We start from the raw sequence: 56,541 nt of genomic DNA, 5'->3' as shown, positions 1-56,541 counted from the left end.
GAGAAAGTGGGGCCCGCCATCGGGTGTGCCGGTGCTGTTCTGCGGTGGTTCGACATCCGGCCGATGGCTGGAACGAGCGGCGAGGCCGTGACGGGCCAGCGTTCGCCTCCTGGCCGCCGACCGGCCGGGCCTCGGGGTGTCCGACGAGACGCCCGGGTGGACGCTGAGGGACTGGGCCCGCGACGTCCGCGAGTTCGCCCTCGCCCGAGTAACGCGACGCCCCCGGCCGACGCGGAGTGGGAGCCGGGGCGTCGCCGGCCAAGCCGGTCCCGGCGCGCGGGTGCCGACCGGTCGCGGCCGGGCCTTGGACGGCCGGACAGCGCCGATCGCGTCACCCACGACAGCGCACGGTTCGATGCGGCCTGCCGTAGGCGTGGCGCCCCGCCGCAGGCGGCGCGGAGGGAACGCCACGAACACTGCCGCCAGGCTACCCCGGCAGCCGGGACTGTGGGTCACAGCTGCCGCCTCGACGGCCGCCGGAGCTGGTCACCGGCCCGGATGGTGGCCGGCCTCCGCGGTCACTTCGCGAAGGACGCCGCTCAGCCGCTCGGAGAGAGTGAGGACGTCGTTCATGCTGGTGATGTAGAGGTCACGCTTGCCCTCGTCGATGGCCTGTCGGCAGTTCGTGCCGATCAGCCGGCCCTGTGCCGGCAGCGTCGGCCGCTGCCGGGCCACGTCGGGATCGGGCACGGGGAAGTACGCACCGAGCCGCTGGGCGGCCGTCCGCAGGCCCAGGCAGTGCGGGCGTATGACGCGGGCCGCATAGCCGCGGTCGGTGAAAGCCCTGTCGTCCTGGAGGGCCTTCATGATGTTCAGCACTTCACCGGTCATCTTGACCAGCAGCTCTCTCCCCCCGAGACGCAGCCAGGCGTCCGTCTGGAGGGCGAGCACCTCCTCGGAGGGCCTCGTGTTCTGTGCCGGGACCAGATTCTGGCGGGTCAGCGAAGTACGCGCGCCGGAGTGTCCGCCGGTGCCCACGGGGAGGCTCGCCGCGGTGATCAGGGTGAGCGCGGTCAGGCAGACGGCCGCCACGGCCGCCTTGCGGGTCAGGGCGCGGGTGCGGGCTCCGGACCGCGCGGGACGGAGGCGCGTACGCCGGCCGCGGTCACCGGCGTCCGGGCGCGGCCCGCACGGTAACCGCCGTACCGCCGTGGCGACCACGGCGGCACGGTAACCGCCGTACCGCCGTGGCGACCACGGCCATGAAGACGGAGACGAACAGCGCCAGTCCCAGCACGAGCGGCAGCAGCAGCTCGGTCAACGGCCAGGCGCCGCCCGGCAACCAGGCGCAGGTGGTGCCCAGGGTGGCCAGGACGCTCACGCAGCCGTCGGCCGACAGCAGCAGGAAGGCCGCGGTGACCCCGGCGAGTCCCGCCGTCCCGGCGGCGACGGCCGCGGCCGGCACCGGAAGCCGGGGTGTCACCGAGCCGGTCACCGCCGCCGTGGGGTCTGCTGCACGATCGGGTGACATCTGAACTGGCTTGCCCTGAGGGGCGGGTGGGAAGGATGTCGCTGTGCCCAAGCCCTATCCGGAAGAGTTCCGCCAGGACGTCGTGCGAGTCGCGAGAAACCGCGGCCCGGGTGTCACGGTCGAGCAGGTGGCCACCGACTTCGGAGTCCACCCGATGACGTTGTGGAAGTGGATGCGCCGGGCGGACATCGACGACGGGACCAGGCCCGGAACGACCGGCCAGGAGAGCGCGGAACTGCGGGAAGCGCGTCGGCGGATCAAGCTGCTGGAGCAGGAGAACGAGGTCCTGCGCCGGGCCGCGGCCTATCTGCCGCAGGCCCATCTGCCGGGAAAAGGATCTACCCGCTCGTGAAGGAGCTGGCCGGGGACGGGGTGCCCGTCACGGTGACGTGCCGGGTGCTCAAGCTCGCCAGACAGCCCTACTACCGCTGGCTCGACAAGCCGGTGACCGACGCCACGCTGGAGGAGGCGTATCGCGCGAACGCACTGTTCGACGCTCACCGCGACGACCCGGAATTCGGCTACCGCTTCCTGGCCGACGAAGCGCGCGGCACCGGGGCTCCGATGGCGGACCGGACCGCCTGTTTCGTCTGTCGTATCGGGTTCAGTCCAGTACGGACTGGGGGTCGTCGACATCCTCCTGCCCTCCGGGCGCTGGGGCTGCTCCCTCGAGCAGCCAGCCACGGAAAGTAGCGGATACCCATGACAACGACACCCTGCGTAACTGGCCCCCGGAGTCGAGTTCCTCTGTTACGTGAGCCCAGTAATGCGGCGTGGCGGGACGTTCCTGCACCCCTCAGGAAGATCACCCGCCGGGCAGCGAGCGAAATCACCCGCATGGCGTAGCGCTCGGCGACTGCCGCCGGCGGCGCCATCGTGAGCCACGGCGGCACGGTCCCGTCACCGGCATCGAATGGCCAGTCTTTGCCCTTCAACTGGTCGCCGACACGCTGCCCACCCAGGCCGACGCTCCATGGCACCAGCGTCCCCTTAACCTCCGGCAGACAGAGGTCGAGCAGCACCGCCGAGGCGCTGCCTAGTTCACTGGTGGACTCTATGGCCACCGCTGCTTCCACGCCGACGACCTTGGTGAGAACAGCCTTGCCGCCAAGCTGTCGACGTACGAGCGCCTCCATCGCTACGTGCCTGCGGTCCCGGGGCGCCGGCCACTTCTCCAGGAACCGGGCCTGGAGGAGTGGCGGCGGCACTACCCGCTCTTCCCCGCGTCCTGTTCGTCCTGGACGGCACCGGAACGGCCGGTGTCGAGAACCGGATCAGCGCCCTGCGCGCGGTCTCCAGGCCCCTGGCACCCTTCCTTCGCGACGGCCCCGTCCTCGCACGCACCCCGGCGCACCTGCACCACCACGGCCCCGCCGCATCCGTGTGGCACCCGTCCAGGACCTCAACCAGCATCTCCCCTGGCCCGTGCCAGGGCATTGCAAGCGCGTTCCGTGGGTCAGCGGAGGGCTTGCTGAGCAGCGCCGCATGGTGAGGCGGCCCAGGTCTTGTTGTTGAAGCCCAAGGGGCAGGGGAGAACCGTTGGGCGAAGCGGCGCAGGTGGTAAGCTGTGCGGTTGCCGCGTGCAGTTGCTACTCGGCGGAGCCGTGACCACGACCACGGCCAACGCGCAGGCCCTGGACTCCCACATCGTCAACATCAAGACCGGCGGCAGTCTGCTGCCGCACAACTGGGGCGACGGATTCCAGGACGGATGGGTGCACTACGTCTGGGACCGCGGACAGACCCTCGGAGCCGACCAGTGGGAGTTCGAGCGCCTCGCGGCCTTCGTCTACATCATCCGCAACACCAAGACCGGCATGTGCCTCAAGCCCGGCGCTCCCTGGTGGAACAAGCCGCGGGTCACCGAGGGCACCTGCGGGACCGGCCTGGAGTTCCAGTGGGAGGCGGCCCAACGGCCCCTCGACGGCGCATACAAGATCTACAGCCGGTCCGCGCGCCAGATCATGACCCCGTACTACGGCAACGGCCTGGGCGAGGTCGTCGTCCTCGAACCGGACAGCAACGCCGAGAAGGTCTGGTGGTCCATCGACAACCTCTGACCCAGCCACCCCACCCCCCAACGACACCCTGCCGCCTACACGGCCGCGAGCAGCCCCCACCCTCCTGTGGAGCGGGGCTGCTCGCGGCCACGGCGCAAGGCAGGCCGCCCCCGCACGAGGCGACCCACCATGGACACGTCCGGCTCATGGGCCGGCGTCATCTACCGCTGGCCGAGGAGGTCAGTCGCGGTGGCCGCCACGGTGGTCGCCGCCGCGGTGCCGGTCGTCACCGCGGTGGCCGCGGTCATAGCCCCAGGACACCTCGTCGACGAGTCGGTCGCGGTGGTTGCGCAGGGTCGCGGTGTCGGAGTGGTTGTCCCACACGTACGCCCGCCGGTCCTGGTACAGGTCCGTCCTGGTGTCGCGGCCGATGCCGGTGTGGACGCGGACGGTGGCGCGGCCGTTCAGCCGGTAGCGGTCGAAGGTGTAGGTGTGGCCGTCCTCGTCGGAGAGGGTCCAGCCGTCCAGGTTCACCGCCCGCCGGGAGTCGTTGGTGAGCTCCACCCACTCGGAGTTCAGCGAGCGGTTGGAACGGTCGTCGCGGCCCGGGGAGTCGTACTGCACGTCGCTGATGTAGACCACCGGGCGGTGCTGGCGGCCGTGGTGGTGGTCGTCGGCCGACGCCGGCAGCGCCACCGCGCCCACCACCGCAGCGGCCACACCGGCGACGGCGGTCAGACGACGGACGGAAGAAGAAACGGACACGAAGGTCCCCCTTCAGGTGCGCACACCCAGCCGAACCCGCGGCATGGAAGCCGCGGTTCAGCCAGGTGCGTTGTGCTGGTGCGCAGCCGGTCGGCCGCGCACCCACACCTTCCGGTCCGCGCCTCCAACTGTGAGGGATTGACGAAGCCTGTTACAGATTGAGCAGATTTCTGTAACGCTCACCTGCAATGACCATCAATCGGGCAAATGGGTGATGTTGTCATGGCTTCGGATCCAGGGGCCCTTGGAACTACCGGCTACAAGCGACGCATCGCCGGGCTGCGCCCCCCACCGTGACGAGCGCACTCACCCGAAAGTGAGTAACAGCCCTGCTGTCCAATTCCGCCGGGACGGACGGGCCGTTGAAGGGTCCAGCGACACATCACTCCTGAAGAAGCGACGGGGACCGTTGTGGGCTGTCATCGCCCGCGCGATCACCACGCGGCCTTCCCACCCACACCCCGGCCTCTCCTGCAGTGACATCGCGCCTTCGGGCGCTTGAACAGCGTCCAGTGCTTGTGGCTGACGCGGTAGAGGTTGCTGCAGACCTGCACGTCGAGCCCGAGCTCCAGGCGCGGTGGACCAGGCTCTCGAAGTCGGGGTGCATGGTCGGTTCGCCGCCGATGAACTGCACCTTCCTCACGCCGATCGCGGCGACCTTGGAGATCAGGCGCCTCCAGTCGCCGCTGGTCATGCTGCCGTGCCCCTCGGCGGGGCCGGCCTTTGCGTAGTACAGGGACGGACAGGTCAGCTGGCACTTCCCGGTGATCTCCAGCTCCAGGAAAGAGACGCTGCCCGGGCTGGTTTCCGTCGGCGGTTCCAGCACGGCGGTCATATGGTGAGATCTTCCTGCGATGCCGATGTGGAATCCGTCCCAGCGGCAGGGGGCTGAGCCGCTGGGTCGGGAGAGTACGGGTGTCCTGCCTCCTACAGCAGCCGTGCGACCGACTCGTGCAGGAACAGGTCGCGTGCGCGGTGCTCGGCCCAGACGTCCTCGATGTCCGAACGGCCGGCGTACTGGGGGCATCGGGTGCAGCCGCTGGTGTGCGGCGGCGGGATGTCCTCGGGATGGGCTGCGGCGATGTGCCGGGCGACGGCGAGTTGCTCGTAGAAGCAGCCCTCGTCCCTGCGGATTGCCTCGGCGAGGCTGGCCAGCAGCGCTGCGCACTCGCCGCACGCGAACATGAACGGCGGCGGTAACGGCAGGATGGCGTCTTCCGGGAGCTCCATCTCTCTCCTTCGAGCAGACCCGCCCCGCCTACTCTTGACAGAGACAGGCGGGACGGGGGCATGTGGGTGCGGCCCTGACCCGAAACGGCCGCCATGGGAGTGCGTCAGTGCAGGGTCCTCGCCAGCACCAGGGCGAGGACGGGGCCGGTGACGGCCGCCACGTAAAGGAACAGGCCGACGGCCGCCTTCACGACGCGGGCACGACGGCCGGCACGGTCAGCGCCTCGTAGTGGTCGCACAGCGCCAGAAGTGAGCGGGCCAGCTTCCGCGCGTAGGGCAGCTGATCGTGCGGGCCGGGGCCGGGCCGGGCGCTGAGCTTGCGCCGGGCCTCGCCGATACATGCACGCGCGCAGTACCGGGGGATGTCGTCCTCGGGAAGCCGTGCGGCCAGCTGCTCGACCTCCAGGACGGCCAGCTCGATGTGACCGCGCAGAGTGGCAGTCAGCGTGGCCAGCTCCTCGCCGGTGGGCGGCTCCGCGGTTTCGTGGGGCAGCAGCAGGGCGATGGTCTGGCGCATCGTCGCGATGTCCACCGGTGCCCCGTCGCGGCTGGTCTTCGCCATGGCGTTCACGGGCGCACCGCCTGTCCGGACCGATGTTGAAGGCACGCGCACGGCGGGTATGCGGTGCTCATCACCGGCAGCGGCCCATTCCCGGGCGTTACAGTGACCGTGCCACGCTCTTGGATGATCCTGCCGTAGCGGTCCACGGTGTAGACGCGCATCGTCATCCCGCTACCCCGTGCGCTCGGCTGGGGTCGGGCGGTACCGTTCATCATGTCGACGCTCCCTCGCTGGTTTGAGCGTTGGCCACTCCCGGGGTCGTTCGCGCGGCCGCCGGGTCTTTCATGGCGTTTGCCGGGCGAGGGTGCGTCTGCGTCATCTCGCGTCGGCAGCCGCACGAGCGGATCTGCCAGACACGGGTGGCCCCAAGGACGACCGCTTCGCCCGCCAGGCGCATGGGACGGTTCACGGCTCCGCAGTCGAAGCACGCCTCGCCGTGAAGGCGGACGATGCTCACCCGGCGGTCAACGACCGTGGGAGTGAGCGAGCGTGCTTCCTGCATGCCCCGTGCCCATCTGTGTGCCTGCGCGTGCACACATGGTGAGGGTGAGGGAACGTCAGAAGTACCCCACTCAGGGGTACCTGGCGGGGAGCGCTCAGGTTGCAGAGCACCACTCGGCGAACGCGGTCAGCGTCTCTGAGTCGGCTCGCCTCAGACGCCGCAACTTTGATGCGTCCTCTCGTACCCAAGGGTGGTCTCGGGTGTGCTGAGGCGCGATCTTCCTGGCGACCTTGAGAGACTCGAACGCGCCATCGGGCATGCCGGCCCACAGCTGCGCCCGCGCCAGCTCGATGTAGAAGCCGGACCGGCGCTCCGCGGGCAGATTCGTGGGGGGCTTCCACTCATGTGAGATGTCCAGGGCGTCGCCGACGTGGTGACCGCCGAGGCTGACCGCCACGGACACCCGGTGAATGCGGACCGAGTCAGGGCCGAAGGCGGTGCCGTGGTAGACGTCCTCCTGGACGGCCTCGGCGAGTTGCTTGGCCTCGCCGATGTGCTCGGTGGCCGCGTCCGCGTCCTTGGCTCGTCCGGCGATGACCGCGGCCCTCATATGCAGCGATCCTCGGGCCGCGCGTTCGGCGGCGGTCAGCGGCGCCGGGGCCGCGTCGATGGCCTGTTGCAGGGCGCGCAGGCCTGCGGCGTGTGCGTGTGCGGCGAAGAACGTCTCCGTACGGACGTAGGCGACGGACGCGGACAGCAGCGGGTCGCCGGCATCCGCCGCGGCCCAGCGCATGAGTTCGACCAGGCGGGCCGACAAGTCGTGAGCCCCGAGCTTGTAGGCGGCCGCGTCAGCGGAGCGATAGGCGCTGACCAGGAGCCGGGCCAGCTCAGCGCGGTCAGCGCCCCTCGCCCCCTCGTGGGCACGGGCCAGCTCGGCGAGCAGATCCGGAAGGTCGCGGACGATGCGCGTGTACTGGGCGCTCAGGCGCCAGCGTTCCGCCGCATCCACAGCGGACCGAAGGTCAGCCACCGGGCGCACCGGGCCGTCCTCGGGGCAGTCGTACGCTGCAATGGCCGCCGACAGCGCCGGAAGACCTTCCCGCGCCTGCGAGAGAGCTGGACCGCGGTCGGCGCGCAGGTGGGACGGATCGACGCCGAGCGCATCGGCGATCGCCTGAAGGGTGTCGTCAGTGACACCCCGCTCGCCGCGCTCGATCTTGCGGATCGTACCCAGCGCGACGCAGGCCGCGGTGGCCAGCTCAGCCTGAGTCATCTTGGGACGGACAACGCTCCGGTAGTAGGCGATCCGCCGGCCTACTCCCCCATCGGGTTGTGCGGGCATACTGTCTCCGTTCGGGCATCCACTCCGAACGCTACCCGTGCAGGACACAGCGCGCCCCCAAAGCGGCCCCGCCAACTCGACGGGGCCGCATCACTGTTGTCAGCGGACGATGCCGACCAGCTCCATCAGCCCACCGATCCGCCAGTCGGCCGCGGCAACCGTCTCGGGCGCGTCAGCCCACAGATTCCCCCAGGGGCCGCGCCGCAGATGCGCCGTGCGCAGCCCGGCCGACTTCGCCGGGTACACGTCGTTGGCGGGATGGTCGCCCACGTAGAGGACGCGGTCGGCCGGCGCCTCCGCGACCTCAACGACCCGCTGAAAGAATTCCGGCTGGGGCTTGGCCACGCCCCACTCCCCCGATGTGACGATCAGGTCCGCGGGCAGATCAAGACCCCGCAGAAGCTGGCCTGCGCGAGCGGTCTGATTTCCCGCGACGACGACCCGGACACCTGCCCGACGCAGAGCACTGAACGCCGGGCGGACGTCGTCGTACAGGTCATCCTCGTCCAGGTGCTCGCCGCAGCAAGCCGCCTCCCGGGCACGGTACTCGGCCGCGACGTCGATGCCCGGGCGTACGAGCCTCAGCGCCTCGGCGTTGTCCCGGCCCTGAGCAACGACGGCACCGACCAGGGCAGACAGGGTGTGACGGGGTACTCCGAGCCAGTCAGCCCAGGCACCCCAGTAGCGGTCGTCACGGGTGATCGTCTCGCCGACGTCGAACACGATGGTCTCAATCACCCGGGAAGCCTACGAGTCCCACCACGCGCGATAAATCGAACGCCTGATTGAGTCGGGTCATGCAGTCGATGCCGGCACCTGGTGGGCAAGGCGGCCGCCTGAATGGAGTCATGCTCAGGTGGTGAGGCGTAAAGCGCCAGGCAGCCGAGGGCGCTCCCCCACTGGGCCGGCCGGCTGACGGTCGCGGTCACCCAGCGGCCGGCGGTACAGTCCCCTGCCCGAAAGCGGGGACGTCCTGCGGTGCCATGTCCTCTCGGAGCCGCGCGAACCGCACCGGGTGCCGCCAGGCTCCTCGCTCCTGGGCAGTATCCACTTCCATCTCGGCGACCAGATCGGGCTCGACGAGGATGACGTCGAGCGGTGCCCGTGACCACGGCGCCGTGAACCGCAGACCCTCCCACGGGTGCCCCGACCCGGCCGCGACCAGCAGCTCGGCGAGACGCCACGCTCAACCTCCGCCATGGCAAGGCGAAGAAGTGCCAGCCACCACGGCGGCGGAACGTGCTGTCGGTGATGGACTGGGCCGTCGAGGCGGTCACCGACTACGACGAGAACGTCCGGCCACGGTACGGCATCCGCTGTCCGATGCTGAGCATCAACGTGAAGATGTTGCCCCCTGGACGAACTGGAGGAGGACCTCCTGGGCCGCCGCCAGCGCGCCGTCATCGAGGACTAGTACTCCAGCAGCACTTTGACGTTTTCCCTGTTCAGGAGCGGTCTGGGTGAGTGTAGAGGGCTGATGGCCGGCCTGTGATCTCTTTCCCGGGCCTCCCCTCGATCGTGTGCAGCCGCCGCTGATAGTGGCAGCAGTCCGGGCAGCCTCCCGACGTGATCGACGAGCGTGCAGTTGAGATCTGGAACGACGAACTCGAGGAACTGCTCCTGCGTACCGGCCACCGCTTCAGGCGCGTCGAGCCGCGCCGCCGGATGCGTGACTACATCCGCGGACTACTGGGCCCGGTCGGCCGCAAAAATGGCTGGCAGCTGGCCGAATACGCCGGACACCGCACCCCCGACCGCCTCCAGCGGCTCCTCAACGGCGCCCGCTGGGACGCCGACGAACTCCGCGACGACCTCCAGCACTACGTAGCCGAACGGCTCGGCGAGCCCGACGGCATCCTCATCCTCGACGACACCGGATTCCTCAAGAAGGGCACCACCTCGGCCGGCGTGCAGCGCCAGTACTCCGGCACCGCCGGCCGCACCGAGAACTGCCAGATCGGCGTGTTCGCCGCCTACGCCACCACACGCGGACGCGCCCTGGTGGACCGCGAGTTGTACCTGCCCAAGTCCTGGACCGACGACCGCGACCGCTGCCGCGCCGCCCATATCCCCGAGCAGCGGACCTTCGCCACCAAACCCGACCTGGCCAAGGCCATGGTGCTGCGGGCTATCGCCTCGCCGCTGCCGATCGCCTGGGTGACCGCGGACGCGGCCTACGGCCAGGAGTGGCGGCTGCGCCGCATGCTGGAGGAGACCGGCCTGGGCTATGTCCTCGCGGTCCCCAAGTCACAGCAGGTGCCGAACTTCGGACGCATCGATCACCTCTTCTCCCAGGCCCCCGGCGAAGCGTGGGAGCGACGTTAGTGCGGGAACGGCGCGAAGGGCCCACGCGTCTACCACTGGGCGGCCCTGCAGATCACGGCCATCGAGGACTTCGACGGCGAGATGCCCACCCACCAGCGGTGGGCACTGGCCCGACGCAGCATCAGCAAGCCCGACGAGATCGCCTACTACCTCGCCTACGCACCACTCGGCACCACGGTCGAGCACCTGGTCCGTGTCGCCGGGACGCGCTGGGCCATCGAGGAAGCCTTCCAGGCCGCCAAGAACGAGTGCGGCCTCGACCAGTACGAAGTCCGCCGCTACACCGGCTGGATGCGGCACATCACCCTGGCCATACTGGCGCATGCCTTCCTGGCCGTCATGGCCGCCGACGCCGCGGCAAAAGGGGCAGCAGAAACGGTTCCTGCCTGGCGCCCCTCACCGTGGCAGAAGTTCGGCGGCTCCTGGCAACTGGCCACCCACCCCTCGCCGTTCACCAGCACCTCATCAGCGCACGCGCACTGAGATGGTCACACTGGCGCAGACGACGCCAAGCCGTCGCCCGCCGCTGCCACTATCAGCGGCGGCTGCACACGGTCGAGGGGAGGCCCGGGAAAGAGATCACAGGCCGGCCATCAGCCCTCTACACTCACCCAGACCGCTCCTGAACAGGGAAAACGTCAAAGTGCTGCTGGAGTACTAGTACTGCAACGGTGTTTGCCGTGACTGGTGGCCAGGTTGGTCGTTGGTGTGGTTATGGATGGGGACCTTGCTGATGTCAGGGTGTGGGCGGGTGAACTGGAAGCCGTGCATGAGCGGTTTGTGCACCGTTTCAGCAGATCGGAGCCCCGGGAGTCGGCAACATCAACGCGGCCGGACGGGCGGCCGGGCCGCCCCCCATGGGTGATCCGAGCCGCCCCGTGCCGTCGATCGGCATGTGGAGGAGGGCAGGGCGGGTCGGGACTCGGCGCACCCGCTACCGGGCGTGCCACTCCCTGGCGCTGGCCGCGTAGACCGTGCGGCGGGCGCGGTTGAGGTTGCCGAGGGGGCGGAACTTTGCCGGGGCGTGCCAAGGGTTGAAGGCGAGAGTGTCGACGTGGTCGCGGGTGGCCCGGCCCTTCGCGTCGAGGGTGTTCTGGGCGGGAATCGTCAGGGTGGCCACGGCGAGCCAGGGCGAATCGCTCTCCTTCCATTCGACCGCCCCGTCCTCGATCGGTGTCAGCCTCTCGCTGACGTACTTCTGGATGTGCAGGGCGAACCGGACCGACGCGTCGCTCAGCCGGGCGGCGAAGTCGGCCTGGAGGCCGTCGACCGGGTCCGGCGGCGGGTTGGACGCCGGGGCGGGGCCGTCGAGTGGGCCGAGTGGGCTGAGGCGGAACCTGACGGGGCCTGTGTCGCCCCACAGGACGGCCCCGCGGCTCCAGTAGGACTCCAGGGCCAGGCCGGGCGAGGGACGGTTGGCCTGCCTGAGGTTGCGGAGGACGCGAGTGGTCTCCGAAGGGCCGAGCCTCGCCAGCATGCGGGGCAGGACCAGGGGTTTGGGTCCGGCGCCGATCCTCGCGATCTCCACGAACTGGGTGGCGTCGCGGGCGTGGGAGACTGGATAGCTGGTCATGAGGAGGTCGTGTTCGCCGCCACCGGGGAGAGTCAGCTTCAGTGCCGCGCCGCGGAGGTCGGGGCTGCTGTCGGGCCGGACGGTGCCGCTGGCGTTGGACAGCCGGACGACGGCCGGCAGCCGGGCCCCGGCGGTGAAGTCTCCGGCCCACAGGTCGGCGGGCAGATCGGTCCGGAAGGCGATTTCGGCGTTGTCCACACCGACGACGATCTTGGCGTGGAACGTGCGGCGGGAGACCTGCGTGCCGGATTTCCGCTTGTTGGTCCGCTGGACGCTGACGATGATGTCCGCCAGGTCACGGAAGTGGGCCTCCTCGGCCTCCGGTGAGCCGCCGTGGTAGATCTCGCGCCAGTCGCCGGGCGTCGCGTCCGGTGCGTTCGGCGGGGAATCGTGGCTGTCTGTCATGGGGCGTCTCCTCCGTCGACCGGGCGGCCGTTCAGATGATTCGGGCGTTGTGGGTGGCGCTGTCGATGACGTCGTCGAGGCGGCCGGCGAGGATCTGCCGTGCCGCGCTGAGCGTGAATCCGGCGGCTGTGCCGGCGGGGACGTGTGCGGGGACCGCGAGGGCGTAGGGGTCGACGAGGACGTCGACGACGACCGGGCCGCCGGTGTGGGACAGCGCGGCCGCGAGGCCGTCCGCCACGTCGGCGGGGTCTTCGATGCGGATGCCCTTGGCGCCCATGGCCTCGGCGACGGCGGCGAAGTCCGGGTTGGCGAAGTCGGTCCCGAACGGGACCAAGCCGGCTTCCTGTTGCTCGATCTTGACGAAGTCCAGGCCGCTGTTGTTCAGCACGATGTGGACGACGGGCAGTCGGCGCTGTACCTCCGTGAGCAGGTCGCCGAGTGCGAGCATGGTGAACCCGCCGTCGCCGCACAGCGCGATCGTCTGTCGTCCGGGAAAGGCCAGTTGCGCTCCGAACGCGCCGGGTGAAGCGGTGGCCATAGATGCCCACGAGAACGATCCGAACAGCCGCCTCTGCGGCCCGTACCTGATGTGCCGGGCCGCCCAGATGACAGGGGTGCCGGTGTCCGCGAAGAACAGCGCGTCCTCGTCGGCGAGGTCGCTGAGGACGGTGGCGAGGTACTCCGGCCTGATGGGTCTGATCCACGGCCCTTTCTCCGCGTAGTGCCGCATCCTGCGGTGGAACCGCTCGGTCTCCTCCACACAGCGGGCCAGGAACCCGCCGTCGGACCTCGGTGCGACCAGTGGCAGCAGCGCGGCCACGGTCGCCCGTACGTCGCCTGCCACGGCCAGGTCGACCGGTACGCGTCTGCCGAGCCGCTCCGGTTCGTGGTCGACCTGGATGATCCTGGTCCCGCCGTGTGGCAAGAAGCTGCTGAACGGGAAGTCGGTGCCGAGCATCAGCAGCACGTCCGCGTGCTGCAGCGCGTGATGGCAGCCGCCGTAGCCGAGGAGACCGGTCATGCCGACCGCGTTCGCGTTGTCGTGTTCGAGGAACTGCTTGCCCTTGAGGGAGTAGCCGACCGGTGCGCCAAGTTTTCCGGCCAGCGCCGTCACCTCCGCGTGCGCCCCGGCGCAGCCCTGGCCGCCGAAGACCGCCACCGTGCCCGCCGCGTTGATCAGCTCGGCCATGGCGGCGAGGTCCTCCGCTCCGGCCGGTGTGCGGACCGGCCGGGGCAGCCGGATCTCGTAGCGGTCCTTCGGTGCGCGGGCCGCCGCGATGTCACCGGGCAGTGCGACGACCGCGGGGCCGCCCCGGGTCACCGCGGCCGTCACCGCCGAGGTCACGACGGTGCGGAGCTGGCCGGGATTGACCAGCCGGCCCACGTAGACCGCCGCGGACGCGAAGAACCGGTACGGGTTCAGCTCCTCGACGGTATCGCTGTCCATCAGGCCGGTTTCGGTGTCGCCGGCCAGGACGATGACGGGCACCTTCTCCTTCAAGGCGTCCAGCATGCCGTTGATCAGGTGTGCCACCCCTGGGCCTGCCGTCCCGCACACGGCTACCGGATGCCCCGTCAGTTTCGCCTCCGCGACCGCGGCGAAGACGCCGAACTCCTCGTTGCGCACGTGCACGAAGTCGACCTGGCCATTGCGGCGCATCGCGTCCACCACCGGGTTCAGTGCGTCGCCGACGATGCCGTAGCAGCGCCGTACACCCGCGCTGACCAGCATCTCCCACAGGCCGTCGGCCACCGTTTTCGACATGGAGGTGTCTCCGCTCTCAGCCGTTCTCAGCAGGGTCAGCTGTGTCAGCCGTCTCGTCGGGTTCGAGGTCGGGGCGGGTTCGGGGTCGGACCCCGACCCGGATCGGGGTCCAGTCAGCGGGTTTCGCCGGGCGTGGCGTCGAGGACTCCGGCGCGCGGGCTCAGTGCCCAGTCGAGGGCGAAGTCGGCGACGGCCTCCCAGCCGGGCTCGCCGCAGGTGAAGTGGTCGCGGCCGTCGAAGACGGTGTGGGCGGTGACCGCCGTCGAGTGCTTCGCGTTCTTCTCGTAGTTCTGCCGCTGGACGACCGGGGGCAGGATGTGGTCGCTGCCGCCGGAGACGAACAGCAGCGGCGCCCGGTCACCGTCGGCGAAGTCGAAGGTCGTGGTCGCGTGCGGGGTGACGGCCGCGAGGCCGCCCTGGAAGAGGATGCGGGCCGGCGTCGGCACGGCGTAACGGTCGTAGGCCCGCCGGGAGGCGTCCTCGTCCAGGGTGTTGGTGAAGGCGTAGTGGAACTGCTCGGCCGTCAGGGGGACGGCCCGGTGTGCGTTCGCCGGGTTCTTCAGGACCGGCAGGACCGAGCGGAGCTCCGAGAACGGCATCGCGTTCACGCCCTTGACCGCGGCGCCGTCGATCGACACTCCGGCCGCCCCGAGCCCGGCGCCCACCAGGAGCTGGGCGAACGTCCCACCGAACGAGTGCCCCATGATGATCGGCGGGGAGTCGAGTTTCCCGATGACGGCGGTGAGATGATCCAGCACCTCGCGCACCCCGACACCGGCGATCGCCGAGGCGTCCTCGCGGAGCGCCGCCACCCCGGCCTCCCCCGGCTCGATCCCCGGGTATCCGGGCGTGAGCACGGTGAAGCCCCGCTCCTCGTACCGGGCCGCCCAGTGCTCCCAGGCGAGCGGCGTCATCCACAGGCCGTGGATCAGGACGATCGTGTTCGGTGCAGAAGTCATGCCCGCATCCCTCCGTCGCTACGGCAGCCGTCAGGGCGCACGCCCGGCCGGTTCTGACCTGCCGCCGTCAGCGTGACACCGCTCGCGCTGTGCACGGGGCCAAGGATTCGACCGGCTGTTGTGCACCGCGACACCCCCTGACGGCAGCTGAGTCGAAGGTGCCGACCGCAAGCGGTGCCGGGGCGCGTCTTCGTCCGACACCGGCCGCCCGGAACCTGTTCCGGGGCCGGGCCCCGTCGGTGCACCCGGCGGCCGCCGCCGGCTCTCACTCGGGCCGGCCCAGGGTGTCGCCGCCTGTCGTGTCTCTCCAGACGACGGCCAGCCGGGCGAGTTCGCGGTGTGCGTGCCGGTCGAGGTCGAGACCGGTCAGCTTCTCGATCCGGTTGATGCGGTAGAGCAGGGTGTTGCGGTGGGCCGGGAGCGCTGCCGCTGCGGCGGTCCGGTTGAAGCCGTGCGCGGCCAGGCACCGCAGCGTCTGCGACAACGTCCCGGAGGGGTCCTCGGCGTCCAGCCGGCCGAGGACCCGCCGCACGATGTCCTCGGCCAGCCGGGGTGAGTTGGCGAGCATGAGCTCCGTCAGGAAGTCGTCAGGGCGGATCCGTCCCCGGCGTCCGGCCCGGCCCGCCAGGGTGACCAGGTCGTGCAGGTTGCCGACCGCTTCCGCGAGCCCGGCGGCGCCGGTGGCCGACTCGGCGGCGAGGATCAGCCTGCTGTCGGCGAGGAAGCCCGCCCAGTCGAAGCCCGGACCGGTCAGCCCGGCGACGCGGTGCCCCTGTGTGCAGGCGAGTGCGCCCGCGGACCGCAGACGCGCCGCCAGGCCGGCGTGCGCGGCGGCCGAGCCGCCGTCGATCGCGGCGACGAACGGGCAGTGGGGGCCGGCGAGGTCGAAGCCCAGCCGCTCCGCCCGGTCGAGGTCCTCGATGGTCGTCGCCGACCGGGCGCAGATCCGGGCGAACAGAGTCGCCGCCCGGGAGTCGCCGTCGGCGGACGGCAGGTCCCGCTGGTCGGCGAACGCCCGCGTGACGGTCGTCAGGGCCATGTCGAGGAACGCCCACGGCACCTCCAGGTGAGGCGGCGGCCAGGCACCGCCCTCGGGCGGGCCGGCCTCCGTCACGGTGCTCCGCACCGCCCGCGCCACACCGCAGCAGGCACGGATCGCGTCCGCCACGGTGAGGTCGTGCCGCGCCGCCTCGCGCGCCGCCTCGTACAGGTCCGACAGCACGTCCCCGCCGGGCTCCTGTCCGCTCAGCAGCCAGTTCCTGACCAGTTCCAGGCTGCGGCGGATGATGTCCTCCATGGCTTCCGCCTGGGAGCCGTGGCCAGGTATTCGTCCGGCTGGGGTGTCGCTCAGATCGCGGGCCAACTGCCGTGCCAGCGCCTCGCTGTCCAGGTCCTGGAGTACGCCGGGCAGCCGCCCGGCCACCGCGGGCCCGACGCCGGCCCGGGGCGTGGCGTACATGGTTGTTACCTTCCAGATGCTCGGTGCGGTCCGGTTCTCGCCGGTGCACGGGGGGCAGCCGCCGCATGGGCAGCCGGTGGCGGCCGGCGCACAGGGATGTCCGGTGCGGCCGGTGCGCCGGGGGGCGACGACCGGTGGACGGGGGTGTGGCCGCTGCCGTGGTCACCGTCGGCCCTGGTGTTGTTGGCGCCCGTCGGGCACGGGCCGTCGGCGCGAGACCGCTACAGCATGTCCGGCGGCGGGAGCAGGAAGTTCCATGCGCTCAACACCCCGCTGACGAACGCCACGAGCGAGGCGGGCAGCAGCAGGTAGAGCCCGGCGGACCCGCTAGACGCCAGGACGGCTCCGCCGGCCACGAACAGCAGCATCACGACGATGCTGGTGTCACGGCGGTCGAAGAGGCCGGTCAGCCGCTTGTCGGCGGTGACCGGACGGCGCCTGCGTCGCCCGATGGCCAGCAGGCTCAGGCCCCCGGCCAGCCCGGCGGCCATGAGCTCGGCGCCCAGGGCCCAGTCGGCCTGGCGGGGCACCAGCAGAAGCGTCGCCATGACCAGCGGCGCAAGGAACAGCACGAGGGTCTGCGCCGCGATCGCACGCAGCACCGGGTGTCTGGCGATCCTGTTGGCGTTGAGGGAAACCGCGACGAACAACAGGCCGGTGAGGGCACCGCTGGCGCCTCCGGTCATCACGCCGAAGCTTTCCCAGTCAACGGGACCGGCCATGTCCTCGCACTCTCCGCCTAGGCAACTGGAACAGGTCTTTCCGGACAGCTTCCGCGACGCTCCGGCACTGCCCCGGTGGCCACTGCCCGCAGGGGCCGCACCGGAACCGCGGCCGGTGTCCGGCGCGTGACCGACACCGGTACGGGATCCCCACCAGAAGCGCGTTCTGTCCGCTCCATTGAACGCCCTTCCGCCCTGTGCGAGGGCACGAAGGCCCGGTGGGTTTTTGGGAGCTCGCCCAACGAGAGCGCCGATAGCTTCGCGGCATGAACAAAAGCCCCGTCGCCCGCCTGGGCGGCTCCTGGACCTGGCATCTGCTCTTCGGGCTGGTCTCGATCGTCACCGGCGTCGTATCCGTGGCGTGGCCAGGTCCGACCCTCGTCGTTCTCGCGGTGGTCTTCGGTTCGCAGATGATCGCCACCGGGGTCTTCCGGCTGGTGGGATCGGCGAGCATGGGGGAGACCGGTAGCGCCCGCACCCTCACCGCGGTCCTCGGCGTGGTGAGCCTGCTGCTCGGGCTGTACGTGGTCCGGCACGTTCTGATCACGGTGCTCGCGCTGGGGCTGCTGCTCGGCGTCTACTGGATCGTGGACGGTTTCACCGCCGTGTTCGCGGCCGTCGACCATCCCGGCCTGCCCGGACGGGCATGGAACGTCTTCATCGGGCTGCTCGGTGTCCTGGCCGGCCTGACGCTGCTGGTCTGGCCGGGGCTGTCGCTGCTGACGCTGTCCTTCCTGGCCGGGCTGTGGCTGATCATGCTCGGTGCCATGCAGCTCGGCCTGGCACGCCGGATCCGGGGCATCGCCCGTCCGGCCTGACCCCGTCCGCTGTGGGGTTGGTCCGCCGCCCGGCCGGACGGGTCCCCGGTGGAGAGACAGGACCTAGTCGAAGGTGTCCGGCCGCCCCGAGGGCGACTGCAGGGCCGCAGCGACGGTCTCCCAGGTGACCGCGAGCAGCACGAGGGTGCGGTCCCGCTGGTCCTTGAGCGACAGACCGGTCAGCTTCTCGATCCGGCCCATCCGGTACAGCAGCGTGTTGCGGTGCACCGGCAGCGCGGCCGCGGCCGTCGTGCTGTCGAAGCCGTGGACGGCGAGGCACCGCAGGGTGTCCGCCAGATCCACGGCTTCGGCCTGCTCCAGCGGACCGAAGACCCGCCGGACGATCCGGTCGGAGGCTTCCGGCGAGTCGGCCAGCAGCAATTCGGGCAGGTAGTCGTCGGCGTGTATCCGGCCCCGACGTCCCGAGCGGGCCGCGATCGCGAGCAACGCGCGCAGGCTGTCGACCGCCGCGCCGAGCCGGTCGCGGGCCAGTGGCGGGTCCTGGGCCAGGATCAGCCGGGGGTCGTCGAGAAACGCCTGCCAGCCGAACCCGGGCGGTGTCAGTCCGGTCACCCGGACCCCCTCGGTGAAGGCGAGAGCCCCTGCTGTGCGCAGCCGCGACGCGAGATCGGCGTGCGAGCCGACCGTGGCCCCGGCCAGCAGCCCGGTGAAGGGGCGGTACGGTTCCGCCAGGTCGAACCCGAGCCGGGCAGCCCGGTCCTGGTCCTCGACCGTGACCGGCAGCCGCGCGCACAACCGGTCGAACAGGGCTCGGGCGCGCCGGTCTCCGGCTGTGGACGGCACGTCCTGCTGGTCGGCGTAGGCCCGCGCGAACACGTCCACGACCATGTCGAGGTAGTCCTCCAGACAGCCCCAGACCGTGTCCCACTCCGCGACGAGCACCGCCCGGTCCTCGTCGTCCGCCAGGTCGAGCAGTGCCTCCCAGAGCATCCGCGCACCACGGCGGTAGACCAGGATGCTGTCCTCGATCGGCTGGCCGGCGACGGCTCGGGCGCGCAGGAACTCATGCAGTTCGGACCGGAGGTAACTGTCCGGCGGGATCCCGTTGACCATCCAGCGCAGTATGAGGTCGACGTTCCAGCGCACCACGGCCGTCCGGTCCACCGGCCACTCGAACGCGGTGTAGGCCGGCAACCGGCCGAACCCGGCCTCAATCCGGCGCACAACGACGCCGACGTCGAAGCGCTCCAGAACCCGCCGCAGTTCACCACCGCCTGAGGCACCGGCACTCGCACCCGTTCCGGACGGGGGAAGCACACTCACAGACCCGATCCTTCCACATCCCTACCTGAGCCCTCCGGGCTCCGTCGAGCCACCGCCGCCCAGAGGTCACGCCGGACTTCATGGCACTGTCAGGCCCAGTGCCGCCCTCTCGCGGAGTCGGGTGTCGACGGCCTGCCGCACGGCGGCGAAGCGGCCGTCCTGCCGGGTACCGGCCGCCAGGCCGCTCAGGGCGTGCGCGGTGTACGTGAATCCGTCCGCGGGTGTGGAACCGGGCACCCCGGTTGCCGAGGCTCACCGCGCTGACCTGTGACCATGGCAGGCGTTGGGTGCCCAGGGTTCACCATGACGATCGTGTCCGTGGTGAGTTCCAGGCGCAAGCGGAGGAGTCCCCACCAGGCGAAGAGGGCGAACGCCACCGCGACGGCCGTGGCGATTCCCGCGGAGCCGATTGACTGCCCGTCCGTGCGGGAGAGCGCGTCCGCGAGATCGGCCAGGGCGTCCCCATCCTGGCCGATCTCGCTTACCAGGGCGGTGGCCCCTGGGTGACCACCGGCATCAAACGCAGGCCCCTGCAGGAACTCACCCTCGCCGAGAAGACCGTCAACCGGGCCCTGGCGGCGGCACGGGCACCGGTCGAACGCGGCGTCGCACGCCGGAGTCCTGGCGGATCTTCCGCAGATTCCGCTGCAGCCCCAACCGCATGACGTCAATCGCCAAAGCCATCATCACTTTGGAGCGGCAAGGCTGAAGAAGCTCGCTGCATCACTCCGCGTGTCAGGGTCGGCTGTGATCACGGACAGCGGAGACAAGAGGGCTTTCATGGACGCACGGATGTGGGACGCGCTGCAGCGCAGCGAAGGGCGCGTATACCGCAGGTCTGGGCGAAGGTACGGTCCCGCGGCCGCTCATCATGCCGCTGGTGCGTGGCGAACTGGTCGGGATGATCTGGGCCCGCCCCCTCAAGGTCGGTCAGGACGCGCTCACCGGGATCGCGGAACTCTCGAACGTCGCCGCGGCGGCCCGCGCGGACGAGGTGGTCCTGGCCTGGGCGACTCACGACGTCGCCGCTGCCTTCGAGCTGCCGATCATCGGCCCGGCGCCGTGCCTGAACATGGTGCTCGCCACGCGCGACGGGCACGTCCTGCACCAGTTCCCCTACACCGAGCAGCTCCTGTCCCGCGGTTTCGAGGGCTGGGCTTCGGTCACCCCGGACTGCAGGCCGGTCCCCGCGCCGCAGCCCGGCGGCGAACTGCTGCCGCCGATCCAGGCCGCGGTGGACTTTTCCTTCACCCCGCTCGAGCTGGACCACCCCAACCCGTTCGGCGTCACCGTCGTCTTGATAGAAGAGGACGGCTACCCGGTACGCCTGACCGAAGCGTTCGCCCGCTGAGCACTTGGCACTGGCGGAAGCGGTCGCTGTACAGACGCGCGAACAGTTTGGCGTTGCCTCGGTCGGTCAGCTCGTCGGGCAACAGGCCTGCCGGGGGAACTCGTCGGACGCCCTCACTTCCTGCCTGCGCTGGCAGAAGCGTCTGGTCTCCGTGCACGCCGAGGTCGAGAGTCGTCTGACGGATCTGTTCGGCAGCGGCCACGGCATCGAAACGTGCCGACTCGGCACTGCTCATGAGCGTCCCTTGTGAAAGCCCGGGTCGAGAGGACCAGTAGGTACAGCTCTACGGGACCGAGGAGGCCAGCAAGAACAGCCGCCCGCCGAGCCAGGCAACCACGGCGGTGCCCCGGCCCCCTGCACGGACCGCTCCCCCGCAGACAGCCGACGGGCAGCCGCGCAAGGAAGACCGCCATCGCGCCGCGGCGGCCGCCGCGGCGCCCGGACTGTGTTCCACCGCTGGGAGTAGCCACCGCGGCCGAGCAGAAGGGCCCCGTCCGGCCCTTGCCGCCGCTCGGACGTCAGACGGCGCTGAACTCGTGGGCAGGGCCGCCGCGCCGCTCCACCCACTGCGAGTCGTCCAGGATGGCCTCGGGGGTCGGCGACGCCGGCGCCCTCGAGGAACACGACCAGGTCCTGGTCGCTGTAGGCGGTGCCGAGGCTCTCGTCGTGGCCGTGACTGTGCACGATGACTCTCCGGCCGCCCGAGCTGGAGGGCCGGTGCACGACGATCGGCGCACTGCTCACGCCCTCCCAGCGTGCCCCGGACCGGACGGGTGGGCGAGTCGGCCCCCCGGGACGGTCAGGAAGTGTCCTGTTGTGAAGACCTCGTAGCAACGCGCAGCAGACCAGTGCACACCGATGGCTCGCGGCTGCTGCGCCGCCGATGCCCTCCATCGCATCCAGGCGCCGGTGATGGTGTGGCTGCTCTGAGCACGCTCACCGGCCTTGAGGAGCGTGGTCCCCCCCGGCGGGCGGATCCTGCTCACACCGCGCGGGCACCGGTGTGCAGCCGTCCAGCCCGGCCAGTGAACATCGGGTCGGCCGCCGGCGTATGGACGCCCGCGTGGCGCGGCCCGGCTCCTACCCCGCGCCGCTGAGCCCCGCGCCGTTGCACGGACCCGGCAGGTCATGCTCAACGCGGCCGGGCGGGACGTGCTCGCTCGCAACATTCCTCGAGCGGCGCAGCCGTCGTCGGCCGCGCCGACGGCACGGTACGGCCGGGGCCGGCCTGGGGTCGCGCGGGATGAGAGCGGACCGGGAGGGGTGTGCTGGCGGGGCCGGCGCAGGACGGCGGTGGACTCGGCGGCGGCCGGGCGGTCCAGGACCGGCTGTCCGGGGGGCGGCGTGGCGGGGCACGGCGTGGCCGGGGGCGAAGTCGTGGGGCAGCGGGGGAGGCGACGGCGCCCGGCGCGGACCGGCGCGGGACCACGGGAAGCGGACCGGATGCGACAAAGCCCAGCTGGACCAGCTCGGGAGGCGCTGGTAGCCGGGCGCAGGGTCATGCGGCCTGGACGGCTTGCCGGGCACGGGCCAGCCGGCGCAGCTCGCAGCGCGCCGCCTGCACCGAGGGGGCGGTCTGCCAGTAGGGGTGCCACCACAGCCGTACGGACAGGCGCAGCAGGCGGCGGCGCAGGGCGGTGGTGTCGCGCGGGCCGGGTGCGGCGAGCGCTTGGTAGGTGGCGTTGAAGGCGGCTTGCGTCTGCACCAGGTCGTCGGGGAAGTCGGTCACGTCCATACCGGTATTAGAGCGGGTGTTCGATTTGCATGCCACATCGGACACGGCCCCGCGGGGCCGGCCGGCCGCCGGGGCGCCTTCTACGGACCCCTAGGTCACCGATGGCGCCGGCCGGGAGCCCACCCTGCCCGCAGTCCGGTCGGCTCCCCCGGTTCCGCACCCGGCGTCGCTCAGGAAGCCACCGTGCGGCCGACGGCTGCGCCGAGGAGCGCGGCACACCGCACGCACCTGTTTCCCGGCAGGGGTGGAAGGGGCGCGTTTTCCGGCCAGTACTCGCAGGTAGCGGTGGGTGAGGCCGGCCTGCATGGGCATGATCGGGGTTGTGTTACGCGAAGACGTTCCCGCTTGCGTGCGGTGGGAGATCCTGATGCACGAACGGTTCAGCCGCGTGTGGATCTGCAAGGACTTCGGCCGCGCGGTCACCGGCGCGGACCCCGCCGAACTGGGCCGGACCGTCCTCGCCGCGTACCTCGCCGGCCGCTCCATCCAGGGTGAGACGTTCCGCGTCGTCGTCCGCACCGACGACGGCAGCCAGCACGTCATCACCCCCGGCCAGCTCGCGGACCCCGGCTGGCAAGCGGATCCGGCGATCTGCCAGACACTGCCCGCCTACCTGCGCAACGCCCTGGCCTGACCCCGACGGATCCACCAGCGCGGGCGGATCGCCGGCCAGGGTCCGCGCCTTGGCAGGGCGGGGCAGAGCCTTCAGCACCCGGCCCGCTCCACCGACCGCGGACACCACGCGTACAAGCTCAACTGGTCAGAGCGAGGTGCCCGCTCATCGCGGCGGCACAGAAGGCCAGTGTCGCGACAGCGGCTACCGTCTGCGCCGCCACACTCAGCCGGTATCCCAGCCGGGACAAGCCGATCGCCGAGAGGAGTACCAGGCCCCCGAACCCTCCCACGCAGGCGAAAACCGGCGTCAGCGACACATGGGGGTCCGGCTCGAAAGAATTGAAGTCGGTCTGTGCCAGCCCCGTCAGCAGGGCGACGGTTCCGACGATGGCGTCCAGTAACCACAACAGAACGGCGAAGAGCGCATCTTCGCCCGTACTACGGCGGGCTGGTGCATGGTTGTCCATGGGTCAAGCCTCTGCCTGCACACCCGGCCGGGGCCTGAGTACACATACTCATGCCCTGCCCGTCGGTCATCGATTGCCAAGCCAGTGTTCCCGGTCCGGGCTGACCGCTGCGCCGGCAGGCCCGTCACGCCGCCGTGACACGCGACCCCGGACAACGCAGGGCTCAGGCGGCCGTGACGACCAGGGAGCACTCTCGACGGGGAGACCAGCCAGAGGCCCGGCCTGCCCGCCGAAGTTCTTCTGCCGCGCATAGGCGCCGGGCGTCCGAGAAGCCGGGGCCACACAGACACCATTTCTCTACCGGCAGTAGAGGAGCGGCGGTAGAGTCGGTGTATGGCAGCAGACGAGACGAGCATCAAGGTCAGCGCGGCCGCGCGGGACCGGCTGGCCCAGCTGGCGGCCGAGCACGGCACGACCATCCGGGCCCTGGTGGAGGACCTCGCGCAGGGCACCCCGACGAAGGCCGAGTACGCCGAGCGTGCCGAGCTGGCCCGCGCCGAGCTCGCCTCCGCCCTGGGCAGCGCGCCGAGCGAGGAGGCAGAGGCGAAGGCCCGCACCCTGCTGGAGCGCCTGGGCGCCACTGCGCACAACCCGCAGGCGGCCGCGTAGTGGGGGCGATCGCGGTCGTTTTGGACCACACGACCGCCGCGGCGCTGTACAACCCGAAGGACCCGTTCAACGAGGCGGTCGCCGCGTTCTACGTCCAGGCCTCCGGCGGACTCGGTGACCTGTACGCGCCGGTCCTGTCGCTCACGGCCGGGGACAGCGAGCGGCCGGGCCTGCTCAGCTACATCAAGGGCTTGCGGTTCATCCGGATCGAGGCGTTCGACACCGACGCCGCGGTCACCGCCACCGAACTGCTGCGCTTCGGGCACTCCTGGGCCACCATCCACGCCATCCACGCCGCCCGCCCCTCTCCCGCCCACCCGAGCGGCCGATTTCTGCTCACCCTGACGCCGAAGACGTACGCCGGCACCGGCGTCCAGGCCGTCCACCCCGGCCAGTAACCGGCTGGCGCACCGTCCGGCGGCGCTGCCCCGTACCAGGGCGCACGGCAAGAAGGGGCCGACCCCCAACCTCGCGGTCCTGACACACCCGAGGCAGGAGCGACGGTATCCGCCGGGCGGCGAAAACGCTGTCCGGGTGCCCGGTCAACGAGGAGCACACGGGGGGGCGTCCTGGTCCCTGGAGTCGATGACACCAGCAGGCTCACGCGTGCCCGTTTGGCTGTTGGACCCGCCGGGACTCGACCGCCCGGCGCCGCGCCGAACGTCCGGCGCGGCGGTGAGAGAGTGGCCGCATGTGCGGTCGATACGTTGCCACCCGCAGCCTGCAGGACCTGGCGCAGCTGTTCCATGCCGCCCAGTGGCCTACGACGGAGGCGCTCGCGCCGAGCTTGAACGTCGCGCCGACCGACGAGGTGTGGGCCGTCCTGGAACGCGCCCGGCGCGACGAGGGCGGTGGTGCGGCGCCGGTGAGGGAGCTGCGGCCGCTGCGCTGGAGCCTGGTGCCGTCCTGGGCGAAAGAGCCGAAGATCGGCGCGCGGATGATCAACGCCAGGGTGGAGACCGTCCATGAGAAACCGGCGTTCCGCCGTGCGTTCCGCACACGCCGCTGCCTGCTCCCGGCGGACGGCTTCTACGAGTGGCAGCCGGGTAAGGACCCGGTCACCGGCAAGGTGCGCAAGCAGCCGTTCTTCATCCACCCGGAGGACGGCCAGGTGATGGCGCTGGCCGGGCTGTACGAGTACTGGCGCGATCCGGCCGTCGCCCCAGACGACGACCCGGCCGCCTGGCTGATGACCTGCACCATCATCACCACCGAGGCCACCGACGCAGCCGGCCGCGTACACCCGCGCATGCCCCTCGCCCTCACCGAGGACCACTACCAGGCCTGGCTCGACCCCACGCATCAGGACCCGGACGAACTGCGGGCTCTCCTCGGCCAGCCCGCCGACGGGCAACTCGACGCTCGCCCCGTCTCCACGGCCGTCAACAACGTCCGCAACAACGGCCCCCAGCTCCTCGACCCGGTCAGCCTGTAACCGCAGCGAGGGTCGCACCGCGATGATGCAGGTAGCCGGACCGGCCACGGCATCGAGACGGCGGGCGGCATCCCCAAGCGGGGTGCCGCCCATTGGCTGTCCCAACCCTGTGGCCCCCGCCGGCCACAGCCGTGCTGTGTGGAGCCTCGGAAACGTCGTCGTGCACCGCATCGACGAGATCGTCCATGGCCTCTCCGGCCGGTCACTGGGTCAACGGACAGTCGACGTCGCCCCGAGATGCGGCAGGACGGTGGCAGACCCGGCCAGGCCGCACCGCGTCCGCACTGACGTCGACATGCTGCCGGGCTCAGGACCGGTCGCCAGTCCAGTCACAGAAGGCCGGCTCGCCCGTGCGCGGTTGCACATCGGCGAGCCGTCGGCGCCCAACTGCCTCTGCTCGGTGGAGAGTGCGACGCGGCGTCGACTTCGTCCTGCGTCCGGCCGGTAATGCCGAGGCAGGCGATCCAGGAGCACGCAGACCGGTTCTGCGTACGCTGCCGGCGGCCGACCTACTGCTGAACGCAGCCTGCGCACCGCATCGAGCCCGATCCGGGGTCCGTCAAAGCGTCATCGTCCAGGTTGTCGTCCGACCGGGCGCGGGCCGGCGCGTCATCTGATTACGCAGGTACGGGCAGTTCGAACCATACGGTTTTGCCTCTGCCGCTGGGCGAGTTGCCCCACGCAGAAGCCAGCGCGGAAACAATCATCAGCCCTCGGCCTCCTTCGGCTTCGTCTTCCTTGCGCGGCACCGTCACCGGCACTGCGCGGTGGGGATCGCTGTCCCGCACTTCTGTGCGGACCCGATCGGGATACCTGCGCACGACGACGTACACGTCGCTGTCCCCATGGACCAGACCGTTGGTGACGACTTCCGACACCAGCAGTTCTTGCTCATCGGCCATGTCGGACAGGTGCCACAGTTCCAGCCACTCTCTGAGCCGCCTGCGCGTGCGTTGCGCGCCCTGGAGGTCTCGACGATGGATCTTGAGTTGGCGTACTGTGCGCTGCGCCTCACTTGAGGGTCCTTCATAGCGGACTAGAAGGAGCGCCGCATCGTCGGCATGCTCGGCCTGCCGCCTCTTGAAATCACTCATTATCTGGTCACCGAGAGACTCGATATCCACGTCGCCCGCCACGACGGCCGCCAGCCTCTCGGAGACGGTTTCGCTCCCGGTACGGATCAGACCGTCCGTGAAACAGGCGAAGATCGTGTCAGGATTGCACGTCAACTCGGTGACCTCGTAACGCGCTTCTGGATCGATGCCAAGCGGCATCCCGATGCGGAGATCGTCCGGCGGAGGCATCATGCCTTCACCGGTGTGGACGAGCGGCAGCGGATGGCCGGCACTGGCGATCTGCGCCACGCCCGTATCAGGGTCCAGCCACACGCAACAGCAGGTGGCGAACAGGTCCGTGTCCAAGCCGATCAGGAGGTCGTTGGCCCGCTCGAGTACGACCCCAGGATCATGACCCTCGTTGGCATAGGCGCGAACGGCACTGTCGAGCTGCCCCATCACGACCGCGGCATCCGGATTGTGGCCCTCTACGTCACCGATCACCATGGCGACGCCTCCACTGGGAAGGATGAGCAGGTCGTACCAATCCCCACCCATTTCGATCCCACTTGTGGCACAGGCGTATCTGCCGGTGCTGACGACACCGGCAGGTTGTGGCAGCATCCTAGGCAGCAACGCCTGCTGCAGCTTCTCGACCAGTGCATGCCGGGCCTCGTGCAAGTGTGTACGCTCCACCGCTTGCGCCAGCACCGTGGCCAGAGCCGTGAGAGTGGGCTGCCGTGCAACGACGTCCTGATGCCGGTGTTCGAATGCCATGGACAGTGCGCCCACCGATCGGCCGCCGGCCAACAGGGGAAGTACCACCCAGACGCAAGCCTCATCCAATGCCTGCTCCGCCAGCCGGCCGTGAGTCCGGCGGTCGGTGGCGGCGTAGACCGCGCATCGCTGTCCGATGACAGCCTGAGTTTCCGGGGTGCTCTTCCGCAGCAAGGCCCCGTCCGCCTCACCGAGAAATTCCCTTGAACAACCGGCTGCGTCGGCTACGTGCAGCCGGTCTCCGTCTGTGAGGCTGATGACCGCAGCCCGGGCAGAGAACCCGCCCATCACTCTTTCCATGGCCAGTTCGATCGCTTCGCTCGTACGCTCGGCACCCCTCAGAAGCATGGCCAGCTTGTGTACGTGATAAATCAGGGGAACCGTGTGGGGTGTCAGGCTGTTCGCTGCAGTGTCGTCATCCTCGGCGGTTACGACGTATGGCACTACAGGGGGTTCCAGTGACGTACTCTGCTCGGCCAGCCGTTCGAAATCAGCCGCCAGGCCGGCCGCCTCCGCGACCAGTCGATCGATGTCCGCCTGCGTGATCCCGCTGCGAGAAATGGGCCAATAAGCGGTGACTACCCCGAATGTGCGCGCCTTGACGGAAATGGGTGCCGCAGCCGTCTGAAGCGGAAATGGCGCGAACACTGAAAGGTCTGGATGGACCGACACGACATCCAAGGATTGCGCCATGGCCACGGACTTCGTTCGCCAAGCTCGGGCCGAAGGGTATACGTCGTCATCGACCGAGACCCGTTCGACGGATCCCGTACCCAATGGAGTGACGGCTACCACTGCCGCGCGGAGCTCGGGCGCGTCGGAAGATGGGAGAAACACCGTCACTGCGGCCGCATCGACATCGCGCACCAACTTCCTGGCCGCTGTGAGCAAAAAGCCTTGCCTACCCCACTCGTCCGAGGGTACGTGCTGAGTACGGTTCCGGGATTCGATCGGATTCATCGTCTTGCCGCCTGGGCGCGTCGGTATCTCGTCCCAGCCTACTGCCGTCACTGCGAGTTCGCAGGCCAGACAGTGGTTGCCGGGTTAGTTCATATCGGCGGTTCAGCCGAAGTCGGCGTGTAGGCCGACCATTGCATCCAATCGCCGAACAGTCGGTCGCCTCGTCACGCCGAAATGTCCTGCTTGCATTCTGTCGCTGTCTTTCGATGGTGGCCCGGAGCCTTTCGAACTCCGGGCCACCATCGGCAAGGGGCGCGGCGGCGGTCAGGCTGTGACGGCGATCGGGCGCCAGTTCTGGGGGTCACGGATTCCGGCTGATGTGCGCCCGGAGCATTCCGTTGAGGGGTGGCGCGCAGTCCTTCACGCGGGTGCGGGCAGGGTGTCGAAAACGGACTCTACGTGACGTACCAGGTCCAGGAGCTCTCTGTCATGGCCATGTGCGCCGTCGATCTCCAGCCCGACGGGCAGGCCGTGAGCGGTCAGACCGATGGGAATGCTGATGCCAGGCAGACCCGCGCCACTGGTGGGAACGGTGTTCTTCGCGAGAAACAGGTCACTGACTTCTTCGCCCGCGACCCTGAAGTTCGTCCGGTGCTCGATCAGCGGTGCGGGACAGGGCGTCGTCGGAAAGAGCAGCGCATCGAACCCGTGCGTGAAGACCTTACCGAGCCGGCGCTGGAGTTCCGGGCGCTCGACGGACAGTGTCGCCTCGTAGGCCTCCTGCGACAGATATCCCTGCCCACTCGGCAGCACGAGATGGCTCCACACCTCTTTGAGCTCGGGCTTGAGTCCGTTGTAGATTTCATCGAAGGAAACCGGGAAGTCGTTCTGCCGGAGGAATTCCGTCACGGACTCCATCGTCTCACGGAAGAACAGGTTCCACGTCAACCTGTCCGCCAGCGGCGAGAAGTCCTCACCGAGATCGACCTCGACGACCTCGGCACCAGCATCCTGCAGACGCAGGAGCGCATTCTTGAAATGCGCTTCGGTCCCAGGATCGAGCAACTCCATGTACTGCCGGGGAGCATAAGCGAACCTCGCCCCCTGCAGACCGGACCGATGAGAACGGGGAGCTGCTGCATCCTTCATGACGACCTGGTCGATCAGCGCGCAGTCTTCCACGCTACGCGCCAGGACGCCTGTCGTGTCGAGCGTGTGCGAAATGGGCGCGACGCCACCCCTCGGCCACCGACCCGTGGTCGGCTTGAATCCCACCACCCCACACAGCGAGGCGGGAACCCTGATAGAACCGACCGTGTCGCCCCCCAGCGCCGCAGGCACGAGGCGGGCCGCGACAGATGCTCCGGAGCCACTCGAAGACCCTCCCGGCACATGGTCGTTGTTGTAGGGATTCTTCACCTGTCCATAGCGGCTGTTGTGTCCCGTCAGCCCGAACGACATCTCAACAAGGTTGATCTTGCCGAAGACGATACCGCCGGCGTCCTTGATCGAGCCGACCACGTCGGAGTCTTCTGTCGGCACGAAACCTCCCAGAGCCTCGACTCCCAGCGTTGTGCGAAGCCCACGTGTCGCGTAGCTGTCCTTCACCCCGATCGGAACGCCGAGGAAAGGAGCGCGGGAACCCGCCGCGCGCGCCTTGTCCGCATCCCTGGCCGCAGTAAGCACAGCGGATTCGTCTATCGTGATGAACGAATTGAGATCCGAATTCTCCCGCGCGCGCCGCAGAAGCGCTGCCGCGTACGACTCGGACGTGATGTCGCCGTCACGGATCGCGGCGGCCGCAGCAGCCACACCAAGTTCGGCCAGTTCGTCGTCCCCCGAAGCCGGCACCGCACCGACGGAGAATACCTCGTCCTGCATGATTACCTCTCTTGCTTTGGAAAGGCCGTCTGCCATTGACCGGCACATCGTTCTGTTAGCCGGCCGACGCCTTCTTTACATTGCGGTCATGATGTGGAATGTCATTCCGGACGATCTGAATAGACGCGTCCGGGCCGATGTACCCCGGACCGAGCCTTACCGGTCCTGCGCTACGCCTACGGAAAGGGCGGGCGGCACAGGAACATCCAGAACTCGCAGGAGGTCTACTACCTTGCGGTCCAGTTCCAGGCCCACGGCAGCGATGTCCGGTACATCGAAGCTGGCGAATCGGGTGCTGGGCTGGTCGACGGAGAACCGCGTGACGCCCCGCGCGTCCTGGTGAATCGTCGTGCGCAGCGGGGCGTAGAGCATCACCGCCGGGTCGTGCCTGTACATGCGCTCGGCGATCGTGTGGTTTCCCATCAGGTAGGTGGCGCAGCACCCGGGATTGCCCGCGAGCTGCATGGTCTCGCCCACATCGGTGCTCCAGAACCGCATGAATCCGTGCGGTGCGTTCTCCGCGGCGGCGGCGAGTACGGTCTCCCAGCTCGCCCGCTCGGCGCGGAGCTGCGCCATCCGGTCGAGGTCCAGTGCCGGCACAGCGGCTTCATACCGAGCCCTGAAATCCTCGAAGGACGTTCCGGTGTCGATCGACCACCGGACGACCTCGTGGGGAACTGCGACGAAGTTCTGAGTGGACATGCTTGTTCAACCTTTCCGATGTGTCAGTGGCTAGAAATGTTGTCCCTCCGGCCGCGGCCCGTGGACCAGCGGGCACCCGAGCCACCCGCGCAGGACTCCCCTGCGCCGCGCAGCTTGGGTCCGCGAGCCGCCGTACGCGGTCCGCTCGCGACGGCTATCGCGGTGGGCGGCAGGTCGGCGCGCCATGGCAGCCGAACCCACCGGCATCAGCGTCTACCTGTGGAGGTCGCGAAGCTCGGCGTGAGCGACCGCCGGGACGCCGCCCAGCGGCCAACGGGACCTCCATCAAGTAAAGCGATCGCTGTACTTCGAAGAACGTAGCACGCCGCTGGAGGGAAGTAAAGCGATCGGTATACTTGTGACATGGCAACGAGCGAAAGAGCGGCGGCAGGAACACCTCGCCGAGGCGGGCGCGGGGCGCGGGAGCGCATCCTGCGCGCCGCGGTCGAGTTGTTCGCGCGTGACGGCATACACGTCACCGGCATCGCAAAGCTGACAGACGTGGCGCAGGTGTCGACTCGCACGTTCTACCAGCACTTCCCGAGCAAGGACGCACTGGTCAGCGCCTACCTGCAGCGTCTGGAGTCAGACCCGGACGGGCCCGTGCACGGTGAGACGGTTCTGGAACGCAGCGACCTCAGCGCGCGTGAGCGTCTGCTGGCGCTGTTCGCCGACTCTCCGCCGGCAAGGGTCGTGCGCGGCTGTCCACTGCACAACGCCGCCGTCGAAGCGGCCGGGACGATGCCCGAAGCCGCGGCACTGGTCGAGCGTCACAAAAGGGAGTTCACCGAGCGCCTGATCAAAACCGCCGCCGAGGCAGGCGCGCACGAGCCCGAAACTCTCGGACGGCAGCTCGCTGTGCTGTTCGAGGGCGCCAATGCCCTGTCCACCTCGCTCAATGACACGCTTCCGTATCGGGACGCCCGGGAACTGGCCAGAACGCTGATCGATCGGGCGACGGGAGGCACACTCCTCCCGTGAGACCGTGATCACCTACGCGGACGCGGTGTCCGCACGGCAATCCCTGAACGGGCCGACCCGCAGGCCATCCGGACGCAGTGGCTCGAGGCGTTCCCCGGCCGGAGCCCTCGGCCTCCCGGCCGGGGCAGGCCCGCCGGCCTCGGCCTGCACTGGACCCCGGTGACCGGCCCGACGCCCGTCTACCCGCACTCGCTCCCATGGCCTATGGCGCCCCGGCTTTCCGCGCCTGGCGCTGGCCACGTTCCACGCCCACCTCGCCGCCACCGCGTCCGGCCGTGCCGACGCCGGGACCCGGAGACCTGGCCGAGCGAAACCCCGCTGATGCGGCCGCTGCAGCGCGACTGCGACCGCCGGCTACTTGACCCCTAAGATGTAACCGTTACAGTTACGACAGGAGTGCGAGATGGGAGCGAACAGCAGGCTCACGATCGCGACGCATGCGCTGGCCTGGATCGGGCTGCACGAGCGGATGGGCGGCGAGGTGGCCACCTCCGAGCAGATCGCCAACAGCGTCAACACCAACCCGGTGGTGGTGCGGCGGCTGCTGGGAGAGCTGCGCGAGGCCGGCCTGGTCGAGTCCCGGCGCGGCGCGGGGGCCGGCTGGCGGCTCGCGCGCGCACCGGAGTCGATCACTCTGGCCGAGGTGTACCAGGCGGTCGAGGGCGGCCCGCTGTTCGCACTCCACACTGCCACTCCGAATCAGAAGTGCCCGGTAGGCCACGGCATCCGCACCGCGCTCACACCCGTGTACGACGAGGCCGAACAAACGTTGCGTGCACAGCTGGCCCGCACCAGCGTCGCCGACGTGCTCCGCGAGTCCATGACCGCCCTTTAGTCGCGTTGCGCGCCGCGCCCTGGCTCCATCGCACACCCTCAGTCATAACAACAATTGTTACGACCGAGTCGAGTTCCCGCCCCACGCATCCGAGGCCCGACTCCCTGACAGGAGCACAGTCATGACCACGCTGCAATACTCCGTGTACGTGGCACCGTCCAAGCCCGTGGTCTCGGACGACCTGCCTCCAGGCGAGGCGCGACGGATGTGGTCGCCCACCGCCTCCACCCTGATTCACGGTGACCGGGATGCGGTACTGGTCGACCCGCTGATGACCGTTGAGGAGTCGCGCGCCCTCGCCGACTGGGTGGGCGCGACCGGCAAGAACGTGACCACGATCTACGTCACCCACGCGCACGGCGACCACTTCTTCGGCGCTCCGGCGATCCTCGAACGCTTTCCGCAAGCGAAGATCGTCTCCACACCGGGCGTCGTACCGCTCATGGAAGCGCAGTACGGTCCGCGCTGGTTCGGAGGATTCTGGGAGCCGCGCTTCCCCGGCCAGATCTCCGGCGAGCGCGTGCGCCCCGAACCGCTCGGGGACGGCGTGATCGAACTTGAGGACGAGGAGTTGCGCGCGATCGAGCTGGGACACTCCGACACCGACGGCTCCAGCGCCCTGCACGTGCCCTCGATCGGCCTCGTCGTGGCCGGTGACGCCGTGTACGGCGACGTCCACCTGTACCTGGCCGAGTCCGGGGGCACCGGGCGCCGCGACTGGCTCGACGCGCTCGACGCCATCGAGCGGCTCGCGCCCGCGGCCGTCGTCTCCGGGCACCAGCGCGATGGCGACCCGCACAGCCCGGAGGACATCGCCCGCACCCGCCGCTACATCCAGGACTTCGACGAGGCCGCCGCTAAGGCCTCCAGCCATGAAGACCTGTACGGGGCGATGGTCGCCCTGTACCCCGACCGCGTGAACCGTGGCGTGCTGTGGAACTCCGCGAAGTCGGTCATGGCCTGAGCCACGCCCTGCGCTCCGTCCGGCCCAGGCAAAGTCGACCGCTGGCGGCCAGCCAACTCCCCGCCGGCCGACCCCCGTGCGCGCGGGGGCATTCCGCGGTCTGTCACGCGGCGGCTACGAGAGGACACCATGACAGGCGTAGGTGTTGTCGCCCTATGTCACGCGCCCATCAGCAGGGATGGTGAGGGTTACGGCTGCCTGGTTGGACTCGGCGGTTTCGTCGTAGCGGGTGGCGATGCCCGCCACTGCTTCGGCCGGCGGAAGCATCGTTCCACCAGGTTTCGCTGCTTGTGGAGCCGCGCCCTCCCCCAGGCGGAGCGGTTGGCCAAGGACGACCCCGACGGGCTACGGCAGGTGTTCACCGCCGTCGACCGCCTCGCCGACAACCCCCGCCCCGACGGCGCTCTCGGCAGCGCAGACCTGCTCCGCATGCATGTGGCCCGCTACCACGTGATGCAGAGATCACCGAGCAGCAGGTCCACGTCCGTCTCAGCCACCTCGCACGCGTGCGCTGACCAGCCCGATCCGTGTCGTGAGGAGCTGCGGCCGGGCGGGAAGCCGGCGCCCGGTCCGGCACCGCCGGGTTGAAGGCCCGCCGGAACCAAGGTTCGGCGGGCCGACGGGAGTCAGAGGGCTCCGGTCTCAGCACGGACGGATCAGCACAGGCAGGGCCTCGGCCGGCGCGAAACCGGGCGCCAGTGATCGCGCAGTTGGTGCAGGCCGACGAGGACACCGTCCGGGACGTGATCCACCGGTTCAACGAGATCGGCTGACCACCTGAATCGGCACCGTAACCAGGCCGAAAGAGATCGCGCCGGACCAGATCGCTCGAGGCATGCCACACCTTTCCTACTCGCCCCGAGCACCCCCAGCCTATGGACATCACCCACGGCCCGCACCGTGCCAGCACACCAGCGCCCGCCCACGCGGCGTACGCAAAAGGCCTGTGATCAGGCCACCCGTTCGGCTCCGTGTACGTGCCCTGGCAAGGGGCACCCCGCTGTATGCGTTGTGAATGCCCCCAGGGTGAGGGTGTCGCGGCCGGCCCCCGAGTCCGGTCGCTACACCCTCGCCGGGCACCGGCCCGGAACGTCGGCGAGCATCCGAATGGGGTGCGACGGGTACCGCACCCGGCTGACTCCACCAGGCACGAACGGAAGGTGGGCCGCCCCCGCACGAGGCGACCCACCCTGGACACGCCCGTCTTGCGGGCCGACGTCATCTACCGCCGTGCGAGGTCAGTCGCGGTGTCCGTCGCGATGGTCACCGCTGTGCCGCCAGCCGTCACCCCGGTGGCCGCCGCCATGACGCCAGCCGTCACCGCGGTGGCCGTCGCCGCGGTGCCGGTCGTCGCCGTGGCGGTCTCGGTCGTACCCCCAGGACACCTCGTCGACGAACCGGTCGCGGTCGTTGCGCAGGGTCGCGGTGTCAGAGCCGTTGTCCCACACGTACGCCCGCCGGTCCTGGTACACGTCCGTCCGGGTGTCGCGGCCGATGCCGGTGTGGACGCGGACGGTCGCGCGGCCGTTCAACCGGTAGTGGTCGAAAGTGTAGGTGTGGCCGTCCTCGTCGGAGAGGGTCCAGCCGTCCAGGTTCACCGCACGCCGCGAGTCGTTGGTCAGCTCCACCCACTCGGCGTTCAGCGAGCGGTTGGAGCGGTCGTCGCGGCCCGGGGAGTCGTACTGCACGTCGCTGATGTACACCGCCGGGCGGTACTGGCGGCCGTGGTGGTGGTCGTCGGCCGACGCCGGCAGCGCCACCGCTCCCACCACTGCAGCGGCCACGCCGGCGAGTACGGTCAGACGACGGACGGAAGAAGAAACGGACACGAAGGTCCCCCTTCAAGGTGCGCACACCCAGCCGAACGCGCGGCATCGAAGCCGCGGTTCAGCCAGGTGCGTTGTGCTGGTGCGCAGCCGGTCGGCCGCGCACCCACACCTTCCGGCCCGCGCCTCGAACTGTGAGGGATTGACGAAGCCTGTTACAGATTGAGCAGATTTCTGTGACACTCACCTGTAATGACCACTGATCGGCTGAATCGTGCAGCTCGGTGAGGCATCGGATGCCGGGCCCTTGGAACTACCGGCTTGAAGCGACGCATCGCCGGGCTGTGCCACCCCACCGTGACGAGCGCGCTCACCCGAAAGTGAGTAACAGCCCGGCCCGCCAATCGGGCCGCCGGACCGGTCGCTGGATGCGGCGGCGACTCGTTCTGAACGCGGTGAGCACGACGCGTGAGCCGTACGTCTGACAGGGCTTTGCAGCAGTCGCCAGGCCGTCGCCGTGCCGTCGGTCCAGGATTACTGGCCCACCCCCCGTGGGGGTGGCTCAATCGGCCTGTGGCGGTCTCAGCAGTTCGCGCTGTAGCGGATGCATTCGGGTGACGGGGTGTGCCTGGGTCCCACTCGTGACTGCGCGGCCGTCAGCGATCTGGCCGCCAAGAGAGCAACCCGCAGGTGTGCGAGCGCCGTTCAGCGGGCCTGGAAGATCGCGGCCAGGACTGCCAGGATGAGTACGGCAACCAGCAGCACCCGTACCCGCCCGATGTGGGCGAGGTCGACGGCGTCGATCCGCGAGGGTGAAGCCGCCGGGGACGGCGGGCCGTAGCGGGGCGGGTTTGAGGAATAGCCGGTGACCTGCGTGGTCGAGGCTGTTGCGGGCGTCGCCGGTGGAGTAGGCGGTGTCCCCGAAGACGTCGCGGGCAGTGTCCTCGTCGGCGAGCAGGTCCACACCGACGGCCGCCTCGTGATGCTCGGGCCCGGCCCCGGGCGTGAGGGCGACGGCGGTGTATAACCCGGTCTCCGGCTCGATCGCGAGGTGGGCTTTGTACCCGTCCTGCTGGTGGGTCCGGGTTTTGTGGACGTGCCGGGATTCGGGATCGACGGTGGAGATCGTCCGGTCGTAGGCCGTGCCGCGGGTGATGCGCCAGCGCCCGTCGCGGCCGTCGGAGTCCTCGGCCGGCTCCACATCCTGCCCGGCTACCAGGGCCAGCAGGCCGACCGCGTTCGCCGCCTTCTCGCCCAGCTCTTGCTCGGGCAGATGCCCAAGCAGCCGCAGCGCGTCGCCGACCAGAGCGTCAACGAGATCAGCGCGGGCTTGTTCGTCGTTCCAGGCGATGCGGGGCTTGCCGGGATCGGCGTAGTCATGGGCGGTGCACTGCACGACCGCGACCTGTTCGGCGCCGGGGACCTCGCGGATAACCGCGCGTACAGCGGCGATGAGCTGGGGGACGGTGTCCTGGGTGGCGACTGCGTCGTTCAGCACGGTCGAGTCCAGCGCCCGCCGGTGCTTGCCCTTGAGGACACCGGTGGCCTTCACCACCTCGCGCACGGCCTCGAAAACACGGTTGGGCTGCACCGAGCGGGCCAGGCGGCGGCGGAAGTACGCCAGCAGCGACGGATCGAACGCCATGTCGTGCAGCCGGAGCCCGCAAGCAGCCTTCCACCGCAAGTCACACCGCAGTTCCTGAACCGTCTCGAAGTCCGACAGCCCGTGCAGGGCCTGCAACGTGATCGCCGAGGCCAGGATCTGCGGCGGCATACTCGGCCGCCCATTCGTCGAGGGGTACATGTCCGCGAACATCTCCACCGGGAACAGCGCAGCACGATGCCCGGCCAGGAACGCAAACACACTGCCCGCCGGAATCAACTCCCGGCACATCTCCCACACATCCGGCCCGACCGTCTCCCCGGCCCAATCCCCCATCACCACAAGACGAGTCTGTCCCCACCGCTCACGCCGCGGGACAGAACCCAAGATCTTCATCGATCTTCTAGGTCTACTCGAAACGGAGTGAATCGGCTGAATAGCGTAGCGCTATTGACCTACGGTTGCGGTCTACTGCTGCGGACGGCGGAACTGGGGTTCGCCGCGGCGGCAGGGGGGATCGCGGTGTTCGCACAGCGTCTGTTGTTGGTCATGGCCATGCTGGCCGCGTTGGTGGGCGGGACTACGGTCGCCAACGCGGCCCCCGACTCGCCGAAATGGCGGGCGACGGCCGCGCCGAAGAGACATGTCACGCCCGGGAAGATGCGCTCGGACCGAGAGTCCGTACCGGACGGGTTCAGCAAGGCCGACGTCGACAAGGCCGAAACGATGGAGGCCCGCCAGGCCGCCGACGACGGCTGTCAGGTGTACTGGCCCGCACCGTACGAAGTGTGCGGCGCGATCCGGGACAAGTACAACGAGCTCGGCGGCCCGAACAGCTTCCTTTCCTTCCCGAATTCCAACGAGCTGACCAACCCGGACGGCTACGGCAAGCGCACCGAGTTCCTCAACGGGCCGATCTACTGGTCTCCGCAGGGCGGCGCTCACCCGGTGGTCAACCACTTCTTCGCCGCGTGGGCCCGCAACGGCTACGAAGCCGGAACACTCGGCTACCCCACCTCCGACGAGTTCGTGAACCCGGACAATGTCGGGCGTCGCCAGTACTTCGAGAACGGCACCATCTACTGGAAGCTCAATGAGGCGTACGCGGTGGGCGGCGCCATCCGAGACAAGTGGGGAGAGGCCGGCTGGGAAGGCGGCTACCTCGGCTACCCGATCAGCGACGAGTTCGGCACCCCTGACGGCCTCGGGCGGGCCACCCGCTTCGAGCACGGGATGGTCTACTGGACCGACGCCTACGGCGCGCACCCGGTCAGTGGCGGCCTCCTCGACAAGTGGACCCTGTCCGGCTTCGAGACCGGCCCGTACGGCTACCCGGTCGCCGACCAGCAGCCGCGCGGCTCGTCCTTCGATCAGGAGTTCCAGTTCGGCACCATGGGCTTTCCCACTGACCCGGTAGCCGGCGTGTACCCGGACGATGGGGACGCGGAGCCCACCGTGGACGAGGAGCGGCCCGTCACCTGGGCCGACTTCGCCGCGGACGCCAACACCAGCCCGCCCAACCCGACCGTCCAGGGCAAGATGGGCGACATCGACCCGTGCGAGACCGGCATGTCCTGCATCAAGGAAGACGTCACCCTGGCCCGCCTTGCCGACGACGACCCCGAGGACCCCAACATCGAAGGCCCCGACACTCAGGGCACGTTCATCCCCGGCTGGTGCACCACGGCCCCCTGGGACGGACAGTGGCGGGTCAACCGGAAGAACGCGTGCGGCGTGTGGCAGAACCAGGCAGTCATCGTCCACGACAGCAAGGGCGCCGAAGTCGGCCGGATCCCGTTCCTCGTGAAGTCCGGGTTCCTGAGCTCCCACAAGTCCGGGGAGATCCAGCAGGAGTTCCGCATCCGGTTCGGTGACTTCATGAATAAGGTCGGCACCCCGACCCTCCGCTACCAGCCCGACTACGTCGGCCACGGCTCCAGCGCCTACAGCGTCGACGGCCCCGCGAACGGCTCGGTCATCAAGCCCAACGCCACCAAGTCCCTCGTCATCAAGTGGAAGGAGCAGTCCCTGGCGGACAACACTTCCAAGGGCGTCTTCCTGAACATCGCCTACAGCTTCGGCAACCTCGATCCTGCCTTCACCTCGTCCAACACCGGAACCGTCCGTAACGGCATGTTCCGCTGCGACTCCACGATGAAGACCTCCCGCGGCAACTACCGGCAGGGCTGTGTCGTCGCCGGCTGGAAGCCCGAGTTCGAGCTGACCTCCGTCACCCCGGAACAGACCTGGCATGTCCAGGAGGCCATCGCCTCCGGCCTGCCCGGCGCCGCCGGCCGCCCCCTGCACCGCCAGGCCGACAAGGTCAAGCGGGACATCAACCGTCAGAAGTCCTGCCCCAAGTCCGGGTCTGTCCGTGACGGCCGGACCTTGACCGGCCGGTCCTGCGACGAGTACCCGTTCGCCTCCACCACCGAAGGCGCAGCCACCTCCAACGGGCCCGGCCGCACCATCCACGACAACTGCCACGTCCCGGACCTCCCGATCATCACCGGATCGACCGGCTACAGCGTCTGCATGATCGACGAGAGGCAGAACTCCCGCAGCGGCAGCTTGCTCGGGGCCTTCTACGGCAAGGAACGCGTCATCGACCAGGACGCGTTCACCATCAAAGCCTCCGGCGGCACAGCACCACCCAAGCCCTGATTAGCGGTAGAAGACCGATGAAGATCTTGGGTTCTGTCCCCGCGGCGTGAGCGGTGGGGACAGAACCCAAGATCTTCATCGGTCTTCTAGCTAGCGTCTGTGCCCCTCTGCTACCCGGCCAGACACCATCGCCTCCGGCCGGCCTCGGTCAGGGCGTCAGGTCGAGCACGCGGACCGGTTCACCGGTCCACCGTTCGGGTGCGGTGGTGGCGATGATCGCTCCGTCGGGGCGGTCGGGAGTCGGCTGGGCTGCGTACTGGCAGTGTGCCGCCGCCCAGGTGGCCTGCCGGGCCACGGCCAGCGCGGCCGGCAGGTCGAGGTCGAGCACGGTGATGCCCGGCAGCGCGGCCAGGTGTTCCGCGGTGCCGGGCCGGGCGCGGTCGGCTTCCACGAGCGCGCACGCCGGGGCGTACAGGTACCAGCCGCTCTGGATGTGGGCGCGGTGGATGAGTCGGGAGGCGAGAACGTTGCCCTGGCCGGCCGCGGCCATCGCGGTGTCGTCCAGGACGATGTGCATGGCGTCGCTCACCGGGCGGCCGCCCGGGCCAGGCGGCGGTCGAGCTCGCTGTCGAGGTCCTGTTCCTCGACCGCGGTGGGCGCGTAGCCGTTCCACTTCTTCAGCGCGGCCCGGGCCTGCTCGGCCCGCGCGGCCCGCTCGTCCGGGGTGAGCAGGGTGTCGGCGAGGCGGGCCAGGTAGGCGCGCAGCGACAGCCCCTCAGCGGCGGCTATGGCGGCCAGACGCTCCTTGGCTTCCTCAGGGATACGGACATTGGCATCGGACATCGTGGCGACTCCCTTCCACCTCCAGGATACGGGTACGTACCCGTACCCGTCACGACCGTCGTCCGCCCGGATCCCGGCGGCCCCGCCGCTTCGGCCCCGCCGGTCCGCTGTGAGCTTGGCGGGGGTCACGCTGTCCCTGACGCGCGAGAGGCACTCCTGATCCGGCGGCCGGCCGCGAGTCAGGCGGTAGGCGGCAGCGTCTGTCCGCCACATCAGGTAGGGCCGAACTCGTGAGCGGGGCCACCGCGCCACTGCACCCACTGCGGGTCGTCCAGGAGCGCATCGGGGTCGGCGACGCCGGCGCTTTCGAGGAACACCACCAGGTCGTGGTCACTGTAGGCGGTGCCAAGGAACTCATCGTGACCGTGGCGGTGCACGGTGACTCTCCGGCCGCCCGAGAGAGAGGGCCGGTGCACGACGATCGGCGCGCTGCTCACGCCTCCCAGCCTGCGCCGGGCCGGACGGGCGGGCGAGTCGGTCCGGGAACGGCCAGGGGGTGCGGCCGGCACCGCGCTGCCCCGCCTTCCGTGACCGGCAAAAAACCGGCCCCCTCATCCGTGAAGCCGATGAGGTTGAGCATTAGCCGTCTGGCGGACCGCCGGTCAGTTCGGCGTAGCGCCGGTCGGGTCGCGGCCCCGGCTGGTCGTTGCCCGCTGCCCGCCGAACCTACTCGGGGGGCGGGACTGGGACTGGGACAGCGGCGAGCGGCGAACAGGAGGAGACCGGCACTCCAGCAGGACTGCGGCACCGGCGCGCAGCAGGGACAAGAGGCGACCAGTACAGCCCGGCGGTCGGACGGCGCAGACCGGCAGGGAGGACGAACGAGATGAGCGGGGCGGCGGCACGGTGACGGAGACCCCGCAGGCGGCGGCCCGGCGACAGCGCGGCGGCGGACGGGCAGAACGCGACGGCGCGGGCGGCGAACGGTCGGTACGGGACCGGACGGGACGGTGGTGTCGCACTCGGCGCGGGGCGACAGACCGGGCAGCCGCCAGGCGGCACACGGCGACGGAGCACACGAGCCGCCGGCGCCGATGCCGCCGGGGCGGACGCGCACCCGAGATGCCGATGGCCCAGGGGGCGGGCGGCGCGCGAGGTGGGCGGGACGGCCGGCGGCCGACGATACGGCACGGCCGGGGGCCGCGCGGGACGAGAGCAGAGGGCCAGGGCGCGGTGGCGGGCCCGGCGGTGAACTCGGTGGCGGGGCGGACTGGCGCGGCCCAGGACCGGGGCTGTCCGGGGGGACGGCGCGGCCGAGGCGAAGCCGCGGGGAGGCGACGGCCCCCGGCGGCGTGGGGCCACGGGCAGCGGACAGGATGCCGCGAAGCCCAGCTGGACCAGTTGCGCTGCCCAGTTCTGAGCGGGGCAGCTGGATGCGGGCAGCTTGACCTGCTTGGAGCTGACGGCGTCGATGATCGGCATCAGCGTGCCCTTCGGGATGCGGCCCTCGTCCTGGAGCGCCTCCCAGGCCGTGCAGATTGCCAGGATGCACATGTCTCGGCCGTAGTTCCACTCGACGTGGATCACGCCAGCGTTCGTCTCGTGCGCAAGCAGGCACGTCCGGCCGGACCGCCGCCATCAGGCCTGCAGGTGGCGGCTCGCGGCAGATCGGGATCCGCCAGGCGCTCCAGCACGGCCCGAACCCCAGGGTTGAGCAGGACGGTGGCCGCGCACGGTTCAGCCTGAACCTCGGGCCCGCCCGTGGCGGCCAAAGCCCGCAACGAGCCAGCGGTCAGGTGGTCAAAGTGTCGATGATCGCAGCAGTCCGCGTAGTCAGGAACACGCGGTCGGCCGACCCTGCCACAGCCGCCCTCTGGACCCCATTGCGAACCGCGCTTCTCGGTGCGCAATTGACCGGCCGTCGAATCGCCGCGCGTCGATCACGGCTCAGCGAGGTCAGGCGGGGTGCTCCAAGCAGGACAGTACCGTCTTCCACCCGGCCGCAGGCGAGGCCCAGGAGGAGCATCCGGGCAGTTCCCGGAGCTGCGGCGATCGGGTAGGCATCCGAGGTCACCACAGCCGCCTCAGGCCAGTTGCACCGGTATGGCTGCGTTGCTACGCACGCGGCTCCCGGCCACACCCCCGGTGAGCCAGGCGAGCAACGGCTCTTCCACGCGAGGACCTCGGTAACGAGTGCTTCACGCGGAGCGCGGCCCAGCGGGAGGTTGGCGTCGGCCAGGCCCTGGGTCGTGGAGCACGGTGTGGGTGTCGCTCATGTACCCCTCGCGTCCGGCCGGCCTTGCTGGGCCGGGCGGGTCAGGTGCCGTCCTGGGCGACGGCCGCGCGGAACTCCTGCGTCATCAACGGCACCGAGCCGCGCTGCACGGGTGCCGGGCCCGGTTCGCCCCACACCTTGTGCAACGCCGCGCGCACCTTGTCGTTCATCGCCTCATCGACCACGGCCCGGAACTCGCCAGGCACCTCACGCGTGTCCTGGACGGCGACCATGGTGCCATGGCGGGTGCCGGTCCACCCGAGGGTGGTGACCTTCCAGCCGAGCTGTTTGGCCGCCTTGCGCATCGCGGCCCTGATCAGCTCCACCCCTCCCAGTCCCACAGCCTCTTCGTCGTCGAGGTTCACCTGGTAGTAGCCGCCGTATCCGCTGGCCCCGTCCGGGCAGGCCCGGCGCAGCAGCGGGACGAGGGCCTCGGCCATGGCGATGCAGCGCGGGTCCTTCGCGTACGACGGCACCGGGCGTCTCCTTCAGTGCGGTGCGGGCAGATGGGGCAGCAGCGTAGTGAGATCACGACGGACGCGTGCGGCCAGGACGGCCGGGTCGTTTGCGGTCCACTGGTGGGCCACGCCGACCGCGTCGGCCGCCTTGGCGCGCGAAGAGCCTTTGCGGGGGAAGGCGCCGCCGGTCACCCGGGCCGTGAAGGTTGCAGGCCCCGGCGGGCGCGGCAGGAACAGCAGTGGCTGGTGCGGGGTGAAGTCGAAGTGACCGAGCCGGGCGGCGGGCTCTTCCCCGGACAGCTGCGGCTCGGTCCACAGTCCGACACTGACCACCAGCCAGGCATGGGGGCGGTCCGGGTCGTTGCACAGCCACAGGTCGAACGTCCCGACCAGCAGCTGCTCCTCCCACTTCCAGACCTTGGCCCGCGGATCGAGGCCGGCGGCGCCGTCTGCGCGCAGCGGCATCAGCGCTAGCTCGAACGGCATGATCACGTCCGCGTACGCCTCGCGCACGGCCGTGCTGGCGGCGTGGTCCACCGTCAGCTCCCGATCCGGTGTGACCTCCCAGGTGAGGCCCTGCGGCAGCTGGCCGTCAAGGTACTCACGGATGGGACCGAGGACCCGCGGCAGACCGTCTTTGCCGCACCGGGCGTGCTCGGCTGCGGGCAGGCGGACCCACCATGCGTAGTAGGGCGTTCCGCTGTCATAGGAGTCGTAGTCGACGCAGTGCTCGTAGATACAGCCCAGCGAGGTGGCGAGTTGCGTCATCGTCTCCTGGGTGCGCTCATCCAGGTCCGGGTTCTCGCCGGCTAGCTGCTGCGGGTCTTGGGCCTCCAGCCGCCAGACCACCCAGTCGAAGTCCTCCCATACCTCCGCCCGCTTCATGCCCTGCGCCACTGTCCAGCCCCTTCGCCGGCCTGTTGCTGGTTGAAGGCCAGTACATCAGCGCAGAGAGCGGGTCGGGCCGGGTTCACGCGGACCGGACCCGGATGAGCGAAAGAGATCCGGCCGGTCTTTTCCCGGGCCGGGATGCGTGATGCCACATGGCCCGGACCGTAGCCCGCGACCCGCGCGACCCTCTGATCACCTGGGCAGTCAACGGCGCCGGCCTGGAGCAGACCGAGGTCAACGACACGGCGCACGTCTCGCGCAGCACCATCGCCCGTCTGCTGCCCTGAGGCTCGCCAACCGCCCCAGGCCGCCGACTCAGCGTGCGGGATTACGTTCCGACGCCGCCGGGCCCCTGAGTTCTTACAGGGCGCTGGGAGGCTGCTTCGGCTCGAAGACGCTCTGCGGGGTGTTCAGCTGGGGGGTGGACGTCTGGCGCAGTACCTGTGCCAGATCGCGGTGTATCCGGTCCGCTTCGCCGCGAACCTGGACGGGGATGTCGCCGCGTTCGGCGACGAGGCGGTCGTAGACGGGAGTTTGCGAGAACACGGTGGGACAGTTTCCCTTCAGCGGCCGGTGCGCCGGACTGGCGCAGCATAACGGCCCGGAAACCACCCAGCTTGAGGTGGGGCGTTCAGGCCAGGACGACGGGGGCGGTGTTCTCGGTGGTCCAGTCGCCGTCGAAGAGCGCGGCGACCAAGCGGGCGTGGTCGCCACCGGGGACACCGCTCACGACGTCGTCGACCGCGGTCCCGACCGGCCCGCCGCGGAAGCCGACTTCCGCCCCGCTCCCGGCGTCATTGCCCGCGCTGGCGAGGTCGCCCGCCACGCTGGCGCCGTCCTGGATGGCCGTCTCGGTCTGATCGGTTGGGACGCACAACGCCAGCGTGTGGTCCTTGGGCGGCAAGTAGAGTCACTGGGCGCGCAGCGCCTGAAGCCGATTCGGGCCGGGCGACAGGCCCTGGGTCAGAGCCTGCGGATGTGCCGGTCCAGCAGAGCCCGGATGCCGTCCACTCCCCCCGGTTCCTGCACGCCGCGTTTGGGCAGCACGGTCAGGCACGAGACGTTCTTGTCCCCGCTGAGCAGGACGAAGGTGTCGGGGGTCTCGGCGTAATGCGGGGCGGCGGTCCAGTTGAGCTGCCTGGAGCCGCCTGCGTTGCTGACGGTGGCGCCGAAGTCGTCGACCTTGGCGCGGTACGCCCCGTTCCGGGACGCGATTTTGTGGAACTGGCGGGCCATGAGCCAGGGCTGTATCACGAACAGCAGCACGACGAGCAGGCCAGCGATCACCAGCGACTGCATGTCGGGGGCCTCACCTTGCACCAGCGGCACCGCCGACGTTCCGACGAACGCGGCCACGCCGATCACAGCGAACTGTTGCGTCCGCCGGGCACGGCCCGACGCCTTGGCCCGCGCTTTGAGTGCCTGTCTCATGTCCTCTCGCGTCACCTGGTACTCCAGTTCGACGCACTCCCCCACCGTGGTTTCAGCACGGTCCTCCATGAGCCCTCCCCTTGGTCATCTTCGTGATCGAACCAGGGGAGGATATCTGGCGAACGGGTCAGTGACGCGCGCTAATTGGGAACAGGATCAGGTGGACTGTGTCGCAAGAAGTCCCTGCTCAGCGAGTGGCCCCCACCTCCTCGACCCGGTCAGCCTGTAACCGCAGCCAGGGCCGCACCGCGAGCTGAGGTGCCCGTGCGGGCGTGTGATGGTCGCCGGGGTACACGGCCCCGCGTTCGGCGACGGTGCCCGAGGCGCGGCCCGGCGTGCTCGGCTCTGGCCCAGGCCAGGACCAGCCGGAGCGCGTCGTCGAGGGGCAAGGTGGACGGACCGGCGGCAGCGCGCACCGTGCTCCCCGAGTGCCGGCCCGGGGTCAGCGCGCGGTGGTGACCGTGACGGGGTCGATGGGGCATGCGTCGAGGACGTCGGCCAAGGCGGTGTGTTCGGCCGGGTCGATGCTCAGGCTCCAGCGGACTTTGTCGGCGATCCAGTCGGTGACGTACTGGCAGCAATAGCCGGCGGCCAGCGGGAGCCACGTGGTGGGGTCATGGTCCGCCTTCGACCGGTTCGATGCGGCCGACACGGCGATCAGGGCGCGGTCGTCGCCGAGGTCGTTGGCGTACGCCTCACGCACCGCAGCCGTTCAAGCTGAGCGGTTCGTGCGAGCGACACGCCCGGCGTGGTTGAGAGATCCATCCACCCGGGCGGCATGTCGTGCCTGCCTCCGCCCGGCAGTTGCTCACGCAGTTCGGCCGTGATCCGGTCACGGCCGAGCACGGCGAAGAGAGCGGGGCCGAGGCGCGCCCCAGCGCAGCCATGCCATGGCCGGGGAGCGCTGACTGCTCACCGGCCGGGCCCGGGGACGGTGTCTGGTGCAGCCCTGCACCAGCGCCTGCCGCCTTCGAGCCGGAACCGCCCGACGGCACGACCTCACCTATCTGAAGAACACAGCCCCTTCAGCCCCTTCCCTCCTGGACGAACCCGTCCTGAGCTGTGCTTTCGTTCAGGGAAGTGCAAGGGCAGGGGTGGAAGCGGCAATCAGGCTCAGCCCTGTCACACCGGTGACAATTGGGCAGCAGGACCGGTCGAGTCGAGGCCTTCTTCCGGAAGGCGGCATGGGGCCTGCGGGGCGTCAGAGCTGTGCCGCTCCCACTCGGTCACACCGCCCACCACGCCCCCGGCTCGCCATCCTTGTCGGGGACTCCGTCAGGCAGTCGGTGGGCGCCGGGCATCCCGTGCAGCTGGTGACCGGCCGGTTCGCGGGCATGTTCTGCAGCTGGTATCCGCAGGAGTGGTGATCAAGCGACAGCGCGACCGCCACCGGGTGCGGTGAGTAGCATCCGGCTGCAACACCCAGGTGCAAGGAGCGTGCCGCCGTGGCCGATGAGCCCGAGAAGACCCCGATCCAGAACAAGTACGCCCAGCAATACGCCGAGGATCTCGCCGCCAACCGCAGGGAGCAGGGCGAGATCACCGCGCAGATCGCTGCTCTGCACGAGCGACTGGAGCGACTCAAGGAAGACGAGGCATGGCTGACTCAGGCCCAGGGCAGGCTGCCTGGGGCGGGCACGGCAGCATCCGAGGCGGAACCCGCTGCAGAGGCTGAAGGCGCCGCCGTGGCGGACCAGGCGCCCTCGGCGGTCGCGCAGAAGCGCGCGTCACAGGACGAGCCGTCCGTACCGGCCGGGACCGTCGCCAAGGCGCCCCGGCCTGTTCCCGCGCAGCGGGCCGAGACCCAGGACAAGCCGGCCACCGGGAAGAAGGCTGCCGCCAAGGACAGGGCCGCCGCGAAGAAGTCCACGGCGAAGACCACCGCGAAGAAGACGAGCACAACGAAGAAGGCCACGCCGAAGAAGACCACCGCGGCGAAGGCCCCGGCGAAGGAGGCTCCGGCGAAGGAGGCTTCGGCGGAACAGACCACGGTCGGGCAGGGCCCGGGGAAGAAGACCGGGGGCAAGAAGGCGGACGGGCCGGCCCTGCACGAACTCGTCCTGCTCCTGCTGCTGAAGTCTGCGGGACATCCGCACACCGTGCGCGAGGTCTTCGACGCGGTCAAAGCGGCGCACCCCGAACGGGCGACGTCCGTCCAAACGGTGCGCAACACCCTCGAACTCCTCGTGAAGAAGGGCCGCATCGAGAGGTCGCGCCAGCAGAAGGCGGTGATGTACACCGCACACCCCGGCCAGGACAGCGCAGCTGCTTCAGCAGACAGCACGGGCGAGACCGTGGGCGCCGAGCAGGTCGAGAACGACAAGGTCCCGGCGCAGGTCTAGGTTGTGGTGCGGCCCGGGGCGCCCGGGCGGCTGTGGCAGGCCGGCGGGCCGAGCGCCGCAACTGCCCGGGCAGCGGCAGGGCCGGCCAGGAGCTGGAAGACGGCCAGCGCGGCATCCCGGCCCTGGCCGTCCCGCACAGTTCGGGGCCTGGCAGGCTGCGGGCAGCCCGGATGCGCCAGGGCCCGGCACGGCGATCGCCCAGGCGGCTCCGGCCGGTCGATGCAGGCCAGGTCCGCGCGTCCCTGGCCTGCCCGCCGCTCGGCGCGCGGGCGGTGGGCTACACCGTCGGGGAGGCGTTGAAGTAGGTGTTGCGGTAGCCCTTGCCGTCGTTGTTCCAGTCCAGCTGGATGAAGCCGTCGGCCAGGTACTTGCCCGAGCCCGCCCGGTAGGTGATCGTGCCGGTCTTGTAGGAGCCGTTGCCCCAGGTGTTGCCGTGCTCGAGCTTGTACTCCAGGCCGGTGTAGTTCGCCGACTTCACGACGGGGTCGGTCCCGGCGACCGACTTCTTGATCTGGAGGTGGAAGCGGGCGGCGTCCAGCACGTCGGTCTGGTTGACGTACCAGACGGGGCCCTCGAACTTCACGTTGGCGTAGGCGTAGATGTAGCCGCCGGATCGCTTGGCGCACAGCGAGACGTTGAAGTTGTAGTTGTCGGACAGCGGCCCGCTGTAGGCCGGGTTGTCGACGGAGGCGCTGCTGGTCGTGCAGCGGTACTTGGCGGCGGAGGCCGTGGTGGCGGCGGAGGCCGTGGTGGCGGTGGCGAGCGTGGTTGCGGTGACAGCGGCGGCCAGCAGGGTCAGGGCGGTGCGCTGATACGCGGGCATCGGGTTGCTTCCTCCTGCGTCGGTCGGGATGCCAGGGAGCCTGGGGGTGGGCCGTGGCCCGTGACCGGTGTGTCGGCGGGGTGTGCCAAGAGCTGGCGCGGCGATCGCCTCCGGCGTACCGGGAGACGGGAACGGATGCTGGTGGTGCTGGCGGCGGCTCGTCTCACACGGCGGTGGCTGCCGGTGCGGGCGCGGGGCGGGCGCAGAGCAGCAGTGTGCAGCCGGCGGCAGCCGTCAGCGGGACGGCGAAGTGGCCGCTGAGCGGGCCGGCCAGGGCGGTGCCGCCTGCGAGCCCCAGACGCATGGCGCTGGAGATCCAGCCGACCGCCTCGGTGGACGTGCCCAGCGGGGCGAGCGTGGTGACTCTCAGGCTGGCGACGGTGAGCAGGGGGACGAACACGGCGCCCGGCAGCAGCGTCAGGAGGAGGACCGCGGGGGCGGGGAGCGGTGCGAGCAGGGGGAGCCACAGAGCCGCGTATGCGGCGCCCAGCAGCATGAGTTCGCGGGGGTTGGTGCCGTTCGCGGGCTGGAGGCGGGCGAACAGGGCGCCGCCGAGCAGCCCGGCGGCGGAGAACGCGGCGGGCAGTGCGCCCGCCGGCCAGGAGGCGTGCTGGCGGCCGGCCACGGCGATGGCGGCGACGTCGAGGGCCCCGGCCGTGGCGCCGAGGAAGACCAGGGCGAGCAGCAGGGGCCGCATGGCGGGTGGGCGCAGGACGCCGAGCCGTTCGCGGCGGCGTGGTGCGGCGTGCCAGGTGCGGGCGGGTGGGGTGGTGGCGAAGGAGAGGGAGCCGGCCACGGTGACGGCGGCGGCCAGGGCGAGGGCCGCAGCCGGGGACAGCCAGGTGGCCATCGCGATGGCCAGGGCGGGGCCGGTGACGTAGACGATCTGCTGGGTGGCCGAGTCCAGGGTGCAGGCGGTGCGTACGTGTGCGTCGTCGGGCAGCACTACGTGCCACAGGGACCGCAGTCCGCCCTCCAGCGGTGGGCATCCGGCTCCTGCCAGGGCGACGCACACGGCGGCCGGCGGCAGGTGGGCGGTGCCCGCGACGGCCAGGGTGCCGAGCACGGAAGCGACCAGCAGCGCGCCGAGGCAGCAGGGCAGGAGCAGGCCGCGCAGGTCGGCCAGCCGTCCCAGCAGCGGTAGTCCGAGCGCCGGGGCGATGCCGTAGAGCGCGGCCAGCAGTCCGGCACTCGTCAGAGAGTGGCCGTCCGCCTGCGCCGCCAGGATCAGGGCGACGGGCACCATGCCCAGCGACAGGCGCCCGGCCACCGAAGCGACCAGCAGGCGGCCGCAATACCGGTGCCGCAGCACGTCACGGAAGGACGGCGGCGTGGTGCGCGGTGCCGGCCGGGTGGCCGCCGGACGGCTCGGGAAGGACGGCTGTGGTGCGGCGCCCGGCGTCACGGTGGTGCGGGGGACGTCGCGGACGTGCGCGTGGGCCATCGCCTGCCTGCCTCAAAGGTCCGGGGGTCTCGCGGCGAGCCGCCCGCACGGCCGGTTCGTCAGGGGGCCGCGCGGGCGGCGGCGGCAGGGGGAGCCGCTGGCGGTACAGCCCAGCAGGGCACACAGTGCGGTCTCAACGCCGCTTCCCCGGCGGCGGTCGGCGTCGGGCGTCTCGTCGCAGCCTCTGGCGCGGCGTTCCCCCTCACCGGTCCGCCTCACGGGTCCGCCGCCGGGGGGGCAAGCGCGGCCAGGGACAGCGTCGATACCTCGCCCGCTGGGTGGGGCGGCGTCGGCAGGGCGGCGGTCGGCGCGCCGTCAGTGCCACCCGCGCGCGGTGTGCCCGTGCGGGCGGCCCGCGGCGGCGTCCTTGGCGGGGTGCCGGACGCAGGGCGCAGCGCGGACGGATCAGCGCAGGGCCACCGTCTGCAGGTGGGCCGCTGCGGCGGGCTGTCGCGCGAGAGGACGGTCGTTCGGAGGGGCTGTGTAGGTGTGGGTGGTGGTCCACAGCGCGCCGTAGGCGGCCTTGTAGGCGCGCTGGCCGTCCGCGGCTGTCGTGCGGCCGAGGTCGAGCAGGGTGCGCCCCTCGTCCGTCAGGTCCTCGCACAGCCTGTGCAGCAGGGCGTGCCCCGGCGCCAGGCCGCCATGTGCGGGATCCATCGCGGTGATCACGGAGTGGACGCGGTCCCCGCGCCGCAGGCACAGCTGAGCCGCGACCGGGTGGGTGTCGAGGGTCAGGGTGGCGATGAACGCGGTGGGAGCGCAGTGCGCGAGGACCTGTCTCCAGGGCAGTGCGAGGTCGGCCGTTCCGGCGGCGGGGGCCCGTGGTGCGTTGCGGCGGCGGAAGAGGGCCTGAAGCACGTCGCAGGCGGCGAGGAGTTCGGGTGTAGTGCGGGTGCGGTGGTATCCGACACGGTCGCCCAGCGCCTCGATGGCCCTGCGGCGGCATGTGTGGTCGCGCCGGGTCGAGCGGGACAGGCTGGTCAGGTCCAGTGGCAGCGCGAGCGTGGCGTAGAGGGTCTGTGTGTGCGGGCGGCCCCACCGGCTGGACGCCTGCCGGTCCAGGACAGAGCCGGCCGCCACATCGGCGATCAGCACGTCGTCGGCAAGATGGGGCAGGCGCCGGACGAGGACGCTCACCGCTTCCTTGCTCTCGCCGACGGGCCGGACTTGTTCGCACGCGGGCCAGGACAGCGGTGTGATGCGCGTGCGCCCGGTGCGGTCGGCCTCGCGGACCAGGGCGAGAGCCGCAGCGGGCCGCCGGCCGGCCACGGCCGCCACAATCAGCGGCTCACAGGAGGCAGGCAGATGACGGGCCCATGCCAGCAGCCAGTCCGGATCCTGGTACACGGTGGCCGCGGTGTCCCTCTCCGCCAGAGAGGGCCACACCCCCGCAAGGAAGTCAAGTGCCGCCTTTCCGCAGTACTCACGGCTTCGAAGACGTCCGGCCGCCCGGCCGGCGTAGTGCTGTGGCCTCATGCAACGACACAACACCCGGTATGTGAAGCGGCCGGGTCTGGCTTGCCGAGGCTGTTCCCTCGTGCGGGAGGGCAGGCGGCATCACGGTGTGCGGTGTTCCGCCGGACGGGCTGCGTTCCAGACGGGCGCAGTGCAGCGACCCGGTGGCATCAGCAAGCGGCGGCATCCGCGCGAAGGGAATGCCGCCGCTTGATGATGGTCCGCGCTGTTGACGCGGAAAGGGCTTACCACCAGTCGTTGAGGTCGCCGCGCACCCAGCCCTTGACGCCCTCGTTCGGCCCCGACGTGACCTTGATGTAGTCCCAGGAGAGCTGGCGGGGGATGCTCCGGTAGCAGTAGACCGTAGGTGCGGGTGTTCCTGGCGAGCAGGCCCTTGGCCGCGTACTTGGTGCCGGGGCCGCTGCGGAGGTTGACGCCGTTGCTGTTGATGTGACCGTCGAGGTCGTACCACGCGGAGTTGCAGCCGCTGGAGCCGACGGCAAAGGCGGTGGGCGCCGTCGCCAGTACCCCGCCGGCCAGGGCGAGGGTGGCCCCGGCGAGAGCGGCGAGCCGCGAACGGCGGCGAGCAGGACGGGGCTGGGCGCGCGTGAGGGGCATGGAAGACCTCCTTGCTCAGGCAGGTGAGAGGCGGGGACGGGGCGTCGGGCGGCGGGGGTCAGCCGGCCAGTTCCTGCAGGCCGTCCTGTCGTATCCAGCCCTTGGTGCCTTTGGGCAGACCGGACGCGGAACGGCGCGAGAGCTGGGTGAACACCCAGCTGTTGCGGCTGCACAGCACGGTCAGCTTGTCACCGCGGTAGAGGTAGCCGCGGCTGGTGTATCCGGTGCCCGGGCCGGTGCGGTCGTTCCAGCCGTTCTTGCCGACGGTGCCGCCGAAGTTGCCGACGTTGACACTGCACTTGCTGCTCTCGCCCACGGCGTGCGCGGCCGGGGCGGTCGTCACGGTCAGGGCGGCGGCCGCCGCCATCGCCAGGACGGCGGGAGCGGCTGCGCGGGTGGTGATACGGCGGATCATGAAAAGCCTCTCGCTGGACGTGGGGGCGGATACGGATGACAGCCGGGAGGGGAGCAAGACCGCCCGGTGCCGGTGATGCGGCACCAAGTGGCCGGGTGGGGGCGGTGGTTGATGGTCACCCGGGCGTGTGCTGGACGGGCTTTAGAACGGGCGGGGGGCGGGCCAGCGGCCGTAGGGGGTTGGCGCACTGGTAGACGACGTAGCCGCGGACCTTCTTGCCGTCGGAGCGCCGGGTCACCGTGCCGTGGGTCCACCAGTTCTTCTCGTGCGAGACCATCCGGTCGTAGGCGACCTTGTCTCCCCGGTAGCCGATGCCCAGCACGGTGGCCGTCGTCGAGGGCGCCGTGCGGATCTTCGCGGCAGTGCAGCTGATCTTCGTGTGGCCGGTGGCGGCCTGGGCCGTCGCGGCGGTGGCGAGGCCGCTGACGGCGACGGCCAGTGCCAGGATGCCGGCCGCGACGGAGCGTTTGACGCGCTGGTGAACTGTCACGCGGGACTCCTTGGTGTAGGGAGGGAGTTGGACCGGGCTCGCTGGCGTGCCGGCGGATCCGCCCGCGCCGTCAGCAAGGTGAGCACCCTCGTGTCCGGACGTCACCGATCCTTGGTGACCGCAAGCGGTGCTGATGTCGTCCGGCTGCCGGGCTCCCACCTGCTGAGTGCGCGATGTGCCGGGCCTTCCCCTCAGGCGGGATCCGCGAGGCGCGGCAGGCTGTCCGGGCAGCCGGCAGGGCTCGACGGGCGTGCGGTTCGTCAAACGGTCCGGTGCAGCCGGGAGGTGCGCCGGATCCTCCCCTGGCGCGCGGAGCGGGCGGGCGGCCCATGTCAGTGCCCGGGCGGCCCGTACGAGCCGGGAGGCGACGGTGCTCAGCTTCTCGTCCACCGCTCCGATGGGGAGGTGAGGGAACCTGCGGCCAGGGCCTGGCTGTGGGCCTCGTCGTGGGCGGTGAGCTGGGCTGGGCTGGGCCCGTACCGGGCGGCGGGCCGGGTTATGGCCTGCACACGGGCGCGGATGTCCTTCTCGTCGAAGGGAGTACCGGCTGTCTCGGTGTCCTCCAGTGCGTGGCGGGCGCGGGTCAGCAGGTCGGTCTCGGTGCCGGTGGTGGTGCGGCGGTGGGCGGGCACCGGCTGCTGGAGGAGGTAGTGGATCTGGCCGTCCAGTGCCTGTGCCGCGCGCTGAAGGGTGCCGAAGGCTTCGATGACCCGGCGCTGGGTCTGTGCGGCCGCGACGGGGGCGAGTTCCTCGGGCAGATGGCGGGGGGCCGGTGCGGGGAAGACCAGGCGGCCGAGTGCGTCGTGCAGGAGGTGCAGCTGGCCCTCCCGGGCGGCCAGGTAGGAGGTGGCGGCGTGCAGCCGGTCGGGGTCGGCGATGTAGTCGGTGCTGTCCTCGGCTGTGATCGCGGCGCGCTGCGCGGCCAGGTCGTCGACGGCTTGCTGCGCGGTAGCGGCCTCCTGCCGCCAGGCGGCGGCCGGGCCGCTGACAGCCAGGGGTCGGGCGGGGGCCGGGAAGGCGTTGAGGAGCTGCTGTGCTTCCTGCTCGCGTCCGGAGTGCGCGGCGGCGGTGTAGACGCGGACGGTGTCGCGGGCCTGGGCCAGGTGCGCGGCGCGCGGCGCGTCGAGGGCCGGGACGGGCAGGGCCGATGCGGGCAGGCCCAGCGGGGCGCCGTCGGCTCGCCGGTCGCGCAGGTAGTCGGTGATGTCCGGTTCCAGGACGGCCCGCAGTTGCTGGGCGTGCGCGTCGCGCAGGGCGATCTGGTCGAGGAGCCAGTCGGCCGTCTGCCTGAGTGCCGGGACGTCGGCGGCCAGGGATTCGACGGTGTGCCAGTCCTCGATCAGCTCGGCGCGCGGGCGGGAGACGCGCTTCATCCGGTCGGACAGCTCGGCGATCCTCAGCCCAATACTGAGGACCAGGTCCGCGGTGGCCTCGTCCTGTTCGCCGGCGCGTTCCAGGCTCCGGTCGAGCACCGCGGGCGGCGGGTAGCCGGCCAGGGCACGCATGTGACAGGTCCAGGCGGCACCCGCGGCGATCCACCCGAGCTCCAGGCCCTGCGGCGCCTGGGCGCAGCGCCGGTAGAGCCAGCCGGCCAGCATGTCGGTGAGCCGGGCCTGGTCGACGGCCGGGTCGTGCATCAGATCGGCGGCCAGTTCGCCGGGTGTGTGCTCGCGCAGGCCGCCGGGCTCGGCGGTGACGACGGCCAGCTGCCGCACCCCGTCGTCCAGCTGAAGCCAGCGGCGCAGCGTCTCGGCCCGGCCGTGGGCGACCTCCTCCAGCGTGACGCGCGTGAGGTCGGCACCGGCGCGGGCGACCCCCGTCTCCCCCACCCGGGGTGCCTCCGCTTCCATCCAGGCGCCCGTCTGGCTGCCCTCGGCCACCCACGCCAGGGCGTAGGCGGCCTCTCCCCGCTCGGCAAGCCAGGCAGGGAAGTCATCGGCCAGGGGGGCGGGCTGCTCGCTCATCGAAAGAGGACTCCTGCTCGGCAGTGGGGCCGCCGAGCGGGCCGTGGACGGCGGCTGACGGCAGCTTGCCGCGTGGGCGCGGTCCGCCGACCTGCACGCCGGGCCGGTCCCGTCACACGGGAACGGGAAGGCAACCATCGGCAGGTGTGTCCCGCCCTGCGGGACACACCCGGGGAAGAGGACTCGCGCGGGGCGGCCCTGGGGTGAGAGTGAAGGTACGAGCGGCACTCGGGAGGGCTGACTGGTCTTCGCAGAGGGGGGATGCCGGGCCGATGTGCTACCTGCTCGGTACTGGGCATCGCTCGCCGGGTGTCGACACCTGCGCCACCGTAGCCCTCATCGAACTACGCCGGTCGGCCACCGTACGGAGTCAGTGGCATCGTCTACTGTCCCTGGCATGACCAAAGGGCCGAAATCCGCTGAGCAGGCATGGGTGTTGGAGGTCGTCATCCGGACCGCCCCGGCCGCAGACCCTCAGTGGCAGGAACAACTCGCCAGGCTCCGCGAAGTCGCCTCTTACGACCCGGACACCCAGACGTGGCAGGCCCGTCTCGGCGCGCTCGACCTGGCCGGCGTGCAGGTGATGCAGACCCTCTTCGACGCCGCGCGCATCCACGGCACCGAGGTGTGCCTGACACCCGTGGCGGTCCCGGCGTACTGGAACGGCCCCACCTTCACACAGAGCCCTGACGTGGCCGCTGTACTGGAGGCACAGGCCGACCGCGGTCGGCCACTTGGCCAGCTTCCTTTGGCGTGATCGGCCCGCACCGGGCATCCAACGGGCGTGTGGCTTGTAGCCGACGGGCGGTGCGGGGGCCGGAGTGCGGTTGACTGGTCCACGCAGGCGGACCCGCGCGATGTGGCGGCTCTGTGCCGACCGACGCGCGTACCTGCCCGGACAGGTACCGATGAACGTGCCGGGTGCCGGCTCCCTCAGCTGGTTACCGAGCAGGCAGCCCGGCCTTGGCACGCCAGTAGTCCGGGTCGTGAGGATTGGCCAGCCAGCAGGCCACACTCACAGCGATGTCGAGCGGGAGTCCGCCCGCGTCTGCCCACCCCCTGAAGCAGGAACTCCTGTTGCCCACCAGGCCACCTTCCCTTTGGTGGGCTTGATGACATCCAGTTGGCGGATGATCAACACCCTCTCCACCGCCCCGGGGAGAGCGGCGTCCGGCTTTCACGGCACCTGTTCGAGGCCTTGCCCCTTACATGCGGTCCGCGTTGCCGCCGTGCGCGGCAGGCGGACAAGGTCACGGCGACGGAGTGCCAGGATCAAAGCGGAAGTGGTACATGCCGCCGTGGCCGCCAACGACGATGCTGGCACTGGAAGGCAGCCACCGGCAGCACCGCACCGAATTGTCGGTTCGCATCATTGCCGCAGGCTCCCAGGTGCCCGTGTTCCAAATCCGGACCGACCGGTCGTCGCCGGTGGTGGCGAGCCAGGTGCCGTCAGGGGAGATCGCCACCGAGTGGACCCATTCGGTGTGGCCGGTGAGGGTGGTGGTCTCGGTGCCGGTGGCCGGGTCCCAGATCCGCACCGACCAGTCGTTACCGCCGGCGGTGGCGAGCCAGGTGCCATCAGGGGAGATCGCCACCGAGAGCACCGGACCGGTGTGGCCAGTAAGGCGGGTGATCTCGGTGCCGGTGGCCAGGTCCCAGATCCGCACCGACCCGTCGCTGCCGCCGGTGGCGAGCCAGGTGCCGTCAGGGGAGATCGCCACCGAGAGCACCGGACCGGTGTGGCCAGTAA

53 protein-coding genes and 3 pseudogenes are annotated in these 56,541 nt (G+C 70.3%); 19 read left to right on the top strand and 37 right to left on the bottom strand.

Translation table 11 applies throughout. From position 1 onward, the window contains the following. Positions 1-486 precede the first annotated feature (486 nt). Both C3492_RS39945 and C3492_RS39940 read right to left on the bottom strand, forming a co-directional pair. Positions 487-1,161 (bottom strand): hypothetical protein, encoded by a 675-nt coding sequence (locus C3492_RS39945; protein WP_146075794.1) that lies wholly within the window; start codon positions 1,159-1,161, stop codon positions 487-489. Continuing rightward, complete coding sequence (locus tag C3492_RS39940) at positions 1,106-1,471, bottom strand: hypothetical protein (RefSeq protein WP_146075793.1); 366 nt, start codon at positions 1,469-1,471, stop codon at positions 1,106-1,108. Before C3492_RS39940 ends, C3492_RS39945 begins: the two co-directional genes overlap by 56 nt. A gap of 43 nt (positions 1,472-1,514) precedes the next feature. On the opposite strand from C3492_RS39940, the gene C3492_RS45235 reads away from it, so the two are divergent. The 3 genes from C3492_RS45235 (at position 1,515) to C3492_RS39920 (ending at position 3,531) form a co-directional block, all read left to right on the top strand. Next, the gene (locus tag C3492_RS45235; RefSeq protein WP_103817497.1) at positions 1,515-1,823 is read left to right on the top strand and encodes a transposase; all 309 of its coding nucleotides are present in this window, start codon (positions 1,515-1,517) and stop codon (positions 1,821-1,823) included. Then, on the top strand, positions 1,820-2,164 hold the full coding sequence (locus tag C3492_RS39930; protein ID WP_181140802.1) for a hypothetical protein: 345 nt from the start codon (positions 1,820-1,822) through the stop codon (positions 2,162-2,164). The genes C3492_RS45235 and C3492_RS39930 overlap by 4 nt, the downstream gene beginning before the upstream one ends. Positions 2,165-3,075: 911 nt before the next feature. Beyond that, the gene (locus tag C3492_RS39920; protein WP_103817496.1) at positions 3,076-3,531 is read left to right on the top strand and encodes an RICIN domain-containing protein; all 456 of its coding nucleotides are present in this window, start codon (positions 3,076-3,078) and stop codon (positions 3,529-3,531) included. A 180-nt stretch (positions 3,532-3,711) separates the two neighbouring features. On the opposite strand, the gene C3492_RS39915 is transcribed toward C3492_RS39920, so the two are convergent. The 6 genes from C3492_RS39915 to C3492_RS39890 all read right to left on the bottom strand — a co-directional run bounded on the left by C3492_RS39915 (position 3,712) and on the right by C3492_RS39890 (position 8,550). Continuing rightward, entirely contained in the window at positions 3,712-4,236 is a 525-nt protein-coding gene (locus tag C3492_RS39915) for a lamin tail domain-containing protein (RefSeq protein ID WP_181140801.1), read from the bottom strand. Positions 4,237-4,618: 382 nt separating this feature from the next. After that, complete coding sequence (locus C3492_RS44360) at positions 4,619-5,071, bottom strand: radical SAM protein (RefSeq protein WP_146075792.1); 453 nt, start codon at positions 5,069-5,071, stop codon at positions 4,619-4,621. A gap of 92 nt (positions 5,072-5,163) precedes the next feature. Further along, positions 5,164-5,466 (bottom strand): hypothetical protein, encoded by a 303-nt coding sequence (locus C3492_RS39905; protein WP_103817493.1) that lies wholly within the window; start codon positions 5,464-5,466, stop codon positions 5,164-5,166. 187 nt (positions 5,467-5,653) lie between these two features. Beyond that, positions 5,654-6,028 (bottom strand): DUF6415 family natural product biosynthesis protein, encoded by a 375-nt coding sequence (locus C3492_RS39900; RefSeq protein ID WP_219822132.1) that lies wholly within the window; start codon positions 6,026-6,028, stop codon positions 5,654-5,656. A 596-nt stretch (positions 6,029-6,624) separates the two neighbouring features. Beyond that, positions 6,625-7,812, bottom strand: a complete 1,188-nt coding sequence (locus C3492_RS39895; protein WP_181140800.1) for a helix-turn-helix transcriptional regulator — start codon at positions 7,810-7,812, stop codon at positions 6,625-6,627. Positions 7,813-7,911: 99 nt separating this feature from the next. Beyond that, positions 7,912-8,550: an HAD family hydrolase gene (locus C3492_RS39890; protein WP_103817491.1), complete on the bottom strand. Its 639-nt coding sequence runs from the start codon at positions 8,548-8,550 to the stop codon at positions 7,912-7,914. 831 nt (positions 8,551-9,381) lie between these two features. On the opposite strand from C3492_RS39890, the pseudogene C3492_RS39875 reads away from it, so the two are divergent. Continuing rightward, a pseudogene (locus tag C3492_RS39875) lies at positions 9,382-10,521 on the top strand (IS701 family transposase); the annotation flags it as partial. A gap of 550 nt (positions 10,522-11,071) precedes the next feature. Here C3492_RS39875 and C3492_RS39865 read toward each other — a convergent pair. From C3492_RS39865 to C3492_RS39845, 5 genes are all read right to left on the bottom strand, one after another. Further along, positions 11,072-12,115: a catalase gene (locus C3492_RS39865; protein WP_103817490.1), complete on the bottom strand. Its 1,044-nt coding sequence runs from the start codon at positions 12,113-12,115 to the stop codon at positions 11,072-11,074. Positions 12,116-12,146: 31 nt separating this feature from the next. Then, complete coding sequence (locus C3492_RS39860; protein ID WP_103817489.1) at positions 12,147-13,880, bottom strand: thiamine pyrophosphate-dependent enzyme; 1,734 nt, start codon at positions 13,878-13,880, stop codon at positions 12,147-12,149. A gap of 113 nt (positions 13,881-13,993) precedes the next feature. Next, on the bottom strand, positions 13,994-14,839 hold the full coding sequence (locus C3492_RS39855) for an alpha/beta hydrolase (protein WP_103817488.1): 846 nt from the start codon (positions 14,837-14,839) through the stop codon (positions 13,994-13,996). A gap of 265 nt (positions 14,840-15,104) precedes the next feature. After that, positions 15,105-16,298: a CdaR family transcriptional regulator gene (locus C3492_RS39850; protein WP_103817487.1), complete on the bottom strand. Its 1,194-nt coding sequence runs from the start codon at positions 16,296-16,298 to the stop codon at positions 15,105-15,107. A 221-nt stretch (positions 16,299-16,519) separates the two neighbouring features. Further along, positions 16,520-17,020 (bottom strand): hypothetical protein, encoded by a 501-nt coding sequence (locus C3492_RS39845; protein ID WP_103817486.1) that lies wholly within the window; start codon positions 17,018-17,020, stop codon positions 16,520-16,522. A 266-nt stretch (positions 17,021-17,286) separates the two neighbouring features. Between C3492_RS39845 and C3492_RS39840 the strand changes: the two genes are divergently transcribed. Continuing rightward, positions 17,287-17,838: an HdeD family acid-resistance protein gene (locus tag C3492_RS39840; protein WP_103817485.1), complete on the top strand. Its 552-nt coding sequence runs from the start codon at positions 17,287-17,289 to the stop codon at positions 17,836-17,838. 63 nt (positions 17,839-17,901) lie between these two features. Here C3492_RS39840 and C3492_RS39835 read toward each other — a convergent pair whose 3' ends face one another. Beyond that, the gene (locus C3492_RS39835) at positions 17,902-19,122 is read right to left on the bottom strand and encodes a CdaR family transcriptional regulator (protein WP_146075791.1); all 1,221 of its coding nucleotides are present in this window, start codon (positions 19,120-19,122) and stop codon (positions 17,902-17,904) included. Between the two features lie 452 nt (positions 19,123-19,574). Here C3492_RS39835 and C3492_RS39825 point away from each other — a divergent pair. The 3 genes and pseudogenes from C3492_RS39825 to C3492_RS44355 all read left to right on the top strand — a co-directional run. Then, positions 19,575-19,831, top strand: a pseudogene (locus C3492_RS39825) (transposase family protein); the annotation flags it as partial. Positions 19,832-19,993: 162 nt separating this feature from the next. After that, complete coding sequence (locus C3492_RS39820) at positions 19,994-20,473, top strand: hypothetical protein (protein WP_258056180.1); 480 nt, start codon at positions 19,994-19,996, stop codon at positions 20,471-20,473. A gap of 4 nt (positions 20,474-20,477) precedes the next feature. Next, positions 20,478-20,723, top strand: coding sequence for a hypothetical protein (locus C3492_RS44355; RefSeq protein ID WP_146075790.1), 246 nt, complete (start codon positions 20,478-20,480; stop codon positions 20,721-20,723). A 1,248-nt stretch (positions 20,724-21,971) separates the two neighbouring features. On the opposite strand, the gene C3492_RS39810 is transcribed toward C3492_RS44355, so the two are convergent. Further along, positions 21,972-22,208: a hypothetical protein gene (locus tag C3492_RS39810; RefSeq protein WP_103817483.1), complete on the bottom strand. Its 237-nt coding sequence runs from the start codon at positions 22,206-22,208 to the stop codon at positions 21,972-21,974. A 367-nt stretch (positions 22,209-22,575) separates the two neighbouring features. Here C3492_RS39810 and C3492_RS39805 point away from each other — a divergent pair, with 367 nt between their 5' ends. Continuing rightward, on the top strand, positions 22,576-22,842 hold the full coding sequence (locus C3492_RS39805; protein ID WP_146075789.1) for a hypothetical protein: 267 nt from the start codon (positions 22,576-22,578) through the stop codon (positions 22,840-22,842). A 118-nt stretch (positions 22,843-22,960) separates the two neighbouring features. Here the strand turns inward: C3492_RS39805 and C3492_RS39800 are convergent, their stop codons facing one another. Beyond that, positions 22,961-23,290: a DUF6234 family protein gene (locus C3492_RS39800; protein WP_103817481.1), complete on the bottom strand. Its 330-nt coding sequence runs from the start codon at positions 23,288-23,290 to the stop codon at positions 22,961-22,963. Positions 23,291-23,623: 333 nt separating this feature from the next. Between C3492_RS39800 and C3492_RS39795 the strand changes: the two genes are divergently transcribed. From C3492_RS39795 to C3492_RS39785, 3 genes are all read left to right on the top strand, one after another. Beyond that, complete coding sequence (locus C3492_RS39795; RefSeq protein ID WP_103817480.1) at positions 23,624-23,899, top strand: hypothetical protein; 276 nt, start codon at positions 23,624-23,626, stop codon at positions 23,897-23,899. Then, a complete protein-coding gene (locus tag C3492_RS39790) occupies positions 23,899-24,297 on the top strand; it encodes a hypothetical protein (RefSeq protein ID WP_103817479.1) in 399 nt (132 codons plus the stop codon). The genes C3492_RS39795 and C3492_RS39790 overlap by 1 nt, the downstream gene beginning before the upstream one ends. 293 nt (positions 24,298-24,590) lie before the next feature. Further along, positions 24,591-25,334, top strand: coding sequence for an SOS response-associated peptidase (locus tag C3492_RS39785; protein WP_103817478.1), 744 nt, complete (start codon positions 24,591-24,593; stop codon positions 25,332-25,334). 617 nt (positions 25,335-25,951) lie between these two features. On the opposite strand, the gene C3492_RS39780 is transcribed toward C3492_RS39785, so the two are convergent. The 3 genes from C3492_RS39780 to C3492_RS39770 form a co-directional block, all read right to left on the bottom strand. Beyond that, positions 25,952-27,859 (bottom strand): SpoIIE family protein phosphatase, encoded by a 1,908-nt coding sequence (locus C3492_RS39780; protein ID WP_258056181.1) that lies wholly within the window; start codon positions 27,857-27,859, stop codon positions 25,952-25,954. 627 nt (positions 27,860-28,486) lie between these two features. Next, positions 28,487-29,947, bottom strand: coding sequence for an amidase family protein (locus C3492_RS39775; protein ID WP_103817476.1), 1,461 nt, complete (start codon positions 29,945-29,947; stop codon positions 28,487-28,489). A 156-nt stretch (positions 29,948-30,103) separates the two neighbouring features. Next, a complete protein-coding gene (locus tag C3492_RS39770) occupies positions 30,104-30,649 on the bottom strand; it encodes a DUF302 domain-containing protein (RefSeq protein ID WP_103817475.1) in 546 nt (181 codons plus the stop codon). Between the two features lie 363 nt (positions 30,650-31,012). On the opposite strand from C3492_RS39770, the gene C3492_RS39765 reads away from it, so the two are divergent. From C3492_RS39765 to C3492_RS39755, 3 genes are all read left to right on the top strand, one after another. Next, the gene (locus C3492_RS39765) at positions 31,013-31,630 is read left to right on the top strand and encodes a TetR/AcrR family transcriptional regulator (protein ID WP_103817474.1); all 618 of its coding nucleotides are present in this window, start codon (positions 31,013-31,015) and stop codon (positions 31,628-31,630) included. A 403-nt stretch (positions 31,631-32,033) separates the two neighbouring features. Continuing rightward, positions 32,034-32,465, top strand: coding sequence for an Rrf2 family transcriptional regulator (locus C3492_RS39760; RefSeq protein ID WP_103817473.1), 432 nt, complete (start codon positions 32,034-32,036; stop codon positions 32,463-32,465). Positions 32,466-32,586: 121 nt separating this feature from the next. After that, positions 32,587-33,429 carry an MBL fold metallo-hydrolase gene (locus C3492_RS39755; protein ID WP_103817472.1) on the top strand — a complete coding sequence of 281 codons (843 nt, stop codon included), beginning with the start codon at positions 32,587-32,589 and terminating at the stop codon, positions 33,427-33,429. Between the two features lie 1,238 nt (positions 33,430-34,667). On the opposite strand, the gene C3492_RS39740 is transcribed toward C3492_RS39755, so the two are convergent. Both C3492_RS39740 and C3492_RS39735 read right to left on the bottom strand, forming a co-directional pair. Next, positions 34,668-35,213, bottom strand: coding sequence for a lamin tail domain-containing protein (locus tag C3492_RS39740; RefSeq protein ID WP_181140798.1), 546 nt, complete (start codon positions 35,211-35,213; stop codon positions 34,668-34,670). Between the two features lie 784 nt (positions 35,214-35,997). After that, a pseudogene (locus C3492_RS39735) lies at positions 35,998-37,134 on the bottom strand (transposase); the annotation flags it as partial. A gap of 186 nt (positions 37,135-37,320) precedes the next feature. Here C3492_RS39735 and C3492_RS39730 point away from each other — a divergent pair. After that, positions 37,321-39,462: a hypothetical protein gene (locus C3492_RS39730; protein WP_146075788.1), complete on the top strand. Its 2,142-nt coding sequence runs from the start codon at positions 37,321-37,323 to the stop codon at positions 39,460-39,462. A 148-nt stretch (positions 39,463-39,610) separates the two neighbouring features. Here C3492_RS39730 and C3492_RS39725 read toward each other — a convergent pair whose 3' ends face one another. The 5 genes from C3492_RS39725 to C3492_RS39700 all read right to left on the bottom strand — a co-directional run bounded on the left by C3492_RS39725 (position 39,611) and on the right by C3492_RS39700 (position 43,815). Beyond that, positions 39,611-39,979: a hypothetical protein gene (locus tag C3492_RS39725; protein WP_103817468.1), complete on the bottom strand. Its 369-nt coding sequence runs from the start codon at positions 39,977-39,979 to the stop codon at positions 39,611-39,613. Positions 39,980-39,987: 8 nt separating this feature from the next. Next, entirely contained in the window at positions 39,988-40,245 is a 258-nt protein-coding gene (locus C3492_RS39720; protein WP_103817467.1) for a hypothetical protein, read from the bottom strand. Between the two features lie 212 nt (positions 40,246-40,457). Further along, the gene (locus tag C3492_RS39715; protein WP_103817466.1) at positions 40,458-40,682 is read right to left on the bottom strand and encodes a hypothetical protein; all 225 of its coding nucleotides are present in this window, start codon (positions 40,680-40,682) and stop codon (positions 40,458-40,460) included. A 1,819-nt stretch (positions 40,683-42,501) separates the two neighbouring features. Beyond that, positions 42,502-42,936, bottom strand: a complete 435-nt coding sequence (locus C3492_RS39705; protein WP_258056179.1) for a hypothetical protein — start codon at positions 42,934-42,936, stop codon at positions 42,502-42,504. A gap of 12 nt (positions 42,937-42,948) precedes the next feature. Beyond that, a complete protein-coding gene (locus tag C3492_RS39700; protein ID WP_146075787.1) occupies positions 42,949-43,815 on the bottom strand; it encodes a hypothetical protein in 867 nt (288 codons plus the stop codon). Between the two features lie 146 nt (positions 43,816-43,961). Here C3492_RS39700 and C3492_RS46420 point away from each other — a divergent pair, with 146 nt between their 5' ends. Continuing rightward, a complete protein-coding gene (locus C3492_RS46420; RefSeq protein WP_258056178.1) occupies positions 43,962-44,096 on the top strand; it encodes a hypothetical protein in 135 nt (44 codons plus the stop codon). Between the two features lie 73 nt (positions 44,097-44,169). On the opposite strand, the gene C3492_RS39695 is transcribed toward C3492_RS46420, so the two are convergent. From C3492_RS39695 to C3492_RS39680, 4 genes are all read right to left on the bottom strand, one after another. Continuing rightward, positions 44,170-44,355: a hypothetical protein gene (locus C3492_RS39695; RefSeq protein WP_030940675.1), complete on the bottom strand. Its 186-nt coding sequence runs from the start codon at positions 44,353-44,355 to the stop codon at positions 44,170-44,172. A gap of 85 nt (positions 44,356-44,440) precedes the next feature. Next, positions 44,441-44,686: a hypothetical protein gene (locus C3492_RS39690; RefSeq protein WP_103817464.1), complete on the bottom strand. Its 246-nt coding sequence runs from the start codon at positions 44,684-44,686 to the stop codon at positions 44,441-44,443. Between the two features lie 86 nt (positions 44,687-44,772). Further along, positions 44,773-45,309, bottom strand: coding sequence for a YcxB family protein (locus C3492_RS39685; RefSeq protein ID WP_103817463.1), 537 nt, complete (start codon positions 45,307-45,309; stop codon positions 44,773-44,775). Between the two features lie 373 nt (positions 45,310-45,682). After that, positions 45,683-45,943 carry an HNH endonuclease gene (locus tag C3492_RS39680; RefSeq protein ID WP_181140796.1) on the bottom strand — a complete coding sequence of 87 codons (261 nt, stop codon included), beginning with the start codon at positions 45,941-45,943 and terminating at the stop codon, positions 45,683-45,685. 742 nt (positions 45,944-46,685) lie between these two features. On the opposite strand from C3492_RS39680, the gene C3492_RS39675 reads away from it, so the two are divergent. Next, complete coding sequence (locus C3492_RS39675; RefSeq protein ID WP_103817462.1) at positions 46,686-47,582, top strand: BlaI/MecI/CopY family transcriptional regulator; 897 nt, start codon at positions 46,686-46,688, stop codon at positions 47,580-47,582. A 277-nt stretch (positions 47,583-47,859) separates the two neighbouring features. Here the strand turns inward: C3492_RS39675 and C3492_RS39670 are convergent, their stop codons facing one another. From C3492_RS39670 to C3492_RS39640, 6 genes are all read right to left on the bottom strand, one after another. Further along, complete coding sequence (locus tag C3492_RS39670; RefSeq protein ID WP_103817461.1) at positions 47,860-48,405, bottom strand: hypothetical protein; 546 nt, start codon at positions 48,403-48,405, stop codon at positions 47,860-47,862. Positions 48,406-48,568: 163 nt separating this feature from the next. Further along, complete coding sequence (locus C3492_RS39665; protein ID WP_103817460.1) at positions 48,569-49,849, bottom strand: MFS transporter; 1,281 nt, start codon at positions 49,847-49,849, stop codon at positions 48,569-48,571. Positions 49,850-50,254: 405 nt separating this feature from the next. Further along, positions 50,255-51,235, bottom strand: a complete 981-nt coding sequence (locus tag C3492_RS39660; protein ID WP_181140795.1) for a GNAT family N-acetyltransferase — start codon at positions 51,233-51,235, stop codon at positions 50,255-50,257. A gap of 745 nt (positions 51,236-51,980) precedes the next feature. After that, the gene (locus tag C3492_RS39650; protein ID WP_103817458.1) at positions 51,981-52,337 is read right to left on the bottom strand and encodes an SH3 domain-containing protein; all 357 of its coding nucleotides are present in this window, start codon (positions 52,335-52,337) and stop codon (positions 51,981-51,983) included. Between the two features lie 115 nt (positions 52,338-52,452). Then, positions 52,453-52,827, bottom strand: a complete 375-nt coding sequence (locus C3492_RS39645) for an SH3 domain-containing protein (protein WP_103817457.1) — start codon at positions 52,825-52,827, stop codon at positions 52,453-52,455. 374 nt (positions 52,828-53,201) lie between these two features. Further along, positions 53,202-54,791 carry a hypothetical protein gene (locus C3492_RS39640; RefSeq protein WP_103817456.1) on the bottom strand — a complete coding sequence of 530 codons (1,590 nt, stop codon included), beginning with the start codon at positions 54,789-54,791 and terminating at the stop codon, positions 53,202-53,204. A gap of 397 nt (positions 54,792-55,188) precedes the next feature. On the opposite strand from C3492_RS39640, the gene C3492_RS39635 reads away from it, so the two are divergent. Next, positions 55,189-55,548, top strand: a complete 360-nt coding sequence (locus tag C3492_RS39635; RefSeq protein ID WP_146075786.1) for a hypothetical protein — start codon at positions 55,189-55,191, stop codon at positions 55,546-55,548. Between the two features lie 493 nt (positions 55,549-56,041). Here the strand turns inward: C3492_RS39635 and C3492_RS39630 are convergent. Then, positions 56,042-56,541: WD40 repeat domain-containing protein (locus C3492_RS39630; protein ID WP_374938425.1), on the bottom strand; the 500-nt coding region annotated here is incomplete at its 5' end.

It is taken from the genome of Streptomyces sp. Ru62, assembly GCF_002920615.1.
Classification (GTDB): domain Bacteria; phylum Actinomycetota; class Actinomycetes; order Streptomycetales; family Streptomycetaceae; genus Streptomyces.
This window is presented reverse-complemented; position numbering and strand designations above follow the sequence as displayed.

Bases quoted from the DNA above. Each gene is read 5' to 3' on its own strand.
- C3492_RS39940 (WP_146075793.1), bottom strand. From the start codon at position 1,471: ATGTCACCCGATCGTGCAGCAGACCCCACGGCGGCGGTGACCGGCTCG.
- C3492_RS44360 (WP_146075792.1), bottom strand. From the start codon at position 5,071: ATGACCGCCGTGCTGGAACCGCCGACGGAAACCAGCCCGGGCAGCGTC.
- C3492_RS39905 (WP_103817493.1), bottom strand. From the start codon at position 5,466: ATGGAGCTCCCGGAAGACGCCATCCTGCCGTTACCGCCGCCGTTCATG.
- C3492_RS39900 (WP_219822132.1), bottom strand. From the start codon at position 6,028: ATGGCGAAGACCAGCCGCGACGGGGCACCGGTGGACATCGCGACGATG.
- C3492_RS39895 (WP_181140800.1), bottom strand. From the start codon at position 7,812: ATGCCCGCACAACCCGATGGGGGAGTAGGCCGGCGGATCGCCTACTAC.
- C3492_RS39865 (WP_103817490.1), bottom strand. From the start codon at position 12,115: ATGACAGACAGCCACGATTCCCCGCCGAACGCACCGGACGCGACGCCC.
- C3492_RS39860 (WP_103817489.1), bottom strand. From the start codon at position 13,880: ATGTCGAAAACGGTGGCCGACGGCCTGTGGGAGATGCTGGTCAGCGCG.
- C3492_RS39855 (WP_103817488.1), bottom strand. From the start codon at position 14,839: ATGACTTCTGCACCGAACACGATCGTCCTGATCCACGGCCTGTGGATG.
- C3492_RS39850 (WP_103817487.1), bottom strand. From the start codon at position 16,298: ATGTACGCCACGCCCCGGGCCGGCGTCGGGCCCGCGGTGGCCGGGCGG.
- C3492_RS39845 (WP_103817486.1), bottom strand. From the start codon at position 17,020: ATGGCCGGTCCCGTTGACTGGGAAAGCTTCGGCGTGATGACCGGAGGC.
- C3492_RS39840 (WP_103817485.1), top strand. From the start codon at position 17,287: ATGAACAAAAGCCCCGTCGCCCGCCTGGGCGGCTCCTGGACCTGGCAT.
- C3492_RS39820 (WP_258056180.1), top strand. From the start codon at position 19,994: ATGCCGCTGGTGCGTGGCGAACTGGTCGGGATGATCTGGGCCCGCCCC.
- C3492_RS39810 (WP_103817483.1), bottom strand. From the start codon at position 22,208: ATGGACGTGACCGACTTCCCCGACGACCTGGTGCAGACGCAAGCCGCC.
- C3492_RS39805 (WP_146075789.1), top strand. From the start codon at position 22,576: ATGCACGAACGGTTCAGCCGCGTGTGGATCTGCAAGGACTTCGGCCGC.
- C3492_RS39800 (WP_103817481.1), bottom strand. From the start codon at position 23,290: ATGGACAACCATGCACCAGCCCGCCGTAGTACGGGCGAAGATGCGCTC.
- C3492_RS39795 (WP_103817480.1), top strand. From the start codon at position 23,624: ATGGCAGCAGACGAGACGAGCATCAAGGTCAGCGCGGCCGCGCGGGAC.
- C3492_RS39785 (WP_103817478.1), top strand. From the start codon at position 24,591: ATGTGCGGTCGATACGTTGCCACCCGCAGCCTGCAGGACCTGGCGCAG.
- C3492_RS39780 (WP_258056181.1), bottom strand. From the start codon at position 27,859: ATGGCGCAATCCTTGGATGTCGTGTCGGTCCATCCAGACCTTTCAGTG.
- C3492_RS39775 (WP_103817476.1), bottom strand. From the start codon at position 29,947: ATGCAGGACGAGGTATTCTCCGTCGGTGCGGTGCCGGCTTCGGGGGAC.
- C3492_RS39770 (WP_103817475.1), bottom strand. From the start codon at position 30,649: ATGTCCACTCAGAACTTCGTCGCAGTTCCCCACGAGGTCGTCCGGTGG.
- C3492_RS39765 (WP_103817474.1), top strand. From the start codon at position 31,013: ATGGCAACGAGCGAAAGAGCGGCGGCAGGAACACCTCGCCGAGGCGGG.
- C3492_RS39760 (WP_103817473.1), top strand. From the start codon at position 32,034: ATGGGAGCGAACAGCAGGCTCACGATCGCGACGCATGCGCTGGCCTGG.
- C3492_RS39755 (WP_103817472.1), top strand. From the start codon at position 32,587: ATGACCACGCTGCAATACTCCGTGTACGTGGCACCGTCCAAGCCCGTG.
- C3492_RS39725 (WP_103817468.1), bottom strand. From the start codon at position 39,979: ATGCACATCGTCCTGGACGACACCGCGATGGCCGCGGCCGGCCAGGGC.
- C3492_RS39720 (WP_103817467.1), bottom strand. From the start codon at position 40,245: ATGTCCGATGCCAATGTCCGTATCCCTGAGGAAGCCAAGGAGCGTCTG.
- C3492_RS46420 (WP_258056178.1), top strand. From the start codon at position 43,962: ATGGCCCGGACCGTAGCCCGCGACCCGCGCGACCCTCTGATCACCTGG.
- C3492_RS39685 (WP_103817463.1), bottom strand. From the start codon at position 45,309: ATGGAGGACCGTGCTGAAACCACGGTGGGGGAGTGCGTCGAACTGGAG.
- C3492_RS39670 (WP_103817461.1), bottom strand. From the start codon at position 48,405: ATGCCCGCGTATCAGCGCACCGCCCTGACCCTGCTGGCCGCCGCTGTC.
- C3492_RS39665 (WP_103817460.1), bottom strand. From the start codon at position 49,849: ATGGCCCACGCGCACGTCCGCGACGTCCCCCGCACCACCGTGACGCCG.
- C3492_RS39650 (WP_103817458.1), bottom strand. From the start codon at position 52,337: ATGATCCGCCGTATCACCACCCGCGCAGCCGCTCCCGCCGTCCTGGCG.
- C3492_RS39640 (WP_103817456.1), bottom strand. From the start codon at position 54,791: ATGAGCGAGCAGCCCGCCCCCCTGGCCGATGACTTCCCTGCCTGGCTT.
- C3492_RS39635 (WP_146075786.1), top strand. From the start codon at position 55,189: ATGACCAAAGGGCCGAAATCCGCTGAGCAGGCATGGGTGTTGGAGGTC.